Here is a 53,450-nt window from a genome sequence, read left to right as displayed (position 1 = left end):
CTTAAAAGTGCTTCGGGAATAAATTCTAAAACATCTTTAAGTGATATTTTGTGATCTTTAAAAACTGACATAAACAATTGATTATCAGCAATAAAGATACAAAAAATGAAATAATAAAACAAATTAAATGGCTGATAATCAATTAATTAAAATAATAATATTGAATATCTAAAAACAAAAAGTCGGAAGAAAAAATCTTCCGACCATGACTACCATTTTGGAGGTCTTCTTTATTATTTATAAGCTTCGATTTTATCGGTAAGCGTATTGATAAAGTTCTGTAATGGTTTTTCTACCATCATTTTGATGAACGGGTTGAATTTCCCTTCGAATAACATCTGAACTTCAGTCTGGTTATCATTGATCGGGTTTAAAGTTGCCGTTAATGAAAAATCCAAACTAGAGCTTGCAGATTTTAAAATAGCTTTGTGATCATCCACTTCGTCAATTTTTAAAGCAATTTCCGGCATTCCCTGTAATCCGAATTTAAATCCGTTGTCTCTGGTTTCAAACTTCTGAAGACCGTCCGGCATAAAATCCTTATAATTTTCAGGGGATTTCAACAGCTTACTAAGTTCTTTAGATGATTTATTGACAATAATCTTTCGTCCTTCTAAATTCATTTCTTATTTTTTATAATTAAATTCTTAACTCTTACAAATGTATAAAGTTTTTGTACATAAATACTTCAAACGGATGCTCAATATTTTATTTACTACATAATTTTCTAATCAGACAATATCAAACATAGAAAACGTTGAAGCAATTTTCCACCCCGAAATCAGATGAAAAGCAGCAAAATATCCGTTTATCAGCATAACAAAATTATAAAAAAATCTACAAAGCCCCCACTAAAAAGCACTTTTAGAATAATATCTTAACCTGTAAATTCATTCAACAAAAGTTTATAAAATATTTCCTGAGAGTTCTTATTCAAAATATGATAAAGAGATCTTCTATAGCCAAATTTCCTTTAGCACTACACGGGTAATACATAAAATAAGCCTGTATTTAATGTCTAGTTTTATGACAATTTTATATATTTGTGAGTGATTGTAGCAAAAAACAGTAAAAAACCCATTTTTTATTGTTTCGAAAAACAACAAATCACTGATAATCAATTCTAAAATATACTATATAAGATGTATAAAGTTTTTGTGAACGAAAAAAAATTATTGGTGTCTAAACATCCTGAAAATCTTGAAAAAGAAATTAGGTATGAAAGCTTCACAACTTTAGAAATAGCACTAGATCTTCTGGAGAATACTTCTGTACAGGAACTTAATGTATATGGAGAGAATCTGGATGAAATCTGGCAGGAATTTCAAAAACTTTTCAGAATTATAGAAGCGGCCGGAGGTCTTGTGAATAAACCTGATGGTAAAATTCTTTTTATCAAAAGACTTGGCAAATGGGATCTTCCCAAGGGAAAAATGGAGAAAGGAGAATCCAGAGAAGAGTCTGCTGTAAGGGAAATAGAAGAAGAAACAGGTCTGAGCGATGTAGAGCTCGTAGGATTCATCAATACTACTTACCACATTTATATTGAAAGAAATGGTGAGAAAATCCTAAAATGCACCCATTGGTTTGAAATGAACTTCGATGGAGAAGACACTTCCAAACCTCAAATAGAAGAAGGCATTACTGAAGTTGCCTGGAAAACAACATCTGAAATTGAAAATGAAGTTTTTCCGAGTACTTTTAAAAATATTAAACTGATTGTAAAAGAATTCTGGGAAATAAAAAAACTAGGATCCTAAAGGCTGGAAGAATGAAGAAAGGAGGCTGGAAGTTATCATTGAAGAACTTCCAGCCTCCTTTTTTATTACACAAAGTCGATCAACTTCTCCAGAGCAATTCCTCTGGATCCTTTCAACAAGATGTTTTCGGACTGAATTTTATTTTGTTTTAAATATTCTGTCAGCTCTGCTGTATTTTCAAAAGCAAGTTCTGAAGGATTAACTGCTTTGAAATGTTTTCCAACCGTAATAATCTCATTGAAATGAAGATCCTGAGCCAGTTTCAGTATGTTTTGATGCTCTTTCTTACTTTCATCACCCAATTCCAGCATATCTCCGATAATAATGGTTTTACTGCCTTCAAAACTGATAAAATTGTTTAACGATGCCGTCATAGAACTTGGGTTGGCATTATACGTATCCAGAACAAGAGTTCTCCCCTCTTTTTTCACCACCTGAGATCTCATATTGGTAGGTGTATACAGTTCCAAAGCATGTTTTATTTTTTCAAAACCGATTCCAAAATGAAGCCCAAGACTTGCAGCCGCACAAAGATTTGTGAAGTTATATTCTCCTGTCAGTTTTGAAACAGCTTTCGCTCCCTGATACGTCAATCCTACAAAATGTTCTTCTGAAAAAGATTCAAAATTGTAGTCTGAGGTATCTTTTCCAAAAGTAATTTTAGGTGAATAGTTTTCAGTTTTTTCTATCTGAATAGGATCATTTTCATTAACAACAATGGTTTTATGATTGTTTTTAAGATAATCATAAAGCTCAGACTTCCCTTTAATCACTCCTTCAAAACCTCCGAAACCTTCTAAGTGAGCCTTTCCAAAATTGGTAATATATCCGAAATCAGGCTGACAGATGGTACACAAAAATTCTATTTCTTTCTGATGATTGGCTCCCATTTCAATCACAGCCATTTCGTGTTCAGGCTTGATAGAAAGGATCGTCAGAGGAACTCCGATATGATTATTAAGGTTCCCGAATGTATACTGAACATTAAACTTTTCCGAGAGAACGGCATGAATCAATTCTTTAGTCGTTGTCTTTCCGTTACTTCCTGTAAGTCCTATAAAAGGAATGTTAAGTTTGCTTCTGTGATAAAGTGACAACTGTTGCAGAAACTCAAGGGTGGATGGAACATAGAAGATATTTTTATCTCTGTTTTCAAATTCCTGGAGTTCAACAATCACTGCCAAAGCACCATCATCAATGGCTTTTTCCGCTAAAGTAGCTGCATTGAAATTTTCACCGGAAAAAGCAAAGAAAATATCATTCTTTGCTATTTTTCTGCTATCAATGGTCACTTTCTCGGACTGCAGAAATAAGGGATAAAACTGTTCTATATTCATTTGGAAATATATATTTTTTTAGAAATCACATGCAATCGCCCAATGTATAAGAGTGTTTTTGATTTTTTTTAGACCAAGCGATTTCATGAGTCAAAAATAAAAAACCTTCCGAAAGTTCGGAAGGTTTTTTATAAGTATTTTTTGATAAATATTATCTTCTAGTTCTACTCTTATCGCTAGTTCTGGCATCCTGTGCAACACGGAATCCTACCCAACCATAAGCTCTGTTTTGATTTTTATATCTTCTTTGTCCCGGATCCAGCCAATATGCTGTATCCTGCCAAGAACCACCTTTTACTACTCTCACCTCGTTAGAGATTCCTGAAGTTCTATCTTTAGTATCTTTCTGCAATTTCACTCTACCCGTTCCATCTACAACAAAGCTTGTTTTAGGAGCGTTATACATATCGAATCCAGCAGCAGAATCAGAAGCTCTGTAATATTCTAAAGAAGATTGTCTGTCACCGTCTCTATAGTTTCTATAGTCAGCAATAGTCTGTCTTTCGAATTGTCCAGGAAGTCCTCTGTAAACTAATCTTCCATCAGCTAAAGTATCATATTTGATAGTACCTTCGTCGATCATTTTATAAGTACCGTCTCCGTTTCTTACGATCGCCTGAGGCATATTTCCTCTATAATAGTTGAAATCGTTGTAATCTTCGTCAATGATTGGTCTGTAAACATCGGCAGTCCATTCTGAAACGTTACCGTACATACCATAAACACCAAGATCATTAGATGGATATTGTCTTACATCAGAAGTTTGAGCTGATCCGTCATTCTTCCATCCAGCGATACCAGAATAGTCACCTTTACCCATTTTGAAGTTTTCAAGGAACATTCCTCTATCTCTTCCTTTAGTACCTCTTAATCTTTCGATTTCAGGTTTTTTACCTAAGTATTGGTTGTATTCTCTGGTTTTCGCCATTCCAAGAGCAGCATATTCCCATTCTACTTCTGTAGGAAGTCTGAACTTCTGTACCATTGCAGAATTTGGAGCTCTGTTAGCTGCAAGCAATCTCTGGTTTGTAGTTTTCATACCAGTTTTTTGCTGCATTCTTTTCTCATTAATATATCCTTGCATTTCAGGATCATTCGATTTGAATTTATCCATGTTGAATGCAGTACCTCCCTGGTTGTTGGATTCATTGATATACAAATCTTTAGCAATAATACCAGCCTGCATCAAAGCTTTTTCATTCGCTCTGTCTGACAGCCATTCACAGTATCTGTTTGCCTGAGTCCAGGAAACCCCTACAACCGGATAGTAATCGAATTCCGGAGAACGCAAATACGTTTCGTTATAATCGTTTCTTGCTAATTTGTTGTCCCATAATAAGGTATCCGGCAAAGCACCGTTATAGATTTCCTTAAAACTAGGATCACTTGGTGGAAATACATACTTCAACCATGTAAGGTATTCACGGTATTCGTAGTTAGTAATTTCTGTTTCTCCGATAAAGAATGAACTTACCTGCATTCTGCGAGGTGTGTTATTCCAATCGTGCATAACATCATCTTTCACTAATCCCATTGTAAAAGTTCCACCTTCTACATATACCATTCCAGGCCACCCCTTCTGCTTTTGTTGCTTTCCTGCAAAAAACCAACCTTGTTTTTCGTTTGGTTTCCAACCCGTTTTACTGACAAATTTTTTGGTACCGCCACCTTTGCTGGTTCCTGATCCGCCACAGCTGGTTAATGCAAGTGTAGAACTTAATGCTATTAATGAAAACAACTTTAGTTTTTCATAGTCGATATAAATATTTTCAAAGTACAAAGAAAAAATAAATTATTCAATAAATCAAGTAAACATTTGATTTTTTTGAAAAACGTTAACAAATTAATTTTATTGTATCACAATTTAATTCTAAAATTTTCATTTATTTTGTAATTTAGCAATTTCAATAGTAAACATGAGACGAAAAATTACGCTTTTATCTTTAATCGCTTTTGCATCAACACTTTACGCCCAAAGAAACACCATTGAATGGAATGGTTCTAAAATCCAGGATTTTGGTGACACAAAATTAAATCTTCCTAATTTTAAAAATGAGGGTTTTTCTTTCAGCCAAAATAATGTTTTTATAGTAACCAAGCAAAAAATCGGAGAAAAGCAACTTAAAATTTCAGATCTTGTCTGGGAGAGCGTTTCCAATCAGGATTTATTTGAACTGGACAAAGGCAGACTTCCGGATTATGACGTGGCAGATGTTTCCTATTATAATTTAGATGGTGATACCTATGCCAGCATTAGTATTGCTTTATTTAAAAATGTAAAAGGCCGTGTTCAGAGATTATCTTCATTTAATGTTACAGAAGCGGCTTCCTTTGTAAATACGACAGGAACTGTTAATAAGATAGGAACTACCACCAATCCTTTATCAAGTGGAAATTTCTACAAAATAAAAGTAGATAAGTCTGGTATATTCAAAATCACATCACAGTTTTTAAAAGATAACGGAATCAATCCGGGTTCTGTAAATCCCAAAAATTTCAGAATCTATGGAAACGGAGGTGTAATGCTTCCTGAATTTAATCAGGATGGGAGATATGGTGCTTTACAGGAAAATTCTATTCAGGTAGTAGGTGAAGATGATGGGGTATGGAATGACAATGACTATGCTCTTTTTTATGCTCAGGGGCCGGATGGATACAATCTTTATGACAGTTCCAACGGAAACGGTTTTAAAAGAAAGGACACCCGATTCAGCGAAAGAAGCAATAATGTCAAAAATATCTATGAAGATTTCTCATATTATTATATCAACTTTGATAAAGGGGCCGGAAAAAGAGTTCCAACAGTTGACGGAAATCTTCCTGCCCAGCTGATTACAAGATATGACAACTATCAGGTGATCAACAAAGATCAGAAAAACCTGTTGAAAGTAGGCCGAACATGGGTAGAGGATGCTCCTTTCACCAATGAAAAAACAATAACTCTTACCACCAATTCACCAATCCAGGCGAATGATGTAGTACGATACAGAACACAGGTAGTAGCTTATAAAGCACAACAAAATACCATTGATTTTAAGATCAATAATTTAACTCCAAATCCACAGCAGATTGTTCCTACTGATACATCAACCTATCAGTATAACTTCTACCCGGTAACCTTTACCGGTACCCTTACCAATCTTACAGGGAATCAAATTACAATGGTTCTGAATCCTGATATCTCTAAAAATCCTAACGGAACATTCTATTTTGATTACGTAGAAGCTCAGTACAAAGAAAATCTTGCTTTCAATGGTTCACAGATGAACTTCAGGGATTATTCTATTGTAAGCGGTAGTAATACAGACTATGGATTCAGTATCAGTAATGCAGCTAATATAGAACAGGTATGGGATGTAACAGATATTACCAATGCAAACAAAAGAGTGAATAAAGCCGGAGCAGGCTCATTCAACTTTGCTTATACAGCTGCAGATCCAAACTTCAATAATGAATTTGTAGCCTTCCGTGCAGATGCTGCTTACTCGCCGCAGTTTGTAGGAAGAATTTCCAATCAGAATCTGTCTGCAATACAAAATGTCGATTATCTGATCCTTACCGTACCTGAAATGATGGGTCAGGCACAGAGAATCGCCAACTATCATCAGACCAATCATAACTATAAGGTAGAGATTGTAGACATTAATAAGATCTATGAAGAATATGGCAGCGGAAGTAAAGATCTTACTGCAATAAGAGATTTCGTCAGCAAGCTTAATACTCCTCTTGGGAGACTTCAGTATGTATTTATTCTAGGAGATACTTCATTTGATTATAAGAACAGAGTTCCGAATAATTCAAATGTTGTTTCCAGCTACCAGAGTGAGCAGTCCTCAGATTATGTATCATCATTTGTAACGGATGACTATATTGTAATGACGAAGCCACAAACAACGTTATTAATTGAAAACAATCTACCGGATCTGCCAGTGGGAAGAATCCCTGCTGCCAATGTAAGTGAAGCCGGAGATATGATCAATAAAACACTGGCTTATTACAATTCTCTTCAGGGACAATCGAGCCCATTTGGAGACTGGCGTATGAGACTTGACTTCGTAGTGGATGACAATAATGAAGGAGGAAGCCCGTTCCACAATGTAATGAATACATCTCTGGTTAATATATTTGAACAACCAGGTCAGACTGAACTGAAAGAATACAACGTTAAAAAATTATACATGGACGCCTTTACCGCTCAGAGTACATCTGGGGGACGAAGATATCCACAAGTGAATCAGGCTATTTCCAATGCGATTGGAAACAGTTTATATTTATTCTATTTCGGGCATGGAGGAATCAATGGCTGGGCACAGGAAAGGGTATTGACAAGCACTGAGGTTCAGAATGCCAATAACTTCTCCAATGTATACAGCAGATTTCCTTTTGTTTCTACCATTACATGTGAATTCACATTATGGGACGAACCTTCAACCAACTCTGTGGGAGAACAGTTTATCAAAATGAAACAGGGAGGTGCATCAACAATGATTACTTCCAGCCGTGCCATTGGTGTAGATTATGGACGTGATTTTACCAATACACTGACCCAAAATATATTTAAGTTAACCAGCGACGACTTTAACTCATTAGGAAATGCTCATTTAATTGCAAAAAAACAAAAGGGTCCGAATAATAACCATTTAAAGGTTAATTTCCTGGGGGATCCTGCTATGAAACTGAGCAGACCACAGAGACTTCTTACTATTGATAATATTGAAACTCCGGTTCCGGGACTGATCAGAGGTTTGGATTTTGTGAAAATAAAAGGACATATTAATAATCCGAACGGAACATTGAACAATACTTTCAACGGAAGAGTAAGCATCAACATTTTTGATAAGAGATTAAATAAAAAAACATTAAATAACAGTGGTGCATTATCTCCTGTATTAGACTATACCGAAGAAGGAAGTGCTATTGTAAAAGCTGCCGGAACTGCTGTAAATGGAGTATTTACTGCTGAGTTCTATGTTCCTAAAGATATCAATTATGCCGTAGGGCAGGGAAGAATTTTAGCATACGCAGACAACAAGGCAACTGATGTTTTCAATAATCAGGCTGTACAGGTGGGTGATATCAATCCTAACGGAATTAATGATAATCAGCCTCCAAAAGTAAAACTGTATATGAATAACACCAACTTTGCAGACGGTGGAATTACCAACCAGAATCCGATGCTTCTTGCCTGTCTTACAGATGACACAGGAATCAACTCCACAGGATCCGGGGTAGGTCATGATATTACGGTATATCTGGACGGGCAGATTATCAACACTGTTGTATTGAATGACTATTATGCCCCAGGAGAAGGAAACGGATGTTTAAACCCTAGTCTTGCTGAATTCCAGAAAGGGAATGTAACCTATCCTTTCCGAAATCTTGCAGTAGGTCAGCATCAATTATCATTTAAAGTTTGGGACATAAACAATAATTCTACATCTGCTACGTTAAACTTTGAAGTTAAAGATGAGTCTGACCAACACCTGACGATCAACCGTCCGTTGAACTGGCCAAATCCATTTACAAATAAAACTTATATTCAGTTTGAACACAATTGTGATGATATTCTGGATGTGAACGTACAAATTTATACAATTACCGGAAGATTGGTAAGAACTTTATCACAACCGGTGGTAGCAGAACCGTTCCTACAGGGCTTTAGAACCCCACGTCAGGCAATAGAATGGGACGGAAGAGATGATTTGGTGCTACAGTAGCAAAAGGTACGTATATTTTTAAGATATTTGCAAAAAGTCAAAATCAAGAAAAATGCAAAGGAAGTGCTACAGCTGTAGAAAAAATGGTACTTTTGAAATAATTAAATAATACATAGACAATAATATTAATAAAAAACTGATAATATATAAAAGACAACATATGAATTTAACTACTAAACTGCTTTTAGGATTTGGTTTGAGTGCTGGTTTTTTAGGCTATTCGCAAGATTTAGGTAAAGTAAACCCAGTTCTTACCGGAGCTCCTTTCCTAAGAATTGCACCTGACGCGAGATCGGGAGGTATGGGAGATCAAGGGGTGGTAACCTCTCCGGATGCATTTTCACAATTCTGGAATGCGGCTAAATATCCTTTCAGCAGAACAAGTTCTTCCGTAGGTCTTAACTATACGCCTTATATGGGAAAACTTACCAATGATGTATTCTTATTATATGCTTCGTTCCATAAGTTCCTGGGGCAGGAAGAAAGATCCACAATCTCTGCAAGTATCTATTATTTCAACATGGGACAGGTAGACCTGACTCAGCTGGTAGGTACAGAAATTGCATCAATGGGTACATCAAAACCAAACGAATTCTCCATTGACGTTGCTTACGCCTTGAAGCTTTCTGACTCTTTCTCTGGTGCCGTTACCGGTAGATTTATCCGTTCAGACTTAGCCGGAGGATTCAACACAGATACTACACTTAAGGCTGCGAACAGTTTTGCAGTAGACGTTTCAGGATACTATACCTCTCCAAGGTTCTCAAGTATCGGAGGATATGATGGTAAGATTAATGCCGGTTTGGCTATTCAGAACTTAGGTCCGAAACTGGATTATACAGGAAATGAAGAATCAAGATCTTATCTTCCGACTATGGCAAGATTAGGGGTTGGATATGACATGTACCTGGATGACATGAACAGAGTAGGAATTTCTGTAGAAGGTTCAAAACTTTTGGTTCCAGGATCTGAATATGCAGGTATAGACCCAAATACAAGACAGCCAATTTATCAGATCCCAAATGTAGGACCAATGGCTGGTATCGGAAAATCTTTCAAAAATAAAAACAGTATCATGTATAGTGGTGCTTTAGAATATTCATATGACAATGCTTTTTCAGTAAGAGGAGGTTACTTCCATGAAAGTGAAGAGCAGGGAGCAAGACAGTTTGCTACAGCAGGGGTTGGATTAAGATACCGTTCTTTCGGACTGGATCTTTCTTACCTGATCAATATGTCTAAAATCAACAGTGCATTGGATAACACCCTTCGTTTCGGTCTTACCTGGAACATTGGAGAAGAAACATCCAACAACGATCGTTAAAAAAAAGCAACAGCTATATAAAAAAGCCTCATCTCGTATGAGGCTTTTTTGTGAATGGTCAATGGTCAATTCGCTTCGCTTGTCAATTTTGTGACCTCGAAAAAAATTCACCATTCACTTTGCGAAGCAAAAAATTCACTATTGACTTATGAATCGTCAATTCGCTGCGCTTGCCAATTTCTAAAACATCGCAAAAATTCACCATTCACTTTGCGAAGCAAAATTCACTATTGACTTATGAATCGTCAATCCGCTTCGCTTGCCAATTTTTGAAACCTCGAAAAAATTCACCATTCACTTTACAAAGCAAAAATTCACTATTGACTTATGAATCGTCAATTCGCTGCGCTTGTCAATTTTTGAAACCTCGAAAAAAATTCACCATTCACTTTGCGAAGCAAAAAATTCACTATTGACCTTTAAATAAATTAATGATATAGTCAAGAAGTTTTCCATCGCCATACTCTCCATGTCCGGGAACTACAATTTTCACATCCGGATATTCTTTTTTTACTTTCTCAACAGTATTGGACCAGACAGAAACATTAGCATCTCCCAAATACCCTTTGCTAGCTTCAAGCTCTTTAAGCAAACAACCACCGAACAGAATATTTTCGCTTGGAAAATATCCCACTGTATTATCTTTTGTATGTCCTTCTCCGAAAAACTTCGCAGTGACGTCTTTATTTCCAACTTGTAAAACGACAGAATCTTTAAAACTGTTTTCCGGAACAACAAAATTATTTTCTTTAGCTAATTCAGCTGTTCTTATATATGAATAAGATGGAATATTATGTTGATGAAAAGCCATCAATCCACCCAAACTATCATCATGAAAATGAGTAGGAATAACGGCATTGATTTTTGCATGAAGTTTTTTATTGATAAACTCTATCAACTCTTCTGAACTTTTGTCATTGGTAGGTGTATCAAAAACAATCGTTTCATTATTATCTTTTACAATTAATCCATTACACGGTACATTTCCGAAATCATTCGTCTGTTTAAAGGAAGTATGAATAAAAGAATTTTCCGAAATCTGAGTAATAATAAGATCCTTGGATTTATAAATTTCTTTTGCTTTAAATTGATCCTTATTCTGCGAACTGCAGCTCAACATTAAAATAGAAGATAAAAAGATAAATATATTTTTAATAATAATTTTCATGAGCGAATTTTTTAAGAATTGATATAAGCTAAGGTAGCGATTCGTAGAACATATTTACCAGCAAAAATGTTAAAACAGAATAACCTTTCGTCGATCTGCTTTAACAGAGAATTTATTTTAAACAGCGCAACTGCCCGCTTTACAAGAAATATAATATTAAGTTTACAAAAGTCTCTTTTTTATGGCGATTTTCTTAAATTCAATAGCTATTTTTGTAATATGAACTATTCGGCGGAACTAAAAAAATTTGTAACCAGTCAGTATGTATATTCTGCCATCAGAATTACATTAGCTACTGTTCTGCCTTGTTTAGTTCTCGCTCATTTTGGGATTTTGAAAGAATATTTTCTTTTTCCACTGGGAACCAGCTTTGTAGCACTTACAGATCAACCCGGTCCTTTTATCAGAAGAAGAAATGCCCTTACTTTTGCTATCTGCTGTTTTGTATTTGTAGCCCTCATTGCAAGTCTTGTCATGAATTTCAAAATATTGGTTCTTACGGAGATCATTGTCTTTGGAATGTTTTTCTCTCTGATTGGTGTTTATGGTCAGAGACTAGCAGCTGTGGGTTCACTATCGCTTGTTGTACTCGCCATCTTTATTGATGGTCATCTTACGGGAAGCAATATATTTAAAAGTTTGTTGATCTTTGCTTCCGGCTGTATATGGTTTCTTCTCATATTCCTTATTGTAACGACTATCCGTCCGTATAAACTGGCAAGCCAGATGATTGGAGAAAATTATCTTCAGCTGGCTGAGTTTTTAAAGATCAAAGCCAATTACTACCAGAAGAATCCGGATTTTGATAAACTGACCACTCAGGTTATTGCAAAACAGATTGGAATAAAAAATCTGCAGGAAGATACCAGAGAAACCGTTTTCAAAACCAGAACCATCGTCAATGAATCTACAACAACCAGCCGTTTGTTGATGCTGATGTTCCTTAATTCAATGGACCTCCATGAAAAGCTGATGACTTCTGAAAGTGATTATCAAAAGTTACAGCAAAGCTTTGAAGACAGCATGATCCTGGTCAATATCCATGATTATCTCAATCTTTTGGCAGAAGAGATTACCAATATCGGTATCGCCCTTCAAAGTGGTACCCGGGCAAAGCCTATGGCCGATCTGGATGTAGAATTAAAGAACTTAAATTACAATTATTTCGAGCTTAGAAACAAACAGCTTTCTCCGGACAATCTGGAAAATTTCATGATCCTGCGCCAGATCCTGATGCGCATCTATGAAATCACCAAAGAAATCAATGAGATTTATAAAGTATTTTCCCAAAACATCAAACTGGCAAAGAGTTTATCTACTGGACTAGACTTGAAAAAATTTATGCCTAATGAGCCTAAACTTAATGCTAAGGTTTTAAGGAATAATATTTCATTATCCTCTTCCCATTTTCGTCATGCTATAAGAATTACAACGGCTTTGCTTTTGGGATATGTTTTCTCTATGTTTGATTTTCTGGGACTGGGGCACACGTATTGGATCTTAATTACCATTACAGCCATCTTAAAACCGGCCTATTCCATCACTAAGCAGAGAAACCTTCTCCGTCTCTATGGAACCATTGCAGGGGCAAGTATTGCTTATGCCATTCTGTATTTTGTACACATCAACGGGATTTTATTTGCTATTCTGCTGATCAGTATGATTATGTGTTTTAGTTTCCTGAAAGGACGGTATTTCTGGGCGGTATTATTCATGACGATTTATGTTTTCCTGAGCTTTAATTTTTTAAATCCTGGGAAAGTCAATATCATTTTTAAAGACAGAATTTTTGATACTGCTATTGCAGGAATCATTGCTTTTGCTGTATCTTATATTGTATTACCTGTTTGGGAACATACCCAAAATCTGGATCTGATGAAAAAGTCTGCTGCAGACAACCTCATCTATTTCCAAAGTGTAATTTCTAAATTCTTACAGGGAAATTTTGATCTTGAAGAGTATAAAGTAAAGCGAAAAAATGCGATCATTTCTTTAGCCAACCTCTCTGATAATTTTCAGAGAATGATTTCTGATCCTAAAAATCAGCAGAAAAAACTGGAAGTTGTACACCAATTTGTAGCAACATCACATCTGATCACAGCATATACTGCTTCCCTATCCCAATATTCCAAGAGTAATGAGCAATACCCGGAGATAGATGCTGAAAGCTGGAGCAGAAAAATTGAAGCAGAAATGCAGCAAACCTCTACCCTTCTTAATGGCAATGACATCAATGAAACCTTGAAAATGGAAAGCCGCCTTGAACCGGAAGACTCTTCCATTGAAGATATGCTTCTGAAAAGAAAAACCGAAATTGAGGAAAACGAGATTGTAGACAGAAGAGATCCTGATAAAATTTCCCACTTAACAGAACTTAAAAATATCCACGATATTCTGGAGCTGATCTATGATGTAGCCAAAGAACAGAGAAAAGTGATCGAAAAATACAGAAACGAAACAGATCCTACTCCTCCACAATCGTAAAGCAGTAGTCATCGAAAAATTCTACTCTGGCTTTGAATTCATCGGAGAATTCATCATCATATACTCGGCAGCTAATTTTATGAAGATGTTTCAGCTCAAAAGGCTTTACTTCATAATTCTTCTTTAAGGACCAGTATTTAGAATGATGAATTTTATACATGCTTTCCTTTACACTCCATATAATTGTATAAAAAGTATCGGCTTTATCTTCTGGAATAAATCCGCGCTCATTTTCATACGTGAATTTATCAATGACTCTTAAAATCTTAGGATTGAACTTTTCTACGTCAATCCCTATTTTATTTTTAGAAATGGCAATGGCAGCAAATGGAAAAGAATGTGTAATGGAAATTTCTGCATCGTTGGGTGAAAGAAAAGGTTCTCTTTCTTTATATAAAATTTTAGAATTGGGCTTTAATCCTTTCAGAAGCTTACGAACCATCAGAACTTCCAATAATTTTTTAGGATGATAATCTTTTACCTTCTCAGCATTTTCCGGTTCCAGAAGTTGGTTGATATCAAGTTCTTCACTTTCATCGTATTTCCAAACCAGGATCGTGGCATTATCATCTGAAAAATCTCTGTAAAGGGGCATTCTTTTTTTATTCGATAAAAATAGTGAAAAGATGTGGAAGATGGAAGTCTAAAGATATAATCCTAGTCTTACCAAAAAGCTTTTACTTTAGAAAACACAAAATAGTGCTTAAAACTATGTCTAAGAGATTTTTTAATTATTCTTTGATTGACCGGAATTAAGCACTTTTTATTTCATCTCATGTAACACAACTTTTTTGGAAGAATAATACGTCTTTTTAAGATTTTTTTATTTTAAACAAGTACAACATTTCTATTTACATTCATTGATCTTTTTAGTTTTAGTAAAAGAGTTATCAAAAAATAAAATAGGATTCCAAGCAATATTGTAACCGGAATAAACCAATTTCCAAGAACTTCAAAATTCTGCAATTTTTCATTTTCAACAAATCCTCCGTATTGAAAGATTTCTCCTTTTTGGTAGTAAAAACCAAAGTTGTTTGGAAACAATATTTTTCCAAAGACCAGAACTACAAATGAAAAAAGAAATAAATACAAAATGAAAAATACAAAGTACATTATTCCATATGAAAAGTTTAAAACTAGCGCTTGAAAAATATGAATGGGATTAAAAGTTTTGGTTGCTTGATTCAGTTTTTTATCTGCTATTAAAGGTTTTAAAACTTCATTTGGAATTCCAATCTTATCAAGGGTATCAATTAAGTCTTTTACTTCATTATTGCTTTCATCACTCTTTTTAGACATACTCTCATAAATATGACTATTTAATTCCATCAGAATATCATGATGATCTTCTCTACTAAGTTTTTTTGTTGCTGATTGTATTTGCTTTAAATAATTCTCATAGATGTTTTGAGCTTCAGCATTTTTGAATTGTAATTTTTCGAATTTCATTTTTATGTTAATTTATTAAGTACTTTGTGCAAATCTGCCCATTGAGTTTTCATTTCTTCAAGGGTTTGTTTTCCAATTTCAGTTAAGAAGTAATACTTTCTTGGAATTCCGGTTTCCTGCTCAACCCATTTAGACTCTAAAAGATTGTCAGTTTTTAATCTATTCATTAATGGATAAAGTGTTCCTTCTGCAATTTCAATATTGGTTAATGTCTTTATTTTTTCAATTAGTTCATAACCATAAACTTCATTTTCTTTTAACACAAGAAGAACAACAAATGATAAAGTTCCTTTTTTGACTTGTGATTTCCATTTTTCAATAAACTCTTTGTTCATATTGCAAATATAAACAAAATACATAGTATAACAAAGTACTTAGTTAAATTAAATTTTAAAATTAAAATTCAGTGATTAAGATGATGCTAATTTGTCTAAAATACGATATACATTTGAGATTATTTCCCAATTATTTAGACTGATGATTCACATCATTTCTATGTTCTACAATTTCCAGATTAGCATCCACGAAATAAGCGCTTCCGAATCCGTTTACATAAGATCCTTTTACAGGCTGCAGTGCAATTAAAATAAAGTCTCCCATTCCGGAAATTACATCCACTACTTTTCCGTGAGCTTCTTTAAGTTGGGCAACTACTGTATTCCATACCTCAGAATCTCTTTCAATTTGAGAAGGAGTTGCTTCAAGCGTTAAACGTTCACGGGCATAGATTTGTTTGGTAGCTGATTCATCTTCAATAAACATGATGGATGTTTGTCTTCCCTCTGCAAGATTTTTAGTATGCTTTGCCATGAAAGACACCAGAATATAAAAAGTATTGTCTACCTGCACGAAAGGTGCATAACTTGGATTAGGAAATCCATTGGCATCTACGGTAGCCAGGATCAAACTTTTTGAAGCGTTGATCAATTCCTGTACTTTTGGAGCAATGGGTTTAGCAGTCTTTTCTGTATGAGTATGATTCATAATATATTTTTTTACGAGTTAAAATTAATTATTTATATTAAGACTAAATAATATTAATTCATGTTTAATCTCATAAAAGTGAACTTGATATGCCGTTTTTATATCTTAATTATTAATCGTAATTTTGCCTTTCGTTATCAATTGAATTTAAAAACTATTCATTACATATGAGTACTACAACACAATACGTTCCTTATAAAGTTAAGGATATTTCCCTTGCAGAATGGGGTAGAAAAGAAATTACTCTTGCAGAAGCAGAAATGCCAGGTTTGATGTCTATCCGTGAAGAATACGGACCATCTCAGCCACTGAAAGGAGCAAGAATCGCAGGATGTCTTCACATGACGATCCAAACGGCTGTGCTTATCGAGACTTTGGTAGCTTTAGGAGCTGAAGTTACCTGGTCATCTTGTAATATTTTCTCTACACAGGACCACGCTGCTGCAGCTATTGCTGCTGCAGGAATTCCGGTTTATGCTTGGAAAGGTTTAAATGAAGAGGAGTTTGACTGGTGTATTGAGCAGACTTTATTCTTTGGTGAAGACAGAAAGCCATTAAACATGATTTTGGATGATGGTGGAGATTTGACCAACATGGTTTTCGACAAATACCCTGAATTCACAAAAGATATCAAAGGGCTTTCTGAAGAAACTACTACAGGGGTACACAGACTATACGAAAGAATGAAGAACGGAACTTTAGTAATGCCTGCAATCAACGTAAATGATTCAGTTACTAAATCTAAGTTCGACAACAAATACGGATGTAAAGAATCTGCTGTAGATGCAGTAAGAAGAGCTACAGACGTAATGTTAGCGGGTAAAAGAGTGGTAGTTTGCGGATACGGAGACGTAGGTAAAGGTACTGCTGCTTCATTCAGAGGAGCCGGTTCTATCGTTACTGTTACGGAAATTGACCCAATCTGTGCACTTCAGGCTGCTATGGACGGTTATGAAGTAAAAAGATTAGATACTGTGGTAGACAATGCTGATATCATCATTACTACAACAGGTAACTTCAATATTGTAAGGGGAGAGCACTTCCTTAAAATGAAAGACAAAGCTATTGTTTGTAACATTGGTCACTTCGATAATGAAATCGATATGGCTTGGTTAAATAAAAACTATGGTCAGACTAAATCTGAAGTGAAGCCTCAGGTAGATATCTACACTATTGAAGGAAAAGAAGTAATCATTCTTGCAGAAGGTAGATTGGTAAACTTAGGATGTGCTACAGGTCACCCAAGTTTCGTAATGTCTAACTCTTTCTCTAACCAGACGTTGGCTCAGATCGAATTATGGAACAACTCTGCTGCTTACGGAAACGAAGTATACATGCTTCCTAAGCACTTAGATGAGAAAGTAGCGGCTTTACACCTTAAGAAATTAAGCGTTGAGCTTGAAACTCTTTCTCCTGAGCAGGCTGAATATATCGGAGTAGAGGTAAAAGGGCCATTCAAGCCTGAATACTACAGATACTAAGATTCAAATAAAACATGATAAAATCCCACTATTTCTAAGATAGTGGGATTTTTTATGAAGAGCTATAAAGCAATTCCTTATTTTTGTCCGCTAAAATAATAACATGAAAAAATTCTTATTGGTAGGGCTAATGAGCAGCACTGTATTCTTCAACAGCTGCAGCAGCAATGATGATAATGATGAGACGAATAATTCTTCCGAGCAGCCTCAGCTATTACTGAGTAAAGTGACCACTGTTTATTATGACGATCCTTCTCATCCTCAAACAACTGTTTCAACAATGAGTTATAACACTCAGAAACAATTAATCAAAACTATTTCAGAAGGAAGAACATCAACTTTCGAATATGATAATGCCGGAAAGCCTGTAAAAACGATTTACTACAAACCAGATGGTACAGTAGATTATTATTCTACGTACACTTATAATGGAGATCAACTGGTCAACGTTAAAGCAATCTACACGAATTCAAATTACAACAGAACGGTTACCTTTAATTATAATACAAACGGGCAGGTGACCTCTTCTACCCTTTGCCAGACTCCGGACTGCTCAAATCCAGGTACTGATACGTACACCTATAATGGACATAATATTTCATCTGAAACATCAACATTTGGTGAGGCTATAACTTATAGTAATAAAAGTGATTTTACTTATGACGATAAACTCAACCCTTATACCAATCTCAATAAGTATCTGAAAATTATGATGGGAAGAGCCTATATTGTAAGTAAAAACAATTATCTCGTAGAGAAAATAAGCTTTAAAAATAACGGAGTATGGCAGCAAAGCCAAACTGTAAGCTATACTATACAATACAACACTTCCGGATTACCAGTTCAGGCTGTTGGAAAAGAAGCTGATGGAAGTCTTTCCGTTCAGTATAATTACGAATATATTACTCAATAGAAATAAGCTCTCCTTTTTGGGGAGTTTTTTGTGTGAGGTGAGATTCGGGTGTGGGATGCGCAGTGCGGAGTGCGAGTTATAATTTTTTCGAGGTTCATATTGTAATTATTCAATAGGAACGGGCTTTAGCCCATTTATCAAAAAAATAATATTTTCCAAACGGCTTTAGCCAAAACTTAAACCTCATCCATGCACTTATTCAGTATTTTTCCCATATTTTCCCTGTACCGGGGCTGTATTTACAAAAAATGAATATCTTAGCTCCCTTAAATAAAACATTAATCTATGAAAAAACAAAGAGTATCGAATGCATTCGTCGCTGCATCATGGGTAGCTTTGGGAGCTGGAATGATCGGCTTCATTGTGGGGCTTGCAAGAGCTGAAATGCTGCTGAATGAAAAGGGATATTATTTCACTATTCTTCTTTATGGCTTATTTGCCGTTGTTTCTCTACAGAAAGCGGTACGAGACAGGTTAGAAAATATTCAGGTAACAGATATTTATTACGGGATCTGCTGGTTTGCTACATTATCATCTATTGTATTGCTAGCTATTGGACTTTGGAACGCCACCATCCTTCCAAGCGAAAAAGGTTTTTATGCTTTCGCATTTTTGCTCGCTCTGTTTGGAGCCATTGCAGTCCAGAAAAATACACGTGACAATATGCTTCAGGAATAAAGTAAACTCTCCATCTTGGAGAGTTTTTTATTAAACTACAATAAACAATATTCAAAATAACAACGAATAACATTATCAATATTTTAAAATTTAATTATATTTATATCATAAATTAGAGATATAATGAAAAATATTAATAAATCTCTATTTCAATCTTGAAACTAATACCATAAACTATAATCATGATTTTAAAAAAGATCCAAACTCTTATTTTTCTTCTGATAGTAATCATTGTGAATGCCCAGGATGAGTTTATTACCATCTGGAAACCAGCATCCACTGCGATACCTACATTAACCATAGATGCTCCGTATCAGGCTACCCCTCAGCAAATATGGTTTCCCGGAATTGGTGATAATTATGACATTTATTGGGAAGAAGTAGGTTATCCACAGCACAATGGTTCTCTTACCAATGTTACTTCTACCAAACAGGTTCTCATTGATTTTGGTACATCGTTATCAGATGGAACGGATGCTAAATACAGAGTGAAGGTCACTAATGGCAATGGAGTATTCAGACAGATAAAATTTGGGAATCCCCAGTTATTTGCAGCTCCTGAGCAGATCATTCCTATCTGGCAGGTTAACGGAAGTGCAGATAAATTATTAGAAATAGAACAATGGGGTAATATTTCATGGGCTTCCATGAACAATGCCTTCAGCCTGTGCAGACTTATGGGGCTTACGGCAACAGATACTCCAAAACTTAATAATGTGGAAGATGCATCTTTCATGTTTTATGGCACCACCACCTTCACAGGTGCCAGCTCTATGCAAAACTGGGATACTTCGAAAATCAGGAATTTCAGTTTTATGTTTTCGCTTTTGTCTGATATTAACCCATCTTCTTCACTGATAGATCAGTTCAATTCTCCTTATCTTGACAGTTGGAACATGTCTTCTGCAACAGATCTTAGTTATATGTTTGCAAACAGAGCACATTTTAACAAAACCCTCAATAGCTGGGACGTTTCAAAGGTAACGGATATGAGCTGGATGTTCGGCCAGTGTTTAAGTTTCAATCAGCGTCTGGATAACTGGGATACTTCAAATCTTGAGGATATGCATTTTATGTTTCATATGATTCCTGTTTTTAACCAACCCTTAAACTGGAACACTTCAAAAGTTACGAATATGGCTCATGTATTTCACGGCTGTACATCATTTAATCAGTCTTTAGAAAGCTGGGATATGACTAAAGTAACGAAAATAGATCAGATCCTGAATGTGGCCTCAAGCTTTAATCAACCACTGGGAAACTGGAACTTAGCTTCTGTTACTAATGGTGGTGGCGCTCTCACGATGTCAGGCATTAATTGTGAAAATTACAGCAAAACCCTTATGGGATGGGCAGAGAATCCTAACACAGCCAACAACGTTTCATTAGGTCCAGTAACAGGATTAAAATATGCTTCCAATGTTTCAGACAAAAGAGATATTCTGATCAATAAGGGCTGGTCATTAGTAGGTGATACCGTTGGAAGCTGCTTACTGTCTTCATCAGATTTGAAACTCAATAAAAAACTTTCACTTTATCCAAACCCTGCAGTAGATGATATTCACATTGAAGGATTGGCAGATATTAAAAATTATAAAATTTATGATGTCAGCGGAAGACTGGTAAAGGAAGGAAATCCTAACAGAGATATGATCAATGTAAGCTCTTTACCCAAAGGAAATTATATTTTACAGCTTACTATGAAAGAAAAAACAATCTCTTCAAAATTCATTAAGAAATAAAACAAAAAAGCCTCGCTGAAAAGTGAGGCTTCTATTTTGAGTTTAAAAGTAAACTATTTATCAAAATGATTAGGATGCTGGGCTTTGATATCATCTACTGTTCCCAACACTTTGTCTTTTAAAGAATCCTGATATTTCTGAAGTTTTGCTGCTACTTCTTCATTACCACTTCCTAAAATTTTTGCCGCTAAAATCCCTGCATTCAGAGCTCCGTTTAAAGCTACGGTAGCTACCGGAATTCCACCTGGCATCTGAAGAATTGATAAAACAGAATCCCAACCGTCTATAGAATTACTGGACAAAATCGGAACTCCAATTACAGGAAGTGTTGTACAGCTTGCCACCATTCCCGGTAGATGTGCTGCTCCTCCTGCTCCTGCTACAATTACCTTCAAACCTCTTTCGTGAGCTGTCTTTGCATAATCGAACATTCTTTCCGGTGTTCTGTGCGCTGAAACTACAGTTAATTCGTAAGGGATGTCAAGGCTTTTAAGAAAACTTGCAGCCTGTTCCATGATCGGCAGATCACTCTGACTGCCCATAATAATTCCTACCATCTTCAATTTTATTAGATCGTCAAAGATAAAAAATAAAATGCAAAGCTGGAAGTTGGAGGAAGGAAGCTGGAAGTTCTTTTAAATACATCAACCATATAAGTAGCAACCATACCACCTGCAACTATACAATCCTCACCCTTTCCGCCTTCAATCTGTATCATCAAAAATTGAAACAACTGTACCCATCAGAATTATTTTGAAACTTCTACATTTGCTTGTTACACTACTTATTGACGTTGAAAGATTATAAACTTATTTTTGCTGTTCTTACCGTTGCGATTGTGTGGGGAACTACTTTTTTGGCGATTCGTGTCGCTGTGGAAACAATCCCTGCATGGTTTGTAGCTGGAATCCGTCAGTTTTTGGCGTCTATGATTATGCTTGTTGTTCTTCTTTCAAGAAAGGAATTCAAGTGGATTGGCTGGAAGAGTTTGGGATACCAGATTATTTTTGCTTCCCTGATGCTGGTGGTTGCCAATGGGATGACCACTGTGGCTGAAGAAACGGTTTCCAGCAGTTTGGCTTCACTCATCAGCGCCTGCTCCCCTATCCTTGTATTTCTGGGAAGTGTGGCTATAGGACTGCAAAAATTTAGTTTGCGGGCACTCAGCGGTGTTTTGTTGTGCTTTAGCGGAATTCTCTTTATTTTCTGGGATGGACTTAAGGATCTTGCTAATCCTGATTACAGAATGGGTATGATTTTCCTTTTCTGCGCTATCGCAGGATGGGCTTCGGGTACTATTTTCACCAAAAAACTAAATATCCAGAGCGGAAATATAACGTTAAATTTATTCTATCAGTTCCTGTTTGCAGGAGTTGTTCAGGTTATTCTTGCATTTTTGTTTTCTGAAAATTATAACTTCGGAAACTGGACATTTAAAAGTATTTCAGCGATGATATATCTTGCTGTATTTGGTTCTGTAGCTGCTTTTTTCGCTTTCCATTATGCACTGACTAAAATTTCACCGGTACAGGTTTCTATTCTGGCGTACATCAATACCATTATTGCCATATTTCTAGGCTGGCTGATTATGAACGAACAGGTTACTTTTAAATTCATTATTGCAGCAGTGCTTATTATCTGTGGTGTTTTTATTATCAATTACAACCCGGAGATGTTTAAAAGACAAAAGATTGAATGATGATTTTTTATTTTTTAAAACATTAAGATCGTATTAAGGTGTTCAGAATATTAAAATAAGTTTCGCTTTAAGCTTAAAAATCAGAATGATTTACCTTAACTACACTTTATTTCTTAACTCCTCCTTAATGGTTATATGTATTAATTTTTTGATATATTTAATTAGTATGACTATACTTTAAACCATAAAATCTGTGCTCATCTGAGATATCTCTGGGCAAAAAATTAATAATCTAAAAAAATCACTGATCGCTATTATAAACTCCATTTACTTTTAACCATTTCAAAAACAACTCCTTCCATTCTCCGGTATTAGTTCCTTTTTTGCCCATTCCCCAGCCATGGCCTCCTGATTGAAACAAATGCATTTCGGCAGGAATTTTATGGTCTTTCAATGCCTGATACATTAAAATACTATTATTCACAGAAGAAATAGGATCATCTTCAGACTGAGCCAGAAAAGTAATAGGAGTTTGAGCATTCACCCGCTTTTCAACAGACATGTTCATCTGATCATTGCTGTCAAAATCTTTTCCTAATAAAGATTTAAATGAATGGGTAGTATTATTAGGAGGCAGCATCGATACTACCGGATAAATCATTGCTGTAAAATTAGGTTGGGCAGAAATCAAATCAATATCATCCTGTGGCTTATAATAAGCTGTATTAAAAGTGGATGAAATATATCCCGCAAGATGTCCGCCAGCAGAAAATCCGAGTACTCCTATTTTATTAGGATCTATTTTATATTTTCCGGCATCCTTTCTGATAATCCGTAAAGCACGCTGAGCATCCTGAAAAGGCACAGATCTGTTTGCCCAACCTTCTTCAGGAAGTCTTTATTGAAGCTCAAAAGCTGTAATTCCCAGAGATTTCAGCCATTCGCTGGCAGGATATCCTTCTGATCCGGATTCAATGTGGGCATACCCACCGCCACTGATGACAAGAATAGCTATTCCGTTAGGGTTTTGGGGTTGATGAATGATCAATTTTGGAGTAGTGATATGAGTGATTGAACCTTTGGCAGAAACAATACTTTCACCTCCAGGTCCGGGACCATCCGGTATTTTCGTCCAAAGATTAATGGAAGGCAATTGAGCTTGGGTGGAAAAACTGTTTTGAGCTGAAATCAAGCTTCCAAAAAATAAAAAAGAGAAAAAAATAGTTTTCATTCCATTCAATTTTACTATAAAATAATATCAATAATCTTACCTAATCTATCCGGCTGTTTTTTAACTTATTAAATATAATCAAAATCAGATATGCTTCTGTAGGGTTTTGTATTTGTTTCATTTTCCTTATATTGTATACTCCAACCGATACAATATGCTGAAAAACACATTTTTTTTATTTCTGACTGCCTGTTTTCTTTTGGTAAGCTGTGATTACAAAGAGAAAGAGAAGAACCTCACAGACAGGGAGAAACAACTTTTAGACAAAGAGAAACTATTCGCTAAGAAAGAATCCGAGTACCAGTCACTTCTGAAAATGAGGGACAGTATTTTTTCCAAAAAAGATTCTGTAGTAATTGCTGCTGTATGGCCTACGGAAATTTCCGGTCCATGGAATGGTAAAGTAATCTGTACAGAATCTAATTGCAGTGAATATGCAGTAGGTGACCAACGTACTGACATCTGGGAATTCGATAATGATTCTACTCAACCCATTACCAAAATCATCAACAACAATAATCTGGTAAGGCTGTATACAGGCAAGTTTGAAAACAATGAAATCAGACTGTCTTTCAAAACCGATTCTACAGCCAAAAAGAATGTAGAAATGAGCGTTCTTCTTAATGATATTTCGGACAACAAGATCAAAGGAACCAGAACCATCACTTCTGATGGCTGTACCGCCAAGTTCTCTGTTGAATTAGTACGTTCCACAAAATAAACACATATGATTTTACTGAGTATACACAACCTGAGTCTTCCTATAGAAGATCCGGTATTGAAGTTCTTATTGGTACTGGTTATCATTCTGGCAGCACCCCTGCTGCTTAATAAAATTAAAGTTCCGCATCTTTTAGGGCTTATCATTGCCGGAGCTATTATTGGTCCGAACGGATTCAACGTGCTATCCAGAGACAGCAGTATTGTCGTAACGGGAACTACCGGACTGCTTTACATTATGTTCCTAGCAGGTCTTGAAATAGATATGGGAGATTTTAAAAAGAACAAATGGAAAAGTCTCGCCTATGGAGGTTATGCCTTTATATTTCCTTTTATTTTAGGATATTTGGGAGCTTATTACCTTTTAGAATTTTCAGTATTAACTTCCGTTTTATTTGCCAGTCTTTTTTCATCACAAACACTTATCACCTATCCTTTAGTCAGTAAACTGGGAATTGCTAAAAACCAAGCCGTTAACATTACTGTTGGAGGAACCATGATAACGGATATTGCAACATTATTGGTACTTGCTGTAGTGGTTGGGATGGTTCAGGGAGATGTAGGCACCTCATTCTGGGTCAAACTTTCCGTTTCAGTCATTCTCTTTAGCTTGATTGTTTTGCTGCTGTTTCCAATAATCGGGAGATGGTTTTTCAAAAGAGTAGATGACAAGATATCCCAATATATTTTTGTACTGGTCATGATCTATCTGGCAGCTATGCTGGCAGAGCTCGCAGGGATTGAAGCCATAATAGGAGCCTTCTTTGCAGGGTTAGCACTCAACAGGCTGATCCCTCATACCTCATCTCTAATGAATAGAGTGGAATTTGTAGGAAATGCCATATTTATTCCCTTCTTTTTGATCAGTGTGGGAATGCTCATTGATTTTACGATATTCTTCAAGAGTTTTGAAACCTTAAAAGTTGCGGCTATAATGCTGGTAGCTTCTATCGGAGGTAAGTATATTTCTGCCGTGATTACTCAAAAAACATTTAAGTTTACGAAAGAAGAAGGGAGACTTATTTTCGGATTGAGTTCTGCTTCAGCAGCAGCCACTCTGGCAACAGTAATGGTGGGATATAATATTATCCTTTCCGAAACAGAAACAGGGGAGCCTATAAGACTTTTGAATGAGCATGTACTGAACGGAAGTATTCTGCTTATTCTTATATCCTGTACTATTTCTTCCTTTATTTCAATGTCAAGTGCCCAGAAAATTGCAGAAACGGATAATGAAGACACCGTTTCCGGAAACAGTCATGAAGAAGAAAATATTCTATTGGCCATCAACCATGAGGCTACTGTGGAAAGAATGGTGAATCTGGGAATTTTAATTAAAGCTCACACCAACACGGAAGATTTATTTGCTTTAAATGTCATCAATGAAGATAAAAATGAATCTTCAGTAAAAAATGCTGAGAAACTTCTCCATCAGGCAACAGATGCGGCAGCGGCAGCGGATGTTAAATTACAGTCCTTAAAAAGGTATGACAATGATGTCATCAACGGGGTAAATAATGTGATTAAAGAACAGAAAATTACAGACCTTATCATTGGATTGGAAGGTGAAAAAGGATTCTCTCCTTCTTTTGTGTATAATCTTTACAACGGTTATCTTCAGAATGATGATGTGAATGTATTGGTTTATCATGCAGCACAACCTCTTTCCACTATTAAAAAATATGCCGTGATGATTCCCGAAAATGCTCATCAGGAAGCAGGATTCTTCCATGCATTGCTGAGAGTCTGGAATATTGCCAGAAATTCCGGTGCTACAGTTGTTTTTTATGCTCCGGAAAACATCCTTGATATTCTTCAGAAAATCATTAAAAAAGCCAATATAGAAGCTGAATTTATCATCATGAATATCTGGCAGGATGGCGAAAGAACCGCTGCCCAATTGAAAGATGATGAAGCTTTAATTATTCTGATGGCAAAACGAGGGATGAAATCTTATATTCCAAGAATGAGACTGATTCCGGAACTTCTGAACAGAAACCTGAATGATAACAATTATCTTCTCATCTTTCCTTTCTCAGAATACGATAAAAATAGTCCGGAAATACGTTCTGTAGGAAATCATGGGGATTTCGTGGAGATTGGAAATGTGATTCAGAAGATTTTTAAGTAAGAGAAAGCTGGAAGACGGATGATGGTGGTTATCGATGTAAGAATAATCACTTTTTATTAAATCATCAAATCATTCAGTCATCAATAGGATCGGGCTTTAGTCCGATGTGAGGAATACAAATAAAATTGGCTTTGGCTGAAACCTAAAATTAAATTTGGGCTAAAGCCAATTGAATCTATGTTTATTGGTGAACGGGCTAAAGCCCGTTCCTATTGAATTTGATTCAAGGACAACATAAAAGGGAGCTGTTTCTATCTTTAAAAACAGCTCCCCTTATTTATTTTAATCTGATATTACCCAGCAATCACTCTTACCATTCCTTTCACCTGTACCAGCTTTTCCATCAGTTCTTCTCTGGAATCTGCAAGGACGTTGATGTGTCCCATTTTTCTTCCCGGCTTGGTTTCTGTTTTCCCATATAAGTGGATGTAAGTTTCAGGAAGTTGAAGAACATCTTCCATTCCTTCATAGATTACTTTTCCTTCATATCCTTCTGCACCTACCAAATTCAGCATTCCGCTGTAAGTAATGGCATCGGTATCTGCTAAAGGTAAGTTTTTCACCACACGGTACATCTGCTCAAATTGCGAATTCGTATTTCCTTCCTGGCTCTGATGCCCTGAATTGTGAAGCCTTGGAGCCGTTTCATTCACCCATACTTTTCCTTCTTTGTCAAGGAATAACTCGATGGCAAATAATCCCGGAGAATTTACTGCCGCTAAGAATTTTTCTGTAATGGAATCAATCTGGTTCTGAACATCTTCTGTCAAAAGAACCGGACATACATTGAAGTCTAAAAGATTTAGCTTTGGATCAGCCACCATTTCCGTTACCGGGAAAATATTGGTTTCTCCTTTTTCATTTCTTGCTACAATGACAGAAAGTTCTTTCTCAATATCTACCAGACTTTCAATAACAGAAGCCTCTGTCCATAAATGCTGATAGTCTTCTTCTGTTTTGATCACCTGCACTCCTTTTCCATCATATCCTCCTGTATTCATCTTCTGAACAAATGGCAACGGCATGATGATTTTCTCATCACTGTTCCATACCACCTGAAATTCCGGGCTTGGAATATCATGAGCTTTATAAAATTCTTTCTGAAGGATTTTTTGCTGGATTGTTTTAATGATATTGGCATTGGGAACTACTTTTATTCCCTGTTTTTCAAGTTCTGCCAGTGCATCAGCATTTACATGTTCAATCTCAATGGTTACGACATCTTTATCTTTTCCGAAGTTCAAAACTGTTTCGTAGTCATTAAAATTCCCTTGTGTAAAGTACGAGATATTATGACACGGTGCATCAGAAGCCGGATCCAGAGTATAAAACTCATCATCATACTTCAGTGCACTTTGTATCAGCATTCTTCCCAGCTGTCCGCCTCCCAGAATTCCTATTTTCATTTTTTATTTTTATTAGATTTATTCTTATTGAATTTTATCAATTTTTAAATAGCCAAGCCCCATCGGGTTCTCCTGATTTTCTTCCTCTGATTTATGAAGAATAATAGAATATTTTTCTTTCATGTAAGTTGGAAGAATATCACCTACATTGAAAATATCATCAATATCTACTCCATGTTTATCATCAATATGGCTTACAGCGCCTTCAAAACCCATTGTCTGATAAAATTCTGTAGCTCTTGCTCTTTTTACAATCTCTCCCATTGTCTGTCCTACCATTAGGTGCTGCTCATGGAATTCTTCAAAGAAACCAGGTTTGTATCCTCCTAAATTGAGGAAAAACAATTGGTTTTCTGATAATTTTTCACCTTTTTCTGCAATCTCCACCTTGTAACCATCTGCAAATCTTACTTCCTGATAACAATCCAGGTGAATTTTCCCTTCTGCTTCCTTCCAAAATTCTTTCATATCCGGAATCAGATCCTTCAGATTCTCCGCAATTCCGAAGAAAACGTCGTGCTGTTCAATATTTCTTCCTTTAGGGGTAGCCCCAAGAATGACATAAAATAATTTCAATTCATTTTTCATGCATGCAAAATACGTTAAATTTATCTTTTTCAAATGTTTGGCAGACTACGACAATAATTTTATATTTGTAACATTATTTGTAGTATGTCAGAAATCATCATACTCTTCCTTGGCGCAATTTCCGCTGGTCTTTTAGGTTCATTGACGGGTTTAGGAGGAGGAGTTATTATCATTCCTTTATTAACGCTGGGTTTCGGCGTTCCAATGCATTATGCCATCGGTGCTTCACTCATTTCTGTGATCGGAACCTCTTCCGGTGCGGCTGTAGCTTTCGTAAAAGAAGGTTTTACCAACATGAGAATCGGGATGTTTCTCGAAATAGCTACTACTGCAGGAGCTATTATGGGTGCCCTTGTTTCCGGAATGCTTAATCCCAATACAATTGGAATTATTTTCGCCAGTATTCTACTTTTAACGGTTATTTTAAATCTTAAAGGAAAACCGGATCACCAGGAACCTTTAGTAAAAGGAAGTCTGGAAGAGAAACTGAAATTATACGGAACATTTCCTGATAAAGGAGTTTTGAAAAGCTATTCTGCAAGAAATACCGTTCCCGGATTTCTGATGATGATGTTTGCAGGTGCCATGTCTGGTCTTCTGGGGATTGGCTCTGGAGCATTGAAAGTATTGGCAATGGATAATATGATGAAACTGCCTTTCAAAGTATCTACAACTACAAGTAATTTCATGATTGGAGTAACAGCTGTAGCCAGTGCACTGATCTACTTCCAGAGAGGAGAAATTATTCCGGTCATTGTAGCTCCTGTATTGATTGGAGTTGTCATCGGAAGTTTTATTGGTTCAAAAACGCTGATGGTATCAAAGACTAAAAAATTAAAAGTATTTTTTGCCATTGTGATTACCATCCTTTCGATTTATATGATGTATAACGGTATCAACAAAAGCTTCAGATAATGAAAAAGAATTTTACAGATGTAGATCTGAACCGTTCGGTAGGAAACCTTCTGAGACTGGGTGTTATTCTGTCTGTGGCTACATCGCTTATCGGTTTTATCAAGTTATTTTTTGAAGGTTTTAAAATGCCCGAAAAATATACCAGCCTTGTGGTAGGGACTTCTTCTGAAAAAGTATGGGGACATTTCTGGGATTCTCTGTGTAAAGGAGAAGGTACGGCTATTATTCAGCTGGGTATTCTTTTGTTGATCTTCACTCCTTTGATGAGGATTGTTTTCGCTTTAATAGGCTATTTAAAAGAAAAAGACTACGTGTATGTAGTCATTTCTTCTATTGTTTTAGCGATTATGGCAGTGAGTTTCTTTGCAGGCTATGCCCACTAATTTATTTTTACATTTCATAAAACTCTAACGGCAATTGATCAGGATCCTGGGTAAAGAAAAATTCTTTTCCGGTGAATTCGTCTATGCGGATTTCTTCACAGCTCAATCCTTTTGCCAGCAGTTCATTTCTTTTTTCTGAAACATTCTCCACCGAGAAAGCGAGATGTCTTAAACCACATGCTTCCGGACGTGAAGGTCGTTGTGGGGGAGCAGGGAAAGAGAACAACTCAATCACATAATGATCTCCAATCGCCAGATCAAGTTTATAAGATTGTCTTTCTTCACGGTATACTTCACGGATGATATTCAAATCTAAAATTTCTGTATAAAATTTCTTTGAAACAGCATAATCTGAACAGATGATGGCGATATGATGGATTTTCATTTTTTAAAATTTAAACTACTTCTTATTATTGTATTTCTTTACAGTTATCTTTTCTTCTTGTATCAATAATATATTGAATTTTCCATTCATTATTTTGCTTTACCAGTTGAAAACTATTTGCCCCGCAATGAGATAGCTTCCCCTTTAAATAAAAAGAATAAGGAGTAAACACACTTGCCAGGTTTCCATCTGTATAAATACCTCCTATTGTAATTCTTTCCTCCAGATCTCCTTTTGAAAATTTGGAAACAGATGCAACGAAATCCGGTATGCTGTCGCTTTTTACGGCACCATCTTTAGTAATAGTTTGAAGAATGGCATTCTCTGCAAAAGCAGATTTTACCAATTCCGGATCTGCATTTTTCATACCCAGAAATAAATTACGGATAGGTTTTTCAATATCCTGATTCTGCTGCCCAAAACATGCAGTACTAATTAGTAAAAGAATTCCGATGATTTTTTTCATATGATGAATTTAAAAAATAAAAATAGGGAAAATAATGTTTCATCTAAAGTGATTTTTCTTTAAATACGACCACCATATAGAATGACAAGGGTCTTGCATAGAAAACAATCTGAATGACACGAAGAGCTTTTTGCTTACTATAGAAAATTATATTCCTTCATTCATCAGCGCTTCCCTATATAAAAAAAGTGGGCTAAAGCCCACTCCTATTGAATATTATTATTTTAGAATTTCATCACATCCTTCACTACTCCATTTTTCTGGGTATGCTGTAATAATTCAGCTTCAATGAAGGCTTTAATCTGCTCTTCCGAATCATTATTCGGGAATAGAAGGTGAACATTAGCTCCAGCATCCAGGGTAAAGAATAAAGGATGTCCAGTCTCTCTTCTGAAATCCCAGATCTTATTAATGACTTCCAGTGTTCCTGTTTTCATTAGGATAAAGGCAGGATCACTCATCATCATCATAGCGTGTAATGTAAGTGCCTCATGTTCTACCAACTTGATAAAACGTTCCATATCTCCACTTTTCAGAATGTCTTTCATTGGGACGAAGTTTTCCCTTGCTTCCTGAAATCTTCTTTCCGCATACGGATTGGTATTCATCAAACCGTGTCCTACCGTTGAAGAAACGCTTTTTTGGCCTTCATGAATTAACAAAACCCAGTCATTAAAGTTTTTGAAAACCTCATGAATTTCAGCATCCGGATATTGCACCCCGAATACATCTGAACTTCCTTCTACCTCATCCGTTTTCCCCCATACAACAAGTCCATTATATAAGCTTCTACATGCACTTCCGCTTCCCAATCTTGCCAAAAATGAAGCTTTCCTCAAAGATTCTTCTTCAGATGCTTTTTCGGTAAATGAAGCATCCAATGCCATCAGACATTTTGCAATGGCTCCAAATCCTGAAGCAGAACTTGCAATTCCTGAACTGTGTGGAAATGTATTCTCTGTTCGGATTACATATTTCCCTTTTAAAATCCACGGAAGGTATTGCTCTATATTTCTGAAATATTTTTCAATTTTTTCGGCAAATTTCACTTCTTCATTTCCAGCCAGGAAAGTCTGTACTGAAAAGGGAGCATCTGCTGTAAATTCCATTGAAGTATTGGTCTTACAATGGTTTAAAGTATAGCTAATACTAGGGTTAGCAGGAATCTGAGGGTCATATTTCCCCCAATATTTAATCAGGGCAATATTGGACGGACAGCTTTCTGAAACCGTTTGTGTATGAATGGTGAAATTTTCTTTTCCTATAAAATCTTGTGTCGTCATAGTTTAATTTAAGTCATTATTAACCACCCCGTCAAAAATTCTTTGAATTTTCGCCACCCCTCCAAGGGAGGGGAATTTTCACGTCTCCAGTTGTGATTGAGGTGAAAACAGGAGGTCAAATTTTAATACATCTTTTCTATAATATCTGCGTATTTTTTGATCACCACATTTCTTTTGACTTTCAGTGTAGGAGTAATTTCTCCTGTATTGATATCAAATTCTGCCGGCATTAAAGTAAATTTCTTCACTTTTTCATAGTCTGCCAGATGATCCTGTAACTCTTTAATTTTTTCTTTATAAAGATGAATTACTTTTTCATTTTTTACAGCATCTTCCCAATTGGTAAAAGGAATATTATTTTTCTTGATATAATCCTGCAAAAATTCAAAATTCGGAACAATCAGTGCTGAAACAAACTGTCTTCCTTCTGCAATCAGCATAATCTGCTGAATAAAGTTATTGTTAGTCAGAAGGTTTTCGATCTGTTGCGGAGCGATGTATTTTCCATTGGAAGTTTTCATCAGGTCTTTGATTCTGTCTGTAATAATCAAGTTTCCTTTCTCGTCAAACTTTCCTGCATCACCGGTTTTGAACCATCCGTCTTCCGTAAATACTTTCTGGGTTTCTTCAGGTTTATTGTAATATCCTTTCATGATTCCGTTCCCTCTGGCCTGGATCTCATCATTTTCTCCGATACGCATTTCTACTCCCGGAAGCGGTTTTCCACTGGTTCCATGCTCAAAATGAGTTAAAGGGAATAGCGTCAGTGTTGCGGTAGTTTCTGTTAATCCATATCCAACGGTTACGTGAATTCCTACAGATTCAAAGAAGCGGGTAACTTCCGGTGACAATGAAGCTCCACCACAAGGTAAGAACCAAAGTCTGCCACCCATTTTATCTTTAATTTTGCTGAAAACCAACATATCTGCTACAGTTTCTTTGAATTTTAATCCAAAAGGAACTGGCCTTTCATTTCTTCTTAGTTCAGAAGTTTCCCATCCGGTTTTAAGTGCCCAGTCAAATATTTTTTTCTTCAATGATGAACCTTCCTCTGCCTTTTCCAACACTCCGGCATATACTTTCTGGAAAAATCTTGGTACGGCACACATGGCTGTAGGCTTTACTTCTTCCAGTGCTTTGGCTACATTTTTCGGATCTTCCAGGAAATAAACACGGGCACCTCCATAAAGACTCAATAGACTCCAGCTTCTTTCAAAGACATGGCTTAATGGTAAGAATGCCAGTGAAAGTTCTTCTTCAAAGTTTTTAAACTTAAAAAATTCAAAATGAGAGTCGAATGCTTTGATGAAATTTCCGTGGGTAAGTATTACCCCTTTTGGGACTCCGGTCGTTCCGGAAGTATAGATCAATGTTGCTGTATCATCATTTTCTTTCTTACAGATCTCCAGCTTCGGTGAAGCTTTTGCAATAAAATCTTCAAGATAAAAACTGTTGAATTCTTTTTTGATCCACACTGCTTTTTTGGAAACAATAATCGTCTCCAGACTGTTTTCTTCTTTATGTAAAAACTCAAGACAGGCGTCATACTGCATCTGATTTCCTACTAAAACAACTTTAGCTCCGGAATCGTTAATGATATGTTCTGCCTGCTCAGCATTATTGGTTGAATAAATAGGTACTGTAATAGCACCGATAGCCATTGAAGCCAAATCCATGATCATCCATTCAGACGAGTTATCTGAATAAATAGCAACTCTGTCATTCTCCTGAACTCCGGATTCTTTTAAGGCATTGGCCGTTTTAAAAATAATTTCACTGAATTTTTTCCAGCTCAGCTCTTTCCAACCAGCATCTTTCTTTTTAAACCCGATTGCCCCTTTTATAGGATGTTTTTCTACATTTTTAAGGATAATTGCCTCTGCAAGATTCATTTCTTCAGCTTTTTGTCGTTAATATAATTATTCAGGTGAAAGTCTATACTTTCTTTTACGGGAATAAACTGATAGTTCAGCTTTTCTTTGACTTTGTGATTGGAAATGGTGTTGAATGATGAAATGGCCTCAATATTTGATTTGGTGACCATTTTCAGTTTCGGAATCAGCCATCCGAAAAGGATATTGGCTATTCTTCCGATATTTAATACAGATTGTGAAAGAATTCGGGCATCTTTAAGTCCCAGACGAGTTCTGACCTGTTTTGCAAGGTCTGCATATCTGTTATTTTCAGCGACAATAATAAAACGTTCTCCGAAAAGGTTATTTTCCATTAATCCTATGGCAGTATTGGCGACATCTCTCACGTCAACGTAAGCAGAACCTCCCGAAAAGGTAAAGCTATTGTCTTCAAAGGTGGAGAAAAGTTCACCACTGCTTTGGGTCCAGTTTCCGCTTCCTACAATCATTCCGGGATTGATAATTATTGTATTAAGACCTTCTGCAGAAGCTCTCCATACTTCCATTTCGGATAAGTGCTTGGAAATTGCATATGCTGAGTGTTCCAGCTTTGGATTAAAATCAGAATCTTCATCCAATTCTCCTTTTTCATTGAAATTATCAAGAACGGCAACAGAACTTACATGGAGAAATTTTTTAACACCTGATCCTTCACAGGCAAACAAAAGGTTTTCTGTACCTTTGATATTAGTACGGTACATTTCTTTTTCGTCTTTCGGATGAAAGCTCACTTTTGCGGCACAATGATAGACTTCATCTACACCTTCCAGTGCATTTTTCAAAGAATCGAGGTCATCAAAATCTACGTTTACCCATTCAATTTTATTGAAAAAATCGTCAGGATTCTCCGTATAAAAGCTGTATGAATGCTTTACTTCGTTTATATTGCTGCCCGGTCTTTTGGAAGCACGCACATTTTTACCTCTTTTAAGAAGTTCCAGTACAATTATTCTTCCCAGAATTCCGGTAGCACCCGTTACAAAAATCATTAATTATTTTCTTGATTGCTGACTAAAATATAACAATATTTTCTATCCGGCAATTTTCAGGCTTTTGTAAAAATTCACCCGAAAAACTGCTTTTGCAAATTTGCGATTTTTAAAGCATAATTCAGCTTAATTTAACCAATATTATCATTCTGAAAACAACAAACCGGAAAATTTTAACTATAACAGATTATCAAATGTAAAAGTCCTGAAAGAATTGACAACTTTCAGGACTTTTATGCTCAAAAACAGCTCTGTTTCTTAAGCCATTACTTCATTATTTCTTCTTGGCGCTTTATCACAAAGAACGTCTGCAATGCTTTTCGAAATAAGGTTTCCTTCTGTAAGATTATCCAGCCAGAAGAACTCTCCTGCGGCATTGATCTCGATGAAATAATATTCGTCTTCAGGAGAAACAATCATGTCTATGGCTCCGTAATCTACATTGTAAATATCCAGAAGTTCAAGCAATTTTGCTTCTACATCTGCCGGAAGTTCTGTTCTGTTCCATTTATCAATGAGATTAACTCCATCTTTTCTCCAGTCTATTTTGGCATCTTCGGACTGCTGGGAATCTATTTCAAATGCATAGACATCTCTTCCAACAACGGTAATACGAAGTTCTTTTTTCTTTTGAATCATTTGCTGAAACTGCATCGGGCAGTACAGAAGGGAATCAAGCTCTTCCAGTTTATCTTCGTTGACAACATTGGTAAACACTACATTTTCCACACCGTCTTCATAGATGGCAAAACCGGTTTGCATTTTGGCCACTACATTTTGATGTTTCAGAATAAATTTTCTGGCTTCATCCGGATTGTTCGTAAGACAGGTTGCCGGAATGGTCAATCCTAATTTATCTGCAATTTTCAGTTGTTCTTCTTTGCTGTCAAGTCTTCTGTAAACACTTGGTTTTCCTAAAGAATAAGCGTCTACCGATTCAAAAAAACCAAAAAGCGTATTTCGGATCTCACCCATTGCTGCTCCGTAAAACTTGGTCTCCATTTCTTCTTTTAATCCTTTTCCAATATTGTAAGCTCTTCTGTACCAGATGGCTGAAATATCGTCTAAACGATGTTTTGCTTCAGGCGTTTCAAGATAGCTTATCCATTCTCCATCCTGGAAAATAGTGGAAAGTTTATTTTGTAAAGGATATATATCTACATCAAATCGGATAACTTCACAGTTATTTTTTTCAATGTATTCTGTTACTTTTTCAATAGAAAAGTTATCTGCGGTATGGGTAATAATTAAAATTTTATTCATGGAAATTGATTCTTTTGATAAGATTATCGGCAATTCTTTCTGCAATGGGAAATCCCAGTTCTTTCTGTAACATTCCCCACTCTCCCTGTGGATTCACTTCAAGGAAATAATAAGCTCCGTCTCTTCCTTTGATCATATCAATGGCTCCTATATACAATCCCATTTCTGTCATCATGGAAGTAAGATTGGCTTTGATGGAATCCGGAAGTTCATAAACTGACCAGAAATAGCCTTCGCGGGCTACTCTCCAGTCTGCATTTTCACTGTTATTGATTTTTCCTGTGAAAAATTCACCGTCTACATAGACAATTCTCAGCTCATACTTTTTCTCAATATAAGGTTGAAAGATCATCGGGCAGTAGGCAATATCAGAAAGATGTTCTAAGGATTCCTCCTCAATAACGGTAGTGGAAATCATGTTTTCCCCTGACATTGTTTTCGCAGTTACTCCGTGAAGTTTAGCAATAGCTTTTCCCTGACAATATTGATGGAAAAATGTTTTTATTTTTTCTTCATCATTGGAAAAAATGGTTTTGGGGATGGTTAAGTGGTTTCTTTGGGCTGTTTTCAGCTGAAATATCTTGTTTCCATCAATCTTCTTTTCATTTTCATAAGGATTGATCCAGGGAATATCTTCTAAAGCTGTCAGCAGATTGTATCGGAGGCTTCCATATTCTTTCAGGAAAATTCTTTCATAGTCCTGATCTAATTCTTCAGGGGTACTGATTCTCCATGCTTTTCTGTGCCACACTCCTTTGATGGCATCGGAATGGATGGTATTTCCGGACTCGTCGGTTAATTCGAATGAGTCTTCATGAATGCTGATTTTCTGAAGGTGGTTCAGGCGGTCAGAATTCAGTCTGAAATACGGAATATTTTTGGAGGTCAGATAGCCGAAAAACATATCGATATTATAAAAATCCTGTGAATGGGTGATGCAGAGAATCATTTGCCGGTTGTATTAAAAAGGGAAACTTAAACTTTAAGTTTCCCCTATTATTTTAAAAATATTCTACTATTATAGTATTATAGCGGAATAATGATTGTATCATCATCACCATCAGATGGATATTTCAGCGTATGCATCATATCGTCTTTTGGAGAAGTTACAGTATCTACAGCAGGTTTTGTGATCATATCTCTTTCTGGAATTGAGATGATATCCGTACCTCCTTTTACTGTTTCAGGATCCTTAACCTGTTTTTCTAAGAATGACGCGAAAAACGGCTTCTTCTTTGAGTTGTTACTTTTCATAATGTTTTAGTTTTGATTTTGGTTTGATATATAATTTAGCTTACACTATATATTTATTCTACTTCTAAAACATCCTCATCTCCGTCAGAAGGATATTTCATCGTTACATTATCATTATCAGGTGTTGTAACACCGTCTTGAAGAGCGGTTGTTATTTGGTCCTTGATTATTGATGTAATCTGATCTGCAAGTTTGGAAGTAGCAGCTCCTCCTCTTACTGTTTCGGGGTCTTTAACCTGTTTTTCCAAGAATGTCGCGAAAAACGGTTTCTTTTTTGAATTTTTGTTTTCCATAAGTTAATATTTTTATTGTTTTGACAATTCCAAAGTACAAAAATTTCAACTCATGGAGAAATAATATTGATTTTTAATAAAATTTTAACATAATATTGAAAATCAAAGGATAAAATTAATTCAATCCAAGAAACTCCTTAACAACATTTGCAAAATCTACCGGATTTTCAGCCTGTACCCAGTGTCCTGCATTTTTTACCGTTACCACCTTAGCTTTAGGGAACTGTTGCTTGATCCCAAATTCGTCCTGCGGCAGGATATAATTGGATTTCGCTCCTGCAATAAATAAGGTTTCACCATCAAAAACACCAAATTTAATCGCATTGGAAACAAATTCTGTATATTTTTCTGATAATGTTTTAAGATTGAATCTCCAGCCCAGTTTTTTATTATCATCCCAATAGAGGTTCTTCGTCAGAAACTGTATCGTAGATTTTTCAGGAATATATTGGTTCAGGACGGCTTCCACTTCATTTCTTGAAGATACCGTATCGAAATCAACAGTTTCCAGCGCTTTGATAATTCCCTGATGATGTGGTGGATAGGCTTTAGGTGAGATATCTACAACAATCAGTTTTTCAACACGTTCCGGATATTTTATGGCAAACTGCATGACAGCTTTTCCTCCTAAAGAGTGTCCTAAAACATGAGCTTTCCGGATCCCGTAATGATCCATATAGCGAGCGATATCGTCTGCCAGATCATCGTGAGACATGCTATCGGAGTGAAAGCTTCTTCCGTGGTTTCTAAGGTCAATCAGATGCACCGGAAGATATTCTCCCAGATCTTTTCCGAAACTTCCCCAGTTGTCAAGCATTCCAAACAATCCGTGAAATACAAGAAGTGGCGTATTTGTAAGATTTTCGCCGAATATTTTTGAATTTAAAATTTCCATTTTTCTAGAGGTTTGAAGTGAGAAATCAGAAGTTAGATAAATCAAGCATAATCTATTTATGCTATCTTTAATACAATTGAAGTTGGCTAACTTCTAATCTCTAACTTCCAGTTTCTTATTTATTTCCATTTTGCCAGTCTCTTCAAATAAGCCTGTACTGTATTTTCCAGTCCCATATAAAGCGCCTCAGAAACCAAAGCATGCCCGATAGATACTTCCAAAAGATTTGGAATGGTATCTGAAAAGTATTTCAGGTTTTCTAAACTCAGATCATGACCGGCATTGATTCCCAATCCGAAATTGGTAGCTTCAACTGCAGTATCATAATAAGGTTTTATGGCCTGTTCTTTATTGATAAGGTAATTTTTTGCGTAAGCTTCGGTATACAATTCAATTCTGTCTGCACCTGTTTTGGCAGCATATTCTACCAGTTCTGGTAAAGGATCAAGAAAAATGGAAGTACGGATACCTGATTTTTTAAATTCTGCAATGATCTCTGTAAGGAAATCAAGGTGTTTTTTTGTATCCCATCCTGCATTGGAAGTAATAGCGTCATCAGCGTCGGGTACCAGAGTTACCTGCTCCGGCTTCACCTCCAAAACCATATCTATAAAGCTTTGATGTGGGTTTCCTTCAATATTAAACTCAGTCGTAACCAACGGCTTCAGATCATAGACATCTTTTCTTGTGATATGCCTTTCATCAGGTCTTGGATGAATGGTAATCCCCTGTCCTCCGAATTCCTGAATCTTTACAGCAGCTTCTGTAACACTTGGGGTTTCACCTCCTCTTGCATTTCTTAACGTCGCAATTTTATTAATGTTTACGCTTAGTTTTGTCATTGTTATTTTAGATGTTAGATATGAGATGTAAGAAGCTAGAGGCTTGGGACTGGAAGCAGATCCGGACTTAATATTTCTATTGATACTTCTACATTCATGATCATTTAAAAATTTAATTAAAATTTATATGAAAAGGAACTGGAACTTCCAGCTTCCTTCTTATGTCTTTTAGCTCTTTTACACTTTAATGCTTACCTGCATCACCTGAAGTTCAAATTCTTTTGAAGCCACCAATAAATGGTCAAAGATATCAGCTTGTATCTGTTCAAAACGTTCCCATTGGGAATCATTGGCAAAACAGTAGACTTCCAAAGGCAGCCCTTGTGGGGTAATATCCAGCTGGCGAACCATTCTCGTTCCGTTTTTATCTATATCCGGATCGTTTTCAATATACTTCTGTGCATAATATCTGAAAACCCCGATGTTGGTAAGCTGTCTTCCATTCACGATCTTATCATTATGTTCAAGGCTTTCTTTTTCTTTTTTGATCTCAGATGTTCTTTCTTCAAGGTAATCGGAAATTAAATTGATCTCCATTAAACGTTGAACATCTTCATCCGTGAGAAATTTAAAAGAATTGATATTAAAGTAAATTGATTTTTTTATCCTCCTTGTATTAGATTCTGACATTACCTGCATGTTCTTGATCTCCGTGGTCATCAGATCATAGGTTGGAATGGTAGACACCGTTTTATCAAAATTGGTAATTTTGGTGGTTAAAAGATTGATTTCCGTAATATTTCCTTCAATGCTGTATTTGGGAATGCTTACCCAGTCTCCTACTTTCAGATTTTTAGAAGTGGCTACGTGAAGTCCTGTTACAAATCCCAAAATGGTATCTCTGAAAACAAGTACCAGAACTGCTGTAATAGCTCCCAGACTTCCTACAATAGTCGTTCCTTTGATCCCAAAAATAACGCAGAGCCCAACCACTGTAAATATGAAAAGCCCTAAAATCTTTACGGTTTCTGAAATGGCATTAAGTGCCATAATCTTATAGAAATCCTGTTTGATGCTGAAATAGTTTCTGAAAGCCGTCAGTGACCTGTACAGCATTCCTGCCAACATCAATACCAATCCCAAATTGATACATCTTATAATAAAGATCGTAGTTTTTGGCAGCGCATTTTCCGGAAAGATAGATCCCTGAATCCCGGCAACAGCAATCAGAGCTGCAAAATGTGCAACAGAATTGGTGATTTTAGCCTGATAAATAGATTTTAAGATGGGAAATTTCTGTTCATTATGAAATAACCTGAAAACAGAATTAATGATAAATTTAAAAGCAAAATCAGTAATAAAAAACAGAACAAGAAGTAAGCTTAGTTTTACAATAATATGAAACACCCAATCCAGCCCGGCGGGTGATATCTGGGTAATATAAATGTAAAGCTGTTCGCTCAGCTCCTGTATAAAGTTTTTAGTTTCTTGTAACTGGTCATTCATTACAGCAAATTTATGAAATTAAGAATCATCATTTTACTATTCACAATCAATTTTCATCCCAAAAGGTATTCACAGGAAGATATTTGATGAAAATTTTCAAGTATTAAATTATTAAATATTAAATCTTCTGCAACCTTAATTATAAGTGAAAAATTAACGATAAATTACAATTATCTGTGATTCTACATCTATAACAGCTAAAACATTGGTAAAGCAGCACCATTCCTGAATACATCATCTTAAATTTGTACTAAAATTTTACAACTCAGTTCTCAAAGTGGCTTTTTATAAAGCCACTTTTTTTATATTGCAACTATATTTTAAAAAGAATGGATACAACAATTATTAATATTTTCTGTCTTATTCTCTTATTTGTAGGAATACTGGGAACTTTTCTCCCTGTATTGCCCGGACTCTTACTGAGTATCTGTGGGCTTCTGATCTATAAATTCGGGACGGATGCAGATCTTCCTATGATCTACATATGGGCTTTTGGTATTCTGACGGCAGCTTCTGTAGTGCTAAGCTATGTTATTCCTGCAAAAACCAACAGGAAATATGGAGGAACCCGTTGGGGAAGCATCGGCTCTGTAATAGGAACCATAGTAGGGATATTTATTCCCATTCCCTTAGGATTTCTTGTGGGGATGTTTGCGGGAGTATTTATTGGTGAATTACTTCACGACAGCAAGGACATGAATAAAGCTTTACAATCTACCAAAGGGGCACTGATCGGATTCATTTATGGAACAGGATTCAGTTTTGTAGTAGGAGTGGCAATGTTTTTGGTAGTACTTCTTAATATGTTTAACGTTATTTAATTAAATATTAGAAACTATGTTCCATAAAGCTATCATACTCAGTCTGGGAATATTTGCATTAACGGGATGTGATGCCCAAAAGAAATCTAAGGCAGCTACAAAAGCTTCTGAAGTGCAAACCAATCCAAAAGTGATGAATTCTAATGCTCAAAAAGACGGAATTGTATACCTTAATGAAGGTGAAAATAAGTTTTTAAAAGAATACCAGATGAATGTTACATTCAAAGGGGTTTCTGAAGACAGCAGATGTCCTGAAGGGGTCAATTGTATCTGGGCCGGAGTTGCCCTTGCTCAGGTTGAAGTAATGGGAACTTCTACCCGTCCCGCACTATTGAATCTTGCCAGTATGGATTTCCCTGGAAGGAATTACCACCAGTCAGCAGATTTTAACGGATATACCATTACATTACAGGATGTAGCTCCCTATCCTAAACAACAGGAAGGAACAACAGCGTTAGCAGGAAAATATAAAATCGGGATTACGATTAAAAAAGCAGACCAATCAAAGGGTTCTACCACGAAATAGGCTTCTTCCCTTTGGAAACAAGATATTCATTAATTTTTGAGAAAGGCTTGCTTCCAAAAAAGCCTCTGTAAACAGAAAATGGAGATGGATGTGCTGATTTCAGTATAAAATGTTTAGCTGGATCTATGAGTTCAGCTTTTTTTGTGCAAAAGCGCCCCATAATACAAATACCACATTCTCTTTTTTATCTGAAATTTCTTTAATAATAAAGTTGGTAAATTTTTCCCAACCAAGATCTTTATGAGAGTTGGGTGAATGAGCACGAACGGTTAAAGTTGCATTCAATAGTAAAACACCTTGTCTACCCCAGTCATCAAGTTCTTTGGAAGTTCTTACTACTCCCAGATCATCTTTTAATTCAATAAAAATATTCTTAAGGGATGGTGGTGCGGTAACCTGTTCAGAGACGGAAAAGCACAAGCCATTCGCCTGATAGTCATTATGATAAGGATCCTGCCCAATAATCACCACTTCAACATCATCAAAAGCTGTAAGTTCCAACGCTCTGAAAATCTGATTCTTTGGTGGGAAAACTTTTGTCGTTGCATATTCATTTTTCACTTTCTCCCAAAGGGTTGTAAAGTATTCCGTGCTTTTTATCGGGGCTAAAATTTCTGTCCAGGTCATACTGCAAAAATAATAATATTAAAATAAAATAAGAACTTCAATTATACTTTAAATATCTTCACTTTTCTCTCAATCAGTATATAGGAAAAATAGGACAGTAATAACGAGAAAGCTATTAATAACAGGTTATTAAGAAGGGAAATATCTACTATCATAAAATTCTGATCCTTGACAATATGATGTATAATATACAATGAATATGAGATGTTTCCGAGCAAATAAACAGGCTTAGTTTCCAGAAACATCTGAAGACAATTCTTTTCCCGTGTGTACAATTGTCTGATGATCAAAGCTGATAAAAACGGAATAAAGATCAGTCCCCTTGTTGTAAACAGCAGTACAAAAGAGATGATAAGCACGGCATAGACATACCATTTGCTTTTTATTTTGATTCCGGGTAAAACCGCTACTCCTATTCCTAAAAAATAAGAAGCTATTGTTCTGATTAAAGAATTAACACCATACGGAATATCCAGATATTTTGATGATCTCCAAGAGTTTACTGAATCTGCTGAATGAATATACAAATCAGGAAAATGAGGAAGAATCAATCTTAAAAAAAGACCTGCAACAATCAAAATTTCACCACGGATCTTATATCGGATGATCAGATAAAGCATGAAAGGAAATATCAGATAGCACATCCATTCTGTACTCAATGACCAGTAAACGATGTTCAACAGTCGGTCCGGATTAAAAAAACACTGCACCAGTCCGGCATTGATAAAAAATGTAAGCCATGAAGTATCCTTTATGAGCAGAACAATAAAAACAATGGATATAAAATATACCGGATAAATCCTGTTGATCCTTTTCTTATAAAAAATCTGTATTTTTTTAAACTCAAGATTTTTAAACTTATCAGAATAGGAAACAGTGAGAAGAAAGGCACTTAATACAAAAAAGATATCTACAGCAAGATATCCTTTCCCTATAATATTTTGAAGAATTTCGTTTTTAAAATCAAAAAAATGAAAAAAAGTCACCCATAATGCCACTACACCTCTAAGTCCTGTTAAAGATTTTATTTCATTTTTCATATATAATTTCAATCGGGAATAAAGATAGAAAAAAACCGGCTAGATTTCCCATTAAGCATCATTACCCAGTCTTTTCAAACTAAAAATAATATTATCCGGAAAGCCTTCATCTTCCTTTCCTTCTAACAAAATAAAATCATGTTTTACAAGAAGTCCTTTTGAATTTTCATTAAATTTATTGGTAATGGCTACAATTTCCTTTAATTCTAATTCATTAAATCCAAAATCTAATACTGCATTTAATGCTTCAGACATGATTCCTTTTCTATGATATTCCGGTAATAATTCATAGCCCACTTCCGCTGTTTTCCGGTCTTCAGAAAAATTCCAAAGACAAATTGTTCCGATAAGATTGGACTGATCTTTTAAAGAAATTCCCAAATAGATAGTTTGGTTATTTTTAGTTTTTTCTTTGATCGTTAAAATAAACTGAAGAGCATCGTAGTTATTTTTCGGTGAATTTCTTTGCACAAACTGATTGATCACTTCATTACTTCGAATGCGTAAAATATCCTCTACGTAGCTTTCGTTGATATCTCTCAGTAATAATCTTTCGGTTTCCAGTTTCATAACTCAAATGTAATAAAAAGAATATCATAATTTTATATCAACGCAAAGATTATTGCATTCTATTACTCATTTTGACTAACTCTATAATCATCAAATTCAAAAGTAATTTATTCTGTAAATCTCTCAGATATACGTAATAATCAAAATTCTCACTAAATTTGCACTGTGTATATAGATAAAGAAGATTTAGACGAATTAGAGTTTCCGCAATTGCTCGCGGAAATCTCCCCATTTGCGTATTCTCCCAAAACAAGAGAAAAAATTCTTCAACTTCGTCCGATGGAAATTGACGAGGCGGAGCTTTCATTAAAAAAAACTTCAGAATATCTCTCAAGTTTCGAAAGTTCAAATGCGATTCCGTTTGATGAATATGAAGATATTGAAAGTGAGCTGAAATTGATGCTGATTGAGAACTACCGTTTGGAAAACACTGCTTTCATCAAAATAAAAACCATCACGGAACAGATCGGAAAACTTCAGAAATTCTTTCCTACCATGCCGGAAACATTTCCAACTTTATTAGAGGAAGTTTCTGTACTGGAATTCAGAAAGGAAATCATTGATAAAGTAGATAAGGTTTTTAACCGTTTTGGTGAAGTGAAAAACGAGGCTTCTCCAGCTCTGAAAGGAATAAGAACCGAAATTCAGCTTGCTAAAAAAGCCATTCAGGAAAATTTCAACCGTGCCCTTACCACGTATGGACAGAGTGACTTTCTGGATGATATCCGGGAAACGATTATTGATGATCAGAGGGTTCTGGCTGTAAAATCAGGATTTAAAAAGAGAGTTGCAGGAAGAACATTAGGAATTTCCAAAACAGGTTCCATTACTTATATTCAGCCGGACAGTGTTGTAAAGCACTACTTCAAACTTCGGGAAAATGAAGAGGAAGAGAAAAAAGAAATTGACAAAGTTCTCCGTAAACTTACTGCTGAACTAGCAGAATTTCAACCTCAGCTATGGAGATATCAGATTTACATTTTTGATCTTGATCTTACAAGAGCTAAAGCAAAGTTCGGTGAATTGATCAACGGAATTCTTCCGAAAATCAATCGTCATAAAACGCTGAGATTAAAAGATGCTTATCATCCTCTGTTATGGTTAAGAAATAAAATTGAGAACAAGATTATCCATCCACAGACACTTACCTTAACGGATCATAACAGAATTATCTGTATTTCCGGTCCGAATGCCGGTGGAAAATCAATTACTCTGAAAACAGTAGGATTATTACAACTGATGATTCAGAGTGGTATTCTTGTTCCGGTTCATCCGAAATCTGAAATGTTTTTCTTTGAGAAAATCATGACTGATATCGGTGATAACCAGTCCATTGAAAACCACCTATCAACATATTCATCAAGATTAAAGAAAATGTCCGGAATCATCCGTGAGGCTGATGCTAATACACTTTTATTAATTGATGAATTTGGTACAGGTTCCGACCCAGAGCTTGGAGGTGCCCTGGCAGAAAGCTTCATGGAGTTTTTCTATGACAAAAAGAGTTTCGCCATTATTACAACGCACTATACCAACATTAAACTGGTGATAGAACAGCTTCCCAATGCCCAGAATGCAGCGATGCTCTTCAATGAAGAAACATTGGAGCCGATGTATAAACTGGAAGTAGGACAGGCAGGAAGTTCATTTACTTTTGAAGTTGCGGAAAAGAATAAAATACCAAGATTCATTATCCATTCTGCTAAGAAAAAGGTAGAACATGATATTGTCAATCTTGATAAAACGATTGTAAAACTGCAGCAGGAGAAATTTGAAGTTGAAAAATTAAAATCTGATCTTGCTGAAAGAAAAGAGTCGGTAGAAGATAAACGTGACAATCTGCAGAAACTGAATGATCAACTTCAGCAGAAGCTATTCAATTTCCAGAAACTGTATGAAGAGGAACACCGCAAACTTCAGTTCGGAAATAAGATTGAAGCATTCATCGACAGCTATACCAAAGGAAAATCCAGAAAGGATGTTGTAAAAGATTTTGTAAAGCTTCTTGAACAGGAGAAATTCAGAAAACTGGGAAGTGATAAAGATGAAACAAAACGCCTGCAGGTTGTTAAGAGAAAAATCACTCAACAGTTGAAAAAGGAAGAAGTGATTGAAAAAATTGCTGAAACCAATGAAAAACTGGAAGAAAAACGTAAAACTGACCGTGCTGTCTGGATGAAAGTTGGACAACGTGTTCGTATTACCGGCAGTACAAGTGTAGGAACCATCGAAAAGATCTCCCGAAACAAGGTAATTGTCAATTACGGAACATTCAAGACTACAATTGACGCAGAAGAATTGGAAAGAATTTAATTTATCTGAAATTAAATTAACGCAAATACTAAGAGAGAGTACCGGTTGGTACTCTCTCTTTTTTATTTCTTGTGGTATATTTTTAGCTTTTTTATATATTTTCAAAAACAAATGCCATATTTAAAAGAACTGTCACTGTATAATTATCAATCGAAAAGCATTTAATTTATATATTTGAAGGATTAAAAAATTTTCATGATGACTTTCATAAACAAAGCATTCTATTTATCTGCTATCAGTATTTTATCTGTAGTCTTTGTAAAAGGACAGAATAAAGTTCCTTTCGGAGTTGTAAAAGCTGAAGAGGGATATGCCAATGTACGTGTTCATAAGGACAACTACAGAAAAATTGTAGACAAGATCCGTATGCGTAAAGGTGATGTATTTGTTTATGTAAAACCTGCTCCTGGAGAAACAGAGTGGATCTGGATCAAATATCCTGAAAAACAGGATGACGATAAGCCTTTTGTACGTTATGAAACTCTTGATAAAGAAGGAATGGTGAATAAAGAACGTATTGCTTATATTGATCAGCTTCCTGCTTATACTCCTTCTAAATCTAAAAACGGAAAATCACTTATTTTCACTGATAATTCTGATCCTAAAGTTCCTACCGCCCAAAGAAGCAAAGTAGTCATTGATATCTATCCTTCCAATGCGGGATACCGTAAAAAGGAAAAAGATGCAGAAGGAAAACTTCTTACCATTGATAAAGTAAAACCATGGGGAATTGGAAACGACCTTCCTGAAGGAATGACCGAGATCAAATCTATCAGAGTGCAGCAACCCGGAAGAGGATCTGTCTTTGTAAGAGAGGCCATCAAAAATATGTTCCAGCCTACCATGGATTTTGAGAACATTGGAGTAACCTCCCTGGACAACGACAATATCTTCCTTTACATGATCAACGGTTCAGGTGAAAACAGATATACTACCCTTTGGACCATCAAGAAGGGAAGAGTAATCAGTCAGATTATTTACCATAATCCGGAATAAATTCATTATTTTTGCCCCCGAAAAGTTTTAACGCTTATTCATCATAGAAATTGGTTCTGCATCATTGCAGATTAAAAGGGAACCGTGTGAAAATCACGGACTGTCGCGCAACTGTAAGTAACTGTAATCTTTATCAAAGATCCACTGTGCGAGGCATGGGAAGGAGATTAAAGATGTTACAAGTCAGGAGACCTGCCTTTTTCTTAAACAAGTAACTTTCGCGATTTGAAGTTGTATTGATCTTATGGATTGTTTCAGGAATTCTCTTGATTCCTGTCATTGTTCTGTTGTTTTAATCATTCTCATTTCGCTTTAATTAATAATGATATATGACTACAGAAGAAAGAATTGAAGCATCCGAAACCAGAATCTTTAAGGCGGTTTTCCCTAACACAACCAATCATTATGATACTCTTTTTGGGGGTACAGCAATGCAGCTGATGGACGAAGTAGCTTTTATCACAGCAACCCGTTTTGCCAGAAAAAGAGTGGTAACGGTAAGCAGTGATAAGATTGATTTCAAAAAACCTATTCCTGCCGGAACTATTGTTGAGCTGATCGGGAAAGTGTCATACGTGGGAAAAACCAGTATGAAAGTAAATGTGGAAATCTACACCGAGCAGATGTATTCCTATGAAAGAGAAAAAGCCATTGTAGGTGACTTTACTTTTGTAGCAATTGACGAATTCAAGAAACCAATTCAGATACTATAAATAATACAGCTTCGGGCGGCCAAAGGCCGCCCGAAGCTTATTGTATACTTATTAAAGTGATTTAATCACTTTTTCTGTTTCCAGATTTTGATTCAGCAACACATCAAAAGCTTCTCCCATTTCATCCGATGCCCTATTGATCGCATTTTCAAGCATATTTCGGATTTGTTTTTCTGTAACACCAGCTTCAGTCCAGCTTTTCCCTGAGGTATGTGAATTTAAGATAAACGGCATAATTCTATCAATTCCGCAGGCAAAAACAGCATCCGGAGTTTTCTCGTCCTCAAACTCAAGCCATAGATTAAAGAATTCTGTACGCAAAGGCTCGTCCAAAATTCCAAAGATCTTTTGAGCAGATGCCTTTTCCCTTTCAAACTTTCCTACCATGGCTTTTTCATCAAAAATAAAAGTATCTCCCGCTTCAATCTCTACAAGATCGTGAATAGAAAGCATTCGTATCACTCTCAACAAATCAATATCCGCACGGTTTTTAGCATACGGATAAAGGATCTGTGCCAGAATGATAATCTGCCAGGAATGTTCCGCTGTGTTCTCTCTTCGGGAATCATCTGCATTATAATTTCTTCGCTGTACATTTTTCAAAGCATCTACTGCCAGAATAAAATCGATCTCTTTCTGAATTTTCATCTTACTTCTTATTTCTGTTATATTGATCTGAAGGATATACCTTTGTTTTGGTAATCCATTTATTATTAAGCTTTTCTTTAGTGGTCACTTTTACACGGCCTTCAACAGTCATATCTTCTTCTTTTTCAAAGACTTTATCAAGCCCTTTATTTGGAACTACAGCATACTCCGTTGTAAAAATATCACAGCAGCCAGACTTCCCATAGGAAATAAGACGTTTGCGTTTGGCATCGACATCAAAAATATCAAGACCGTTTGAACCCAGCTCTGTAAGTTCCTGGCTTTTTACAAAGCCCATTCTTGTTTTATTGAAGACGTATACATCATAAGATGCTCCGCTATAATTTCCCATATTTCCGTTTCTTATTGCCACATCTTCTGTTCCATCGAAATTAAAGTCATCGATAATCACAGCTCTTTGATCCTTTGAAAGCGAAATCAATTTCCCCTGGATCGGTTTTTGGCCTTGTTCTGTATATAAAACCAGATCTTCTGAGACAAAAGTCTGTACTTTGCTATTCTTATGATCGAACAATTCTACCGTTCCTTTTCCTCCACATCGGTCATCATAACAGTTTTCTATCTGGATGGCAGCGTCATAACTCTTCGATGCATTTTTAACCTCAAACTGATATTGTCCGAAACATGCAGGTCCCAGTAAAACAAAAGCGTGTAAATGCTTATTCCTCTCGAATAAATTCATGGTAATAGTAAATGATTTAGGTATTTTTTTCCTATCAAAAATACGAATCCTAATCAATATATAATGGGTAATAAGTAATAGCTAATGGATGAGATCCTTTTTTCTATCTATTTTTCCGAATCTCAATTAAATTTTAAAGATATTTTATTCATTTTCCACCCAAATTCATTTTTATAAAAATTCCTACTTAAAATTATTCAATTGATTTACAGGTAATTATATTATTTATTTTAAAAATTCCACTACTTTGTATTGCATAATACCATTTTATTTACATATCTTTGTAATGTAAAATTAGAATAGGCTCAGCTAGCTAGGAGCATTTTTCTAAGAATATAACTAATTAACAAACTTATCAAAGATGAATACCGAAAATACCAAAGCGCAAATGCGAAAAGGAATTCTGGAATTCTGTATTCTAAGTCTCATCAATAACCGCGAAATGTATGTTTCTGATCTTATTGACGAACTGAAAAAAGGAAAACTGGATGTAGTGGAAGGGACCCTCTACCCTCTTCTTACAAGACTTAAAAATGGAGAGTTTCTCTCTTACAGATGGGAAGAATCTACGGGAGGACCACCCAGAAAATATTATCAGATCACAGAAAAAGGAAAACTTTTCCTGGATGAACTTCTCAATACATGGAATGAACTGACAGCTTCAGTAAACCAAATCACCCAACAAAATTAAAAAACAAAGCTATGAACAAGACACTCTCAATAGGACTCGCAGGTTTTTCTTTTACCATAGAAGAACACGCATATATAAAGCTCAGCGATTACCTGAACGCTCTGAGAAGCTCTCTGGATGCTTCTGAGGCTGATGAGGTAATGCATGACATAGAAATAAGAATGGTGGAGATTTTCAAAGATTCTTTAGGAAAACGTGAAGTGATTAACGATACCGATGTAGAAAAGGTAATCGCACAGATCGGAAGCCCTGAAAAAATCGAAGAACAGGAAGAAGCTTATTTTTCTGAAAAACATCTGCCAGAAATTATAATTCAGGAACTAACTATACCGATAAAAAACAACTTTTCCGTGATCCGGAAAAACAAAAAGTAGCAGGGGTCTGCGCAGGTCTAGCTCAATATGTAGGAATGGATATTACTACCATGAGAGCAATCTGGCTGGGAATTTTCATATTAGGAATTTTCACAGCAGCCATCTCTTCTTCATTAATCGGTCTTTTATATGTAATCCTTTGGATCGTACTTCCAAAAGCTGAAACAGCGGCAGATTTCCTGAAAATGCAGGGAAAGCCTATGAACTTCGACAATCTTAAGAATGAGTCTAACAAATTGGTACAGTTTGCCAATGAATCTACTCAGAGGGTCGGAGAAATCTATAACGAAAACAAACCTTACATCAACAATGCAGGAAGCGGAGTCTGGAATATATTCAAGTATATTGTAGGAGGGTTCTTCGTATTGATGGCGGTAGGAAGCATTATCGGAGTATTTGTATTATTTGGCCTTTTCGCAATGGATACAGACTTCCCGGGAGCTAACGAGATCAGATTCTATATGGATGATCAGGGACTTGACAAAGTATTGGCTGCCATAATGGTCATTGGAAGCTTAATTCCGGCAATTCTTTTCAGTTTATTAAGCATCAAGATTTTCTCTCCAAAAACAAAACTGAGAAATATCGGATGGGTAATCGGAGGTTTATTCCTTCTTCTGGTGGGGTTGGGAACTTATTTCGGAATCAGTATGGCTAAAAAAGATATGATTTACAGAGGAAGTAAAGAAGATGTAGAGAATGTGGCCATCAACACTCCTTCAGATACAGTGTATGTGGATATAAAACAGGTCAATATTCCTCAGAATTTCAAAGGTTACAACAATGATATTTATTCTGATAAAAGAACAGTTTATGAAGAAGACTATATTTCTGTAGATGTAACCAGAAAGCCAGATATTAAAACACCTTATCTGATCATTAAAAAAGAAGGAAAAGGATATAATTTCCCTATCCAGATGACGGTTCCTGTAGAAATTGTAAACAACAAAGTATTACTTCCAAACTACATCAAGTATCCATACGAACACAGATTCAGAGATTACAGCCTGAATTATGAGCTGGTAGTTCCGCAAAAAGCAGTTGTTTTATCCCTGAATAAAGATCGTATTCACATGGATGGGGACTTGGACGGTGATGGTATCAATGATGAAGATCAGGACAGAGATGAAGACCACAACAATGTTAGAATTGAAAAAAATAAAATCACGGTAAACGGTTCCAGTATCGAATACAACTCTGATGATAAAGACAGTATCATCGTAAACGGTAAAAAAGTTCCGAACAACCAGGCAAAGAAAGTTATTGATTCTGCAGTGTCTACTATCAAAAAATCAAATAAAGATATGGACATCAAAATCAAAGACGGAAAAAACGAAATTTCCATACAAACTAAATAATTAACTTCAGAGAGTGGTAGAAGGTGTGGGTGGATGGCAACCGTTTGAAATTCACACCCTTCTTCTCTCAGAAAACTGAAAATAAAGCTTCATTTAGTTTCTTATGTGAAAAAAAAGTTTTAATTTCGTAAAGCTAAAATTTAATAACCAATCAACCAAAAACACATCCTTATCATGATACAATTTGCAATGGAATTCGTAATGAAAATCGTAGATTTAATTAGCGGTTTGTTTTAAGAGCGATAATATTTCAATATATTTGTAAAGTATAACCAAAATTTGGTTATACTTTTTTGTTTTTAATCTAAGAAATCTATGAAAAAGCTGATAGGCAAAGCAATGCTAAAAATATTAGGCTGGAAAGTCGTTCTGCAGGGCGATGTCAACAACCTGAACAGGTGTATCCTTGTGGTAGCACCGCATACCCATAATATGGAATACATTTTAGGAAATTTCGCCTATTGGTCACTGGAAAAACCTTTAAAGATTATCATTAAAGATGCTCATACCAAAGCATGGTACGGAAGTATTGTAAAAGGTCTTGGAGGTATTGGTATCGACAGAAGCCAGAAAAATGATCTGGTGAATTTTGTAGCCAATCAATTTGCAAAAGAAGATTTCAGCCTAGTTATTACCCCGGAAGGTACCAGAAGCTGGGTTCCGAAATGGAGAAAAGGGTTTTACCACATGGCACTCGCAGCAAAAGTTCCTATAGTTCTGGCAGCAGGTGATTTCAAAAGAAATATCGTTTATTTGGGTTATACTATTCCTTACGAAAGAATAGCGTCCGTCCCTTTTTCAGAAATCATGCAGGAAATTCAGGAATATTATATCAAAAATGATATTACCCCTAAAGTTCCGGAAAACTGGAATCCTAATATTATGGGAACTGAACAGAGCTAGATGCTAGATGCTAGATGCTAGATGCTAGATGCTAGATGCAAAATTAAATCAATTATAAAAATGAAAGGTCAGACAAAAGAAGAAATAT

At 35.9% G+C, this 53,450-nt stretch carries 52 protein-coding genes, 2 pseudogenes and 1 riboswitch (1 of these 55 cut by a window edge); of the genes and pseudogenes, 23 read left to right on the top strand and 31 right to left on the bottom strand.

Features of this window, described 5'->3' with window-relative positions; genetic code table 11:
- Positions 1-233: 233 nt before the first annotated feature.
- Positions 234-623, bottom strand: coding sequence for an SRPBCC family protein (locus BOQ62_RS10940; protein WP_129039419.1), 390 nt, complete (start codon positions 621-623; stop codon positions 234-236).
- A 519-nt stretch (positions 624-1,142) separates the two neighbouring features.
- Here BOQ62_RS10940 and BOQ62_RS10935 point away from each other — a divergent pair.
- A complete protein-coding gene (locus BOQ62_RS10935; RefSeq protein ID WP_129039417.1) occupies positions 1,143-1,760 on the top strand; it encodes an NUDIX hydrolase in 618 nt (205 codons plus the stop codon).
- A gap of 65 nt (positions 1,761-1,825) precedes the next feature.
- Here the strand turns inward: BOQ62_RS10935 and BOQ62_RS10930 are convergent, their stop codons facing one another.
- Together BOQ62_RS10930 and gldJ are read right to left on the bottom strand one after the other, a co-directional pair.
- A complete protein-coding gene (locus BOQ62_RS10930; protein ID WP_129039415.1) occupies positions 1,826-3,097 on the bottom strand; it encodes a UDP-N-acetylmuramoyl-tripeptide--D-alanyl-D-alanine ligase in 1,272 nt (423 codons plus the stop codon).
- A 151-nt stretch (positions 3,098-3,248) separates the two neighbouring features.
- Positions 3,249-4,835: a gliding motility lipoprotein GldJ gene (gldJ, locus tag BOQ62_RS10925; RefSeq protein ID WP_228413950.1), complete on the bottom strand. Its 1,587-nt coding sequence runs from the start codon at positions 4,833-4,835 to the stop codon at positions 3,249-3,251.
- Between the two features lie 178 nt (positions 4,836-5,013).
- Between gldJ and porU the strand changes: the two genes are divergently transcribed.
- Both porU and porV read left to right on the top strand, forming a co-directional pair.
- The gene (gene porU, locus BOQ62_RS10920) at positions 5,014-8,814 is read left to right on the top strand and encodes a type IX secretion system sortase PorU (protein WP_228413948.1); all 3,801 of its coding nucleotides are present in this window, start codon (positions 5,014-5,016) and stop codon (positions 8,812-8,814) included.
- 160 nt (positions 8,815-8,974) lie between these two features.
- Positions 8,975-10,138: a type IX secretion system outer membrane channel protein PorV gene (gene porV / locus BOQ62_RS10915; RefSeq protein ID WP_062674515.1), complete on the top strand. Its 1,164-nt coding sequence runs from the start codon at positions 8,975-8,977 to the stop codon at positions 10,136-10,138.
- Between the two features lie 409 nt (positions 10,139-10,547).
- On the opposite strand, the gene blaCHM is transcribed toward porV, so the two are convergent.
- Entirely contained in the window at positions 10,548-11,306 is a 759-nt protein-coding gene (blaCHM, locus tag BOQ62_RS10910; RefSeq protein ID WP_129039412.1) for a CHM family subclass B1 metallo-beta-lactamase, read from the bottom strand.
- Positions 11,307-11,525: 219 nt separating this feature from the next.
- Between blaCHM and BOQ62_RS10905 the strand changes: the two genes are divergently transcribed.
- On the top strand, positions 11,526-13,790 hold the full coding sequence (locus BOQ62_RS10905) for an FUSC family protein (RefSeq protein ID WP_129039410.1): 2,265 nt from the start codon (positions 11,526-11,528) through the stop codon (positions 13,788-13,790).
- Here the strand turns inward: BOQ62_RS10905 and BOQ62_RS10900 are convergent.
- The 4 genes from BOQ62_RS10900 to BOQ62_RS10885 form a co-directional block, all read right to left on the bottom strand.
- Positions 13,771-14,385, bottom strand: a complete 615-nt coding sequence (locus tag BOQ62_RS10900; protein WP_034699899.1) for a 4'-phosphopantetheinyl transferase family protein — start codon at positions 14,383-14,385, stop codon at positions 13,771-13,773. The genes BOQ62_RS10905 and BOQ62_RS10900 overlap by 20 nt on opposite strands.
- 233 nt (positions 14,386-14,618) lie before the next feature.
- Positions 14,619-15,239 carry a hypothetical protein gene (locus BOQ62_RS10895; protein WP_129039408.1) on the bottom strand — a complete coding sequence of 207 codons (621 nt, stop codon included), beginning with the start codon at positions 15,237-15,239 and terminating at the stop codon, positions 14,619-14,621.
- Between the two features lie 2 nt (positions 15,240-15,241).
- Positions 15,242-15,574 carry a PadR family transcriptional regulator gene (locus BOQ62_RS10890; RefSeq protein ID WP_129039406.1) on the bottom strand — a complete coding sequence of 111 codons (333 nt, stop codon included), beginning with the start codon at positions 15,572-15,574 and terminating at the stop codon, positions 15,242-15,244.
- 130 nt (positions 15,575-15,704) lie between these two features.
- Complete coding sequence (locus BOQ62_RS10885; RefSeq protein ID WP_129039405.1) at positions 15,705-16,223, bottom strand: HugZ family protein; 519 nt, start codon at positions 16,221-16,223, stop codon at positions 15,705-15,707.
- A gap of 167 nt (positions 16,224-16,390) precedes the next feature.
- Here BOQ62_RS10885 and ahcY point away from each other — a divergent pair, with 167 nt between their 5' ends.
- From ahcY to BOQ62_RS10865, 4 genes are all read left to right on the top strand, one after another.
- Complete coding sequence (ahcY, locus tag BOQ62_RS10880) at positions 16,391-17,704, top strand: adenosylhomocysteinase (RefSeq protein WP_129039403.1); 1,314 nt, start codon at positions 16,391-16,393, stop codon at positions 17,702-17,704.
- Between the two features lie 103 nt (positions 17,705-17,807).
- On the top strand, positions 17,808-18,617 hold the full coding sequence (locus tag BOQ62_RS10875; RefSeq protein WP_129039401.1) for a hypothetical protein: 810 nt from the start codon (positions 17,808-17,810) through the stop codon (positions 18,615-18,617).
- Between the two features lie 285 nt (positions 18,618-18,902).
- Complete coding sequence (yiaA, locus tag BOQ62_RS10870) at positions 18,903-19,295, top strand: inner membrane protein YiaA (protein WP_034699887.1); 393 nt, start codon at positions 18,903-18,905, stop codon at positions 19,293-19,295.
- Positions 19,296-19,477: 182 nt separating this feature from the next.
- The gene (locus BOQ62_RS10865; RefSeq protein ID WP_129039399.1) at positions 19,478-21,037 is read left to right on the top strand and encodes a BspA family leucine-rich repeat surface protein; all 1,560 of its coding nucleotides are present in this window, start codon (positions 19,478-19,480) and stop codon (positions 21,035-21,037) included.
- A gap of 53 nt (positions 21,038-21,090) precedes the next feature.
- On the opposite strand, the gene purE is transcribed toward BOQ62_RS10865, so the two are convergent.
- Both purE and BOQ62_RS22475 read right to left on the bottom strand, forming a co-directional pair.
- Positions 21,091-21,594 (bottom strand): 5-(carboxyamino)imidazole ribonucleotide mutase, encoded by a 504-nt coding sequence (gene purE / locus BOQ62_RS10860; RefSeq protein ID WP_129039397.1) that lies wholly within the window; start codon positions 21,592-21,594, stop codon positions 21,091-21,093.
- An 11-nt stretch (positions 21,595-21,605) separates the two neighbouring features.
- Complete coding sequence (locus tag BOQ62_RS22475) at positions 21,606-21,755, bottom strand: hypothetical protein (RefSeq protein WP_164976725.1); 150 nt, start codon at positions 21,753-21,755, stop codon at positions 21,606-21,608.
- 75 nt (positions 21,756-21,830) lie between these two features.
- Between BOQ62_RS22475 and BOQ62_RS10855 the strand changes: the two genes are divergently transcribed.
- Positions 21,831-22,736 (top strand): DMT family transporter, encoded by a 906-nt coding sequence (locus BOQ62_RS10855; RefSeq protein ID WP_129039425.1) that lies wholly within the window; start codon positions 21,831-21,833, stop codon positions 22,734-22,736.
- A gap of 241 nt (positions 22,737-22,977) precedes the next feature.
- Here BOQ62_RS10855 and BOQ62_RS10850 read toward each other — a convergent pair whose 3' ends face one another.
- Entirely contained in the window at positions 22,978-23,541 is a 564-nt protein-coding gene (locus BOQ62_RS10850) for an alpha/beta hydrolase (RefSeq protein WP_129039395.1), read from the bottom strand.
- A gap of 33 nt (positions 23,542-23,574) precedes the next feature.
- The gene (locus tag BOQ62_RS10845; protein WP_129039393.1) at positions 23,575-23,907 is read right to left on the bottom strand and encodes a hypothetical protein; all 333 of its coding nucleotides are present in this window, start codon (positions 23,905-23,907) and stop codon (positions 23,575-23,577) included.
- Between the two features lie 154 nt (positions 23,908-24,061).
- Between BOQ62_RS10845 and BOQ62_RS10840 the strand changes: the two genes are divergently transcribed.
- The gene (locus tag BOQ62_RS10840) at positions 24,062-24,628 is read left to right on the top strand and encodes a hypothetical protein (protein ID WP_129039391.1); all 567 of its coding nucleotides are present in this window, start codon (positions 24,062-24,064) and stop codon (positions 24,626-24,628) included.
- Positions 24,629-24,634: 6 nt separating this feature from the next.
- Positions 24,635-26,758: a cation:proton antiporter gene (locus BOQ62_RS10835; RefSeq protein ID WP_129039389.1), complete on the top strand. Its 2,124-nt coding sequence runs from the start codon at positions 24,635-24,637 to the stop codon at positions 26,756-26,758.
- 293 nt (positions 26,759-27,051) lie between these two features.
- Here BOQ62_RS10835 and BOQ62_RS10830 read toward each other — a convergent pair whose 3' ends face one another.
- Positions 27,052-28,164: a 5-(carboxyamino)imidazole ribonucleotide synthase gene (locus BOQ62_RS10830; protein ID WP_129039387.1), complete on the bottom strand. Its 1,113-nt coding sequence runs from the start codon at positions 28,162-28,164 to the stop codon at positions 27,052-27,054.
- Positions 28,165-28,188: 24 nt separating this feature from the next.
- Complete coding sequence (locus BOQ62_RS10825) at positions 28,189-28,740, bottom strand: DUF1543 domain-containing protein (protein WP_129039423.1); 552 nt, start codon at positions 28,738-28,740, stop codon at positions 28,189-28,191.
- Between the two features lie 96 nt (positions 28,741-28,836).
- Here BOQ62_RS10825 and BOQ62_RS10820 point away from each other — a divergent pair, with 96 nt between their 5' ends.
- Both BOQ62_RS10820 and BOQ62_RS10815 read left to right on the top strand, forming a co-directional pair.
- Positions 28,837-29,667, top strand: a complete 831-nt coding sequence (locus BOQ62_RS10820) for a sulfite exporter TauE/SafE family protein (protein ID WP_129039384.1) — start codon at positions 28,837-28,839, stop codon at positions 29,665-29,667.
- A complete protein-coding gene (locus BOQ62_RS10815) occupies positions 29,667-30,050 on the top strand; it encodes a DUF1634 domain-containing protein (protein ID WP_034699869.1) in 384 nt (127 codons plus the stop codon). Before BOQ62_RS10820 ends, BOQ62_RS10815 begins: the two co-directional genes overlap by 1 nt.
- Positions 30,051-30,057: 7 nt before the next feature.
- Here the strand turns inward: BOQ62_RS10815 and BOQ62_RS10810 are convergent, their stop codons facing one another.
- From BOQ62_RS10810 to BOQ62_RS10755, 12 genes are all read right to left on the bottom strand, one after another.
- Positions 30,058-30,435, bottom strand: coding sequence for a VOC family protein (locus BOQ62_RS10810; RefSeq protein WP_129039382.1), 378 nt, complete (start codon positions 30,433-30,435; stop codon positions 30,058-30,060).
- 25 nt (positions 30,436-30,460) lie between these two features.
- Positions 30,461-30,901, bottom strand: coding sequence for a nuclear transport factor 2 family protein (locus BOQ62_RS10805; protein WP_129039380.1), 441 nt, complete (start codon positions 30,899-30,901; stop codon positions 30,461-30,463).
- Between the two features lie 224 nt (positions 30,902-31,125).
- Positions 31,126-32,184, bottom strand: coding sequence for a diphosphomevalonate/mevalonate 3,5-bisphosphate decarboxylase family protein (locus BOQ62_RS10800; protein WP_129039378.1), 1,059 nt, complete (start codon positions 32,182-32,184; stop codon positions 31,126-31,128).
- Between the two features lie 122 nt (positions 32,185-32,306).
- The gene (locus BOQ62_RS10795; RefSeq protein WP_129039376.1) at positions 32,307-34,076 is read right to left on the bottom strand and encodes an AMP-dependent synthetase/ligase; all 1,770 of its coding nucleotides are present in this window, start codon (positions 34,074-34,076) and stop codon (positions 32,307-32,309) included.
- Complete coding sequence (locus tag BOQ62_RS10790; protein WP_129039374.1) at positions 34,073-35,086, bottom strand: NAD-dependent epimerase/dehydratase family protein; 1,014 nt, start codon at positions 35,084-35,086, stop codon at positions 34,073-34,075. Before BOQ62_RS10790 ends, BOQ62_RS10795 begins: the two co-directional genes overlap by 4 nt.
- Positions 35,087-35,344: 258 nt before the next feature.
- Entirely contained in the window at positions 35,345-36,349 is a 1,005-nt protein-coding gene (locus BOQ62_RS10785) for an MvdD family ATP-grasp ribosomal peptide maturase (protein WP_129039372.1), read from the bottom strand.
- Complete coding sequence (locus tag BOQ62_RS10780; protein ID WP_129039370.1) at positions 36,342-37,298, bottom strand: MvdC family ATP-grasp ribosomal peptide maturase; 957 nt, start codon at positions 37,296-37,298, stop codon at positions 36,342-36,344. Before BOQ62_RS10780 ends, BOQ62_RS10785 begins: the two co-directional genes overlap by 8 nt.
- Before the next feature lie 77 nt (positions 37,299-37,375).
- Positions 37,376-37,603, bottom strand: coding sequence for a microviridin/marinostatin family tricyclic proteinase inhibitor (locus BOQ62_RS10775; RefSeq protein WP_089690182.1), 228 nt, complete (start codon positions 37,601-37,603; stop codon positions 37,376-37,378).
- A gap of 53 nt (positions 37,604-37,656) precedes the next feature.
- Positions 37,657-37,896 (bottom strand): microviridin/marinostatin family tricyclic proteinase inhibitor, encoded by a 240-nt coding sequence (locus BOQ62_RS10770; protein WP_129039368.1) that lies wholly within the window; start codon positions 37,894-37,896, stop codon positions 37,657-37,659.
- A 115-nt stretch (positions 37,897-38,011) separates the two neighbouring features.
- The gene (locus BOQ62_RS10765; RefSeq protein WP_129039366.1) at positions 38,012-38,791 is read right to left on the bottom strand and encodes an alpha/beta fold hydrolase; all 780 of its coding nucleotides are present in this window, start codon (positions 38,789-38,791) and stop codon (positions 38,012-38,014) included.
- A 119-nt stretch (positions 38,792-38,910) separates the two neighbouring features.
- Positions 38,911-39,633 carry a pyridoxine 5'-phosphate synthase gene (locus BOQ62_RS10760; RefSeq protein ID WP_129039364.1) on the bottom strand — a complete coding sequence of 241 codons (723 nt, stop codon included), beginning with the start codon at positions 39,631-39,633 and terminating at the stop codon, positions 38,911-38,913.
- A gap of 177 nt (positions 39,634-39,810) precedes the next feature.
- Positions 39,811-41,079 carry a mechanosensitive ion channel family protein gene (locus BOQ62_RS10755; RefSeq protein WP_129039362.1) on the bottom strand — a complete coding sequence of 423 codons (1,269 nt, stop codon included), beginning with the start codon at positions 41,077-41,079 and terminating at the stop codon, positions 39,811-39,813.
- A gap of 329 nt (positions 41,080-41,408) precedes the next feature.
- Here BOQ62_RS10755 and BOQ62_RS10750 point away from each other — a divergent pair, with 329 nt between their 5' ends.
- Both BOQ62_RS10750 and BOQ62_RS10745 read left to right on the top strand, forming a co-directional pair.
- Positions 41,409-41,900 carry a DUF456 domain-containing protein gene (locus BOQ62_RS10750; RefSeq protein WP_129039360.1) on the top strand — a complete coding sequence of 164 codons (492 nt, stop codon included), beginning with the start codon at positions 41,409-41,411 and terminating at the stop codon, positions 41,898-41,900.
- Positions 41,901-41,916: 16 nt separating this feature from the next.
- Positions 41,917-42,426 carry a hypothetical protein gene (locus BOQ62_RS10745; RefSeq protein ID WP_129039358.1) on the top strand — a complete coding sequence of 170 codons (510 nt, stop codon included), beginning with the start codon at positions 41,917-41,919 and terminating at the stop codon, positions 42,424-42,426.
- Here the strand turns inward: BOQ62_RS10745 and BOQ62_RS10740 are convergent.
- The 3 genes and pseudogenes from BOQ62_RS10740 to BOQ62_RS10730 form a co-directional block, all read right to left on the bottom strand.
- Positions 42,413-43,053 (bottom strand): annotated as a pseudogene (locus tag BOQ62_RS10740) (uracil-DNA glycosylase). The gene BOQ62_RS10745 and the pseudogene BOQ62_RS10740 overlap by 14 nt on opposite strands.
- Positions 43,054-43,094: 41 nt before the next feature.
- Positions 43,095-44,093, bottom strand: a complete 999-nt coding sequence (locus BOQ62_RS10735; protein ID WP_129039356.1) for an acyltransferase family protein — start codon at positions 44,091-44,093, stop codon at positions 43,095-43,097.
- Between the two features lie 51 nt (positions 44,094-44,144).
- Entirely contained in the window at positions 44,145-44,663 is a 519-nt protein-coding gene (locus BOQ62_RS10730; protein ID WP_129039354.1) for a GNAT family N-acetyltransferase, read from the bottom strand.
- A gap of 165 nt (positions 44,664-44,828) precedes the next feature.
- Between BOQ62_RS10730 and BOQ62_RS10725 the strand changes: the two genes are divergently transcribed.
- From BOQ62_RS10725 to BOQ62_RS10715, 3 genes are all read left to right on the top strand, one after another.
- A complete protein-coding gene (locus BOQ62_RS10725; RefSeq protein ID WP_129039352.1) occupies positions 44,829-46,976 on the top strand; it encodes an endonuclease MutS2 in 2,148 nt (715 codons plus the stop codon).
- 195 nt (positions 46,977-47,171) lie between these two features.
- Positions 47,172-47,972: a hypothetical protein gene (locus BOQ62_RS10720; protein WP_129039351.1), complete on the top strand. Its 801-nt coding sequence runs from the start codon at positions 47,172-47,174 to the stop codon at positions 47,970-47,972.
- Between the two features lie 34 nt (positions 47,973-48,006).
- A riboswitch (cobalamin riboswitch) is annotated at positions 48,007-48,187 on the top strand.
- 114 nt (positions 48,188-48,301) lie between these two features.
- Positions 48,302-48,685, top strand: a complete 384-nt coding sequence (locus BOQ62_RS10715) for an acyl-CoA thioesterase (protein ID WP_002977578.1) — start codon at positions 48,302-48,304, stop codon at positions 48,683-48,685.
- A 51-nt stretch (positions 48,686-48,736) separates the two neighbouring features.
- On the opposite strand, the gene BOQ62_RS10710 is transcribed toward BOQ62_RS10715, so the two are convergent.
- Both BOQ62_RS10710 and BOQ62_RS10705 read right to left on the bottom strand, forming a co-directional pair.
- Positions 48,737-49,333: an HD domain-containing protein gene (locus tag BOQ62_RS10710; RefSeq protein ID WP_129039349.1), complete on the bottom strand. Its 597-nt coding sequence runs from the start codon at positions 49,331-49,333 to the stop codon at positions 48,737-48,739.
- A 1-nt stretch (position 49,334) separates the two neighbouring features.
- Entirely contained in the window at positions 49,335-50,036 is a 702-nt protein-coding gene (locus BOQ62_RS10705) for an XAC2610-related protein (RefSeq protein WP_129039347.1), read from the bottom strand.
- 361 nt (positions 50,037-50,397) lie between these two features.
- Between BOQ62_RS10705 and BOQ62_RS10700 the strand changes: the two genes are divergently transcribed.
- The 5 genes and pseudogenes from BOQ62_RS10700 to BOQ62_RS10685 all read left to right on the top strand — a co-directional run.
- Positions 50,398-50,727, top strand: coding sequence for a PadR family transcriptional regulator (locus tag BOQ62_RS10700; RefSeq protein ID WP_002977573.1), 330 nt, complete (start codon positions 50,398-50,400; stop codon positions 50,725-50,727).
- 11 nt (positions 50,728-50,738) lie between these two features.
- On the top strand, positions 50,739-51,101 hold the full coding sequence (locus tag BOQ62_RS23170) for a hypothetical protein (protein WP_228413946.1): 363 nt from the start codon (positions 50,739-50,741) through the stop codon (positions 51,099-51,101).
- 23 nt (positions 51,102-51,124) lie between these two features.
- A pseudogene (locus BOQ62_RS10695) lies at positions 51,125-52,459 on the top strand (hypothetical protein); the annotation flags it as partial.
- 315 nt (positions 52,460-52,774) lie between these two features.
- A complete protein-coding gene (locus BOQ62_RS10690) occupies positions 52,775-53,362 on the top strand; it encodes a 1-acyl-sn-glycerol-3-phosphate acyltransferase (protein WP_129039345.1) in 588 nt (195 codons plus the stop codon).
- 60 nt (positions 53,363-53,422) lie between these two features.
- Positions 53,423-53,450, top strand: partial view of a PaaI family thioesterase gene (locus BOQ62_RS10685; protein WP_079242705.1) — the 5' end (the start) only. 401 nt of this gene lie beyond the right edge of the window; 28 of the gene's 429 nt are visible here — the first part of the coding sequence; the start codon lies at positions 53,423-53,425; its stop codon lies off the right edge, out of view.

It is taken from the genome of Chryseobacterium sp. CH21, assembly GCF_004119445.1.
Lineage (GTDB): Bacteria > Bacteroidota > Bacteroidia > Flavobacteriales > Weeksellaceae > Chryseobacterium.
Note: the sequence above shows the minus strand (reverse complement) of the source record. Positions and strands in the feature narration are given on the sequence as shown.

Coding starts and splice junctions, on each gene's coding strand:
- BOQ62_RS10940 (WP_129039419.1), bottom strand. CDS start 623: ATGAATTTAGAAGGACGAAAGATTATTGTCAATAAATCATCTAAAGAA.
- BOQ62_RS10935 (WP_129039417.1), top strand. CDS start 1,143: ATGTATAAAGTTTTTGTGAACGAAAAAAAATTATTGGTGTCTAAACAT.
- BOQ62_RS10930 (WP_129039415.1), bottom strand. CDS start 3,097: ATGAATATAGAACAGTTTTATCCCTTATTTCTGCAGTCCGAGAAAGTG.
- porU (WP_228413948.1), top strand. CDS start 5,014: ATGAGACGAAAAATTACGCTTTTATCTTTAATCGCTTTTGCATCAACA.
- porV (WP_062674515.1), top strand. CDS start 8,975: ATGAATTTAACTACTAAACTGCTTTTAGGATTTGGTTTGAGTGCTGGT.
- blaCHM (WP_129039412.1), bottom strand. CDS start 11,306: ATGAAAATTATTATTAAAAATATATTTATCTTTTTATCTTCTATTTTA.
- BOQ62_RS10905 (WP_129039410.1), top strand. CDS start 11,526: ATGAACTATTCGGCGGAACTAAAAAAATTTGTAACCAGTCAGTATGTA.
- BOQ62_RS10900 (WP_034699899.1), bottom strand. CDS start 14,385: ATGCCCCTTTACAGAGATTTTTCAGATGATAATGCCACGATCCTGGTT.
- BOQ62_RS10895 (WP_129039408.1), bottom strand. CDS start 15,239: ATGAAATTCGAAAAATTACAATTCAAAAATGCTGAAGCTCAAAACATC.
- BOQ62_RS10890 (WP_129039406.1), bottom strand. CDS start 15,574: ATGAACAAAGAGTTTATTGAAAAATGGAAATCACAAGTCAAAAAAGGA.
- BOQ62_RS10885 (WP_129039405.1), bottom strand. CDS start 16,223: ATGAATCATACTCATACAGAAAAGACTGCTAAACCCATTGCTCCAAAA.
- ahcY (WP_129039403.1), top strand. CDS start 16,391: ATGAGTACTACAACACAATACGTTCCTTATAAAGTTAAGGATATTTCC.
- BOQ62_RS10875 (WP_129039401.1), top strand. CDS start 17,808: ATGAAAAAATTCTTATTGGTAGGGCTAATGAGCAGCACTGTATTCTTC.
- yiaA (WP_034699887.1), top strand. CDS start 18,903: ATGAAAAAACAAAGAGTATCGAATGCATTCGTCGCTGCATCATGGGTA.
- BOQ62_RS10865 (WP_129039399.1), top strand. CDS start 19,478: ATGATTTTAAAAAAGATCCAAACTCTTATTTTTCTTCTGATAGTAATC.
- purE (WP_129039397.1), bottom strand. CDS start 21,594: ATGGTAGGAATTATTATGGGCAGTCAGAGTGATCTGCCGATCATGGAA.
- BOQ62_RS22475 (WP_164976725.1), bottom strand. CDS start 21,755: ATGATACAGATTGAAGGCGGAAAGGGTGAGGATTGTATAGTTGCAGGT.
- BOQ62_RS10845 (WP_129039393.1), bottom strand. CDS start 23,907: ATGAAAACTATTTTTTTCTCTTTTTTATTTTTTGGAAGCTTGATTTCA.
- BOQ62_RS10840 (WP_129039391.1), top strand. CDS start 24,062: ATGCTGAAAAACACATTTTTTTTATTTCTGACTGCCTGTTTTCTTTTG.
- BOQ62_RS10835 (WP_129039389.1), top strand. CDS start 24,635: ATGATTTTACTGAGTATACACAACCTGAGTCTTCCTATAGAAGATCCG.
- BOQ62_RS10830 (WP_129039387.1), bottom strand. CDS start 28,164: ATGAAAATAGGAATTCTGGGAGGCGGACAGCTGGGAAGAATGCTGATA.
- BOQ62_RS10820 (WP_129039384.1), top strand. CDS start 28,837: ATGTCAGAAATCATCATACTCTTCCTTGGCGCAATTTCCGCTGGTCTT.
- BOQ62_RS10815 (WP_034699869.1), top strand. CDS start 29,667: ATGAAAAAGAATTTTACAGATGTAGATCTGAACCGTTCGGTAGGAAAC.
- BOQ62_RS10810 (WP_129039382.1), bottom strand. CDS start 30,435: ATGAAAATCCATCATATCGCCATCATCTGTTCAGATTATGCTGTTTCA.
- BOQ62_RS10805 (WP_129039380.1), bottom strand. CDS start 30,901: ATGAAAAAAATCATCGGAATTCTTTTACTAATTAGTACTGCATGTTTT.
- BOQ62_RS10800 (WP_129039378.1), bottom strand. CDS start 32,184: ATGACGACACAAGATTTTATAGGAAAAGAAAATTTCACCATTCATACA.
- BOQ62_RS10795 (WP_129039376.1), bottom strand. CDS start 34,076: ATGAATCTTGCAGAGGCAATTATCCTTAAAAATGTAGAAAAACATCCT.
- BOQ62_RS10790 (WP_129039374.1), bottom strand. CDS start 35,086: ATGATTTTTGTAACGGGTGCTACCGGAATTCTGGGAAGAATAATTGTA.
- BOQ62_RS10785 (WP_129039372.1), bottom strand. CDS start 36,349: ATGAATAAAATTTTAATTATTACCCATACCGCAGATAACTTTTCTATT.
- BOQ62_RS10780 (WP_129039370.1), bottom strand. CDS start 37,298: ATGATTCTCTGCATCACCCATTCACAGGATTTTTATAATATCGATATG.
- BOQ62_RS10775 (WP_089690182.1), bottom strand. CDS start 37,603: ATGAAAAGTAACAACTCAAAGAAGAAGCCGTTTTTCGCGTCATTCTTA.
- BOQ62_RS10770 (WP_129039368.1), bottom strand. CDS start 37,896: ATGGAAAACAAAAATTCAAAAAAGAAACCGTTTTTCGCGACATTCTTG.
- BOQ62_RS10765 (WP_129039366.1), bottom strand. CDS start 38,791: ATGGAAATTTTAAATTCAAAAATATTCGGCGAAAATCTTACAAATACG.
- BOQ62_RS10760 (WP_129039364.1), bottom strand. CDS start 39,633: ATGACAAAACTAAGCGTAAACATTAATAAAATTGCGACGTTAAGAAAT.
- BOQ62_RS10755 (WP_129039362.1), bottom strand. CDS start 41,079: ATGAATGACCAGTTACAAGAAACTAAAAACTTTATACAGGAGCTGAGC.
- BOQ62_RS10750 (WP_129039360.1), top strand. CDS start 41,409: ATGGATACAACAATTATTAATATTTTCTGTCTTATTCTCTTATTTGTA.
- BOQ62_RS10745 (WP_129039358.1), top strand. CDS start 41,917: ATGTTCCATAAAGCTATCATACTCAGTCTGGGAATATTTGCATTAACG.
- BOQ62_RS10735 (WP_129039356.1), bottom strand. CDS start 44,093: ATGAAAAATGAAATAAAATCTTTAACAGGACTTAGAGGTGTAGTGGCA.
- BOQ62_RS10730 (WP_129039354.1), bottom strand. CDS start 44,663: ATGAAACTGGAAACCGAAAGATTATTACTGAGAGATATCAACGAAAGC.
- BOQ62_RS10720 (WP_129039351.1), top strand. CDS start 47,172: ATGATGACTTTCATAAACAAAGCATTCTATTTATCTGCTATCAGTATT.
- BOQ62_RS10715 (WP_002977578.1), top strand. CDS start 48,302: ATGACTACAGAAGAAAGAATTGAAGCATCCGAAACCAGAATCTTTAAG.
- BOQ62_RS10710 (WP_129039349.1), bottom strand. CDS start 49,333: ATGAAAATTCAGAAAGAGATCGATTTTATTCTGGCAGTAGATGCTTTG.
- BOQ62_RS10705 (WP_129039347.1), bottom strand. CDS start 50,036: ATGAATTTATTCGAGAGGAATAAGCATTTACACGCTTTTGTTTTACTG.
- BOQ62_RS10700 (WP_002977573.1), top strand. CDS start 50,398: ATGAATACCGAAAATACCAAAGCGCAAATGCGAAAAGGAATTCTGGAA.
- BOQ62_RS23170 (WP_228413946.1), top strand. CDS start 50,739: ATGAACAAGACACTCTCAATAGGACTCGCAGGTTTTTCTTTTACCATA.
- BOQ62_RS10690 (WP_129039345.1), top strand. CDS start 52,775: ATGAAAAAGCTGATAGGCAAAGCAATGCTAAAAATATTAGGCTGGAAA.